Annotated in this window: 51 protein-coding genes, 1 tRNA gene and 1 riboswitch (1 of these 53 running past the window's edge); of the genes, 20 read left to right on the forward strand and 32 right to left on the reverse strand. The window is 48.8% G+C overall.

Annotated features, from left to right (window positions below; genetic code table 11):
- Nucleotides 1-165 precede the first annotated feature (165 nt).
- The 6 genes from H608_RS0119125 to H608_RS0119155 all read right to left on the reverse strand — a co-directional run bounded on the left by H608_RS0119125 (nucleotide 166) and on the right by H608_RS0119155 (nucleotide 5524).
- Entirely contained in the window at nucleotides 166-723 is a 558-nt protein-coding gene (locus H608_RS0119125) for a T9SS type A sorting domain-containing protein (protein WP_155990262.1), read from the reverse strand.
- Between the two features lie 258 nt (nucleotides 724-981).
- Nucleotides 982-1560, reverse strand: a complete 579-nt coding sequence (def, locus tag H608_RS0119130) for a peptide deformylase (RefSeq protein ID WP_028789093.1) — start codon at nucleotides 1558-1560, stop codon at nucleotides 982-984.
- 59 nt (nucleotides 1561-1619) lie between these two features.
- Complete coding sequence (ruvX, locus tag H608_RS0119135) at nucleotides 1620-2033, reverse strand: Holliday junction resolvase RuvX (RefSeq protein WP_028789094.1); 414 nt, start codon at nucleotides 2031-2033, stop codon at nucleotides 1620-1622.
- 147 nt (nucleotides 2034-2180) lie between these two features.
- Nucleotides 2181-3131, reverse strand: a complete 951-nt coding sequence (locus tag H608_RS0119140) for a UbiA-like polyprenyltransferase (protein ID WP_028789095.1) — start codon at nucleotides 3129-3131, stop codon at nucleotides 2181-2183.
- Nucleotides 3132-3162: 31 nt separating this feature from the next.
- The gene (locus tag H608_RS0119145) at nucleotides 3163-3693 is read right to left on the reverse strand and encodes an RNA methyltransferase (protein WP_028789096.1); all 531 of its coding nucleotides are present in this window, start codon (nucleotides 3691-3693) and stop codon (nucleotides 3163-3165) included.
- A gap of 139 nt (nucleotides 3694-3832) precedes the next feature.
- Complete coding sequence (locus H608_RS0119155; RefSeq protein ID WP_155990263.1) at nucleotides 3833-5524, reverse strand: DUF4139 domain-containing protein; 1692 nt, start codon at nucleotides 5522-5524, stop codon at nucleotides 3833-3835.
- A gap of 71 nt (nucleotides 5525-5595) precedes the next feature.
- Between H608_RS0119155 and mutS the strand changes: the two genes are divergently transcribed.
- Both mutS and H608_RS0119165 read left to right on the forward strand, forming a co-directional pair.
- Entirely contained in the window at nucleotides 5596-8220 is a 2625-nt protein-coding gene (gene mutS, locus H608_RS0119160; RefSeq protein ID WP_028789098.1) for a DNA mismatch repair protein MutS, read from the forward strand.
- A gap of 77 nt (nucleotides 8221-8297) precedes the next feature.
- Entirely contained in the window at nucleotides 8298-8897 is a 600-nt protein-coding gene (locus H608_RS0119165; protein ID WP_028789099.1) for a CHRD domain-containing protein, read from the forward strand.
- A 54-nt stretch (nucleotides 8898-8951) separates the two neighbouring features.
- Here the strand turns inward: H608_RS0119165 and H608_RS0119170 are convergent, their stop codons facing one another.
- Nucleotides 8952-9341, reverse strand: coding sequence for an SET domain-containing protein (locus H608_RS0119170; protein WP_028789100.1), 390 nt, complete (start codon nucleotides 9339-9341; stop codon nucleotides 8952-8954).
- A gap of 85 nt (nucleotides 9342-9426) precedes the next feature.
- On the opposite strand from H608_RS0119170, the gene mgtE reads away from it, so the two are divergent.
- From mgtE to H608_RS23065, 3 genes are all read left to right on the forward strand, one after another.
- Nucleotides 9427-10821: a magnesium transporter gene (gene mgtE, locus H608_RS0119175; protein ID WP_028789101.1), complete on the forward strand. Its 1395-nt coding sequence runs from the start codon at nucleotides 9427-9429 to the stop codon at nucleotides 10819-10821.
- Between the two features lie 127 nt (nucleotides 10822-10948).
- Nucleotides 10949-12784 carry a glutamine--fructose-6-phosphate transaminase (isomerizing) gene (glmS, locus tag H608_RS0119180; protein ID WP_028789102.1) on the forward strand — a complete coding sequence of 612 codons (1836 nt, stop codon included), beginning with the start codon at nucleotides 10949-10951 and terminating at the stop codon, nucleotides 12782-12784.
- Nucleotides 12785-12816: 32 nt separating this feature from the next.
- Nucleotides 12817-15075 (forward strand): DUF4954 family protein, encoded by a 2259-nt coding sequence (locus tag H608_RS23065; RefSeq protein ID WP_051268506.1) that lies wholly within the window; start codon nucleotides 12817-12819, stop codon nucleotides 15073-15075.
- 669 nt (nucleotides 15076-15744) lie between these two features.
- Here H608_RS23065 and H608_RS23070 read toward each other — a convergent pair.
- The 6 genes from H608_RS23070 to H608_RS0119215 all read right to left on the reverse strand — a co-directional run bounded on the left by H608_RS23070 (nucleotide 15745) and on the right by H608_RS0119215 (nucleotide 20062).
- The gene (locus H608_RS23070) at nucleotides 15745-15987 is read right to left on the reverse strand and encodes a hypothetical protein (protein ID WP_038009202.1); all 243 of its coding nucleotides are present in this window, start codon (nucleotides 15985-15987) and stop codon (nucleotides 15745-15747) included.
- Nucleotides 15988-16061: 74 nt separating this feature from the next.
- A complete protein-coding gene (gene der / locus H608_RS0119195; RefSeq protein ID WP_028789103.1) occupies nucleotides 16062-17435 on the reverse strand; it encodes a ribosome biogenesis GTPase Der in 1374 nt (457 codons plus the stop codon).
- Between the two features lie 33 nt (nucleotides 17436-17468).
- Nucleotides 17469-18335, reverse strand: a complete 867-nt coding sequence (gene era, locus H608_RS0119200; RefSeq protein ID WP_028789104.1) for a GTPase Era — start codon at nucleotides 18333-18335, stop codon at nucleotides 17469-17471.
- Between the two features lie 103 nt (nucleotides 18336-18438).
- On the reverse strand, nucleotides 18439-18954 hold the full coding sequence (locus H608_RS23905) for a hypothetical protein (protein WP_155990265.1): 516 nt from the start codon (nucleotides 18952-18954) through the stop codon (nucleotides 18439-18441).
- Between the two features lie 215 nt (nucleotides 18955-19169).
- Nucleotides 19170-19241, reverse strand: a tRNA-Met gene (locus H608_RS0119210).
- A 110-nt stretch (nucleotides 19242-19351) separates the two neighbouring features.
- A complete protein-coding gene (locus H608_RS0119215; protein ID WP_028789106.1) occupies nucleotides 19352-20062 on the reverse strand; it encodes a head GIN domain-containing protein in 711 nt (236 codons plus the stop codon).
- 194 nt (nucleotides 20063-20256) lie between these two features.
- A riboswitch (TPP riboswitch) is annotated at nucleotides 20257-20362 on the forward strand.
- Between the two features lie 62 nt (nucleotides 20363-20424).
- Between H608_RS0119215 and H608_RS0119220 the strand changes: the two genes are divergently transcribed.
- Nucleotides 20425-22593: a TonB-dependent receptor gene (locus H608_RS0119220; protein WP_028789107.1), complete on the forward strand. Its 2169-nt coding sequence runs from the start codon at nucleotides 20425-20427 to the stop codon at nucleotides 22591-22593.
- 208 nt (nucleotides 22594-22801) lie between these two features.
- On the opposite strand, the gene H608_RS0119225 is transcribed toward H608_RS0119220, so the two are convergent.
- From H608_RS0119225 to H608_RS0119245, 5 genes are all read right to left on the reverse strand, one after another.
- Nucleotides 22802-23335, reverse strand: coding sequence for a DUF7738 domain-containing protein (locus H608_RS0119225; RefSeq protein ID WP_028789108.1), 534 nt, complete (start codon nucleotides 23333-23335; stop codon nucleotides 22802-22804).
- A gap of 227 nt (nucleotides 23336-23562) precedes the next feature.
- Nucleotides 23563-23871, reverse strand: a complete 309-nt coding sequence (locus H608_RS0119230; protein WP_028789109.1) for a rhodanese-like domain-containing protein — start codon at nucleotides 23869-23871, stop codon at nucleotides 23563-23565.
- A gap of 15 nt (nucleotides 23872-23886) precedes the next feature.
- Nucleotides 23887-24702, reverse strand: coding sequence for a PASTA domain-containing protein (locus H608_RS0119235; RefSeq protein ID WP_028789110.1), 816 nt, complete (start codon nucleotides 24700-24702; stop codon nucleotides 23887-23889).
- A gap of 30 nt (nucleotides 24703-24732) precedes the next feature.
- Nucleotides 24733-25722, reverse strand: coding sequence for a D-alanine--D-alanine ligase (locus tag H608_RS0119240; protein ID WP_028789111.1), 990 nt, complete (start codon nucleotides 25720-25722; stop codon nucleotides 24733-24735).
- Nucleotides 25723-26013: 291 nt separating this feature from the next.
- Nucleotides 26014-26361, reverse strand: a complete 348-nt coding sequence (locus tag H608_RS0119245) for a 4Fe-4S dicluster domain-containing protein (protein WP_028789112.1) — start codon at nucleotides 26359-26361, stop codon at nucleotides 26014-26016.
- 73 nt (nucleotides 26362-26434) lie between these two features.
- Here H608_RS0119245 and H608_RS0119250 point away from each other — a divergent pair, with 73 nt between their 5' ends.
- Nucleotides 26435-27439 (forward strand): aldehyde dehydrogenase family protein, encoded by a 1005-nt coding sequence (locus tag H608_RS0119250; protein WP_028789113.1) that lies wholly within the window; start codon nucleotides 26435-26437, stop codon nucleotides 27437-27439.
- A gap of 209 nt (nucleotides 27440-27648) precedes the next feature.
- Complete coding sequence (locus H608_RS0119255; RefSeq protein ID WP_028789114.1) at nucleotides 27649-29163, forward strand: trypsin-like peptidase domain-containing protein; 1515 nt, start codon at nucleotides 27649-27651, stop codon at nucleotides 29161-29163.
- 238 nt (nucleotides 29164-29401) lie between these two features.
- Here H608_RS0119255 and H608_RS0119260 read toward each other — a convergent pair whose 3' ends face one another.
- Nucleotides 29402-30790: an alpha-amylase family glycosyl hydrolase gene (locus tag H608_RS0119260; RefSeq protein WP_028789115.1), complete on the reverse strand. Its 1389-nt coding sequence runs from the start codon at nucleotides 30788-30790 to the stop codon at nucleotides 29402-29404.
- Between the two features lie 80 nt (nucleotides 30791-30870).
- Here H608_RS0119260 and H608_RS0119265 point away from each other — a divergent pair, with 80 nt between their 5' ends.
- The gene (locus H608_RS0119265; protein WP_028789116.1) at nucleotides 30871-32097 is read left to right on the forward strand and encodes a 4-hydroxy-3-methylbut-2-enyl diphosphate reductase; all 1227 of its coding nucleotides are present in this window, start codon (nucleotides 30871-30873) and stop codon (nucleotides 32095-32097) included.
- A 142-nt stretch (nucleotides 32098-32239) separates the two neighbouring features.
- Here the strand turns inward: H608_RS0119265 and glgP are convergent, their stop codons facing one another.
- The gene (gene glgP, locus H608_RS0119270) at nucleotides 32240-33895 is read right to left on the reverse strand and encodes an alpha-glucan family phosphorylase (protein ID WP_028789117.1); all 1656 of its coding nucleotides are present in this window, start codon (nucleotides 33893-33895) and stop codon (nucleotides 32240-32242) included.
- Nucleotides 33896-33951: 56 nt separating this feature from the next.
- On the reverse strand, nucleotides 33952-34935 hold the full coding sequence (locus H608_RS0119275; protein WP_028789118.1) for a hypothetical protein: 984 nt from the start codon (nucleotides 34933-34935) through the stop codon (nucleotides 33952-33954).
- Nucleotides 34936-35045: 110 nt separating this feature from the next.
- On the opposite strand from H608_RS0119275, the gene H608_RS0119280 reads away from it, so the two are divergent.
- Both H608_RS0119280 and H608_RS0119285 read left to right on the forward strand, forming a co-directional pair.
- A complete protein-coding gene (locus H608_RS0119280; RefSeq protein WP_038009204.1) occupies nucleotides 35046-35711 on the forward strand; it encodes a metal-dependent transcriptional regulator in 666 nt (221 codons plus the stop codon).
- Entirely contained in the window at nucleotides 35704-37599 is a 1896-nt protein-coding gene (locus tag H608_RS0119285; protein WP_028789120.1) for an Nramp family divalent metal transporter, read from the forward strand. The genes H608_RS0119280 and H608_RS0119285 overlap by 8 nt, the downstream gene beginning before the upstream one ends.
- On the opposite strand, the gene H608_RS0119290 is transcribed toward H608_RS0119285, so the two are convergent.
- Nucleotides 37594-38187 (reverse strand): Crp/Fnr family transcriptional regulator, encoded by a 594-nt coding sequence (locus H608_RS0119290; protein WP_038009206.1) that lies wholly within the window; start codon nucleotides 38185-38187, stop codon nucleotides 37594-37596. The genes H608_RS0119285 and H608_RS0119290 overlap by 6 nt on opposite strands.
- Before the next feature lie 152 nt (nucleotides 38188-38339).
- Between H608_RS0119290 and H608_RS0119295 the strand changes: the two genes are divergently transcribed.
- Complete coding sequence (locus H608_RS0119295; RefSeq protein ID WP_028789122.1) at nucleotides 38340-39575, forward strand: isocitrate dehydrogenase (NADP(+)); 1236 nt, start codon at nucleotides 38340-38342, stop codon at nucleotides 39573-39575.
- Nucleotides 39576-39767: 192 nt separating this feature from the next.
- A complete protein-coding gene (locus H608_RS24480; RefSeq protein WP_155990266.1) occupies nucleotides 39768-40970 on the forward strand; it encodes a GNAT family N-acetyltransferase in 1203 nt (400 codons plus the stop codon).
- A gap of 155 nt (nucleotides 40971-41125) precedes the next feature.
- Here H608_RS24480 and H608_RS0119310 read toward each other — a convergent pair whose 3' ends face one another.
- On the reverse strand, nucleotides 41126-41428 hold the full coding sequence (locus H608_RS0119310; protein ID WP_028789123.1) for a hypothetical protein: 303 nt from the start codon (nucleotides 41426-41428) through the stop codon (nucleotides 41126-41128).
- Nucleotides 41429-41684: 256 nt separating this feature from the next.
- Nucleotides 41685-42182 carry an Lrp/AsnC family transcriptional regulator gene (locus H608_RS0119315; protein ID WP_051268510.1) on the reverse strand — a complete coding sequence of 166 codons (498 nt, stop codon included), beginning with the start codon at nucleotides 42180-42182 and terminating at the stop codon, nucleotides 41685-41687.
- 155 nt (nucleotides 42183-42337) lie between these two features.
- Here H608_RS0119315 and ahcY point away from each other — a divergent pair, with 155 nt between their 5' ends.
- Nucleotides 42338-43666, forward strand: coding sequence for an adenosylhomocysteinase (ahcY, locus tag H608_RS0119320; RefSeq protein WP_028789125.1), 1329 nt, complete (start codon nucleotides 42338-42340; stop codon nucleotides 43664-43666).
- 74 nt (nucleotides 43667-43740) lie between these two features.
- Here the strand turns inward: ahcY and H608_RS0119325 are convergent, their stop codons facing one another.
- A complete protein-coding gene (locus H608_RS0119325) occupies nucleotides 43741-44160 on the reverse strand; it encodes a HAMP domain-containing histidine kinase (protein WP_155990267.1) in 420 nt (139 codons plus the stop codon).
- Between the two features lie 397 nt (nucleotides 44161-44557).
- On the opposite strand from H608_RS0119325, the gene H608_RS0119330 reads away from it, so the two are divergent.
- The 4 genes from H608_RS0119330 to H608_RS0119345 are packed head-to-tail and all read left to right on the forward strand — an operon-like array spanning nucleotide 44558 to nucleotide 48659.
- Entirely contained in the window at nucleotides 44558-45490 is a 933-nt protein-coding gene (locus tag H608_RS0119330) for a hypothetical protein (RefSeq protein ID WP_028789127.1), read from the forward strand.
- Nucleotides 45463-46083: a hypothetical protein gene (locus H608_RS0119335; protein WP_028789128.1), complete on the forward strand. Its 621-nt coding sequence runs from the start codon at nucleotides 45463-45465 to the stop codon at nucleotides 46081-46083. Before H608_RS0119330 ends, H608_RS0119335 begins: the two co-directional genes overlap by 28 nt.
- Before the next feature lie 11 nt (nucleotides 46084-46094).
- The gene (locus H608_RS0119340; RefSeq protein ID WP_028789129.1) at nucleotides 46095-47735 is read left to right on the forward strand and encodes an amidohydrolase; all 1641 of its coding nucleotides are present in this window, start codon (nucleotides 46095-46097) and stop codon (nucleotides 47733-47735) included.
- Between the two features lie 60 nt (nucleotides 47736-47795).
- Entirely contained in the window at nucleotides 47796-48659 is an 864-nt protein-coding gene (locus H608_RS0119345) for a type 1 glutamine amidotransferase (protein WP_245565780.1), read from the forward strand.
- 64 nt (nucleotides 48660-48723) lie between these two features.
- Here the strand turns inward: H608_RS0119345 and pyrF are convergent, their stop codons facing one another.
- The 6 genes from pyrF to H608_RS0119375 form a co-directional block, all read right to left on the reverse strand.
- Nucleotides 48724-49539 carry an orotidine-5'-phosphate decarboxylase gene (gene pyrF / locus H608_RS0119350; RefSeq protein ID WP_028789131.1) on the reverse strand — a complete coding sequence of 272 codons (816 nt, stop codon included), beginning with the start codon at nucleotides 49537-49539 and terminating at the stop codon, nucleotides 48724-48726.
- A gap of 146 nt (nucleotides 49540-49685) precedes the next feature.
- Complete coding sequence (locus H608_RS0119355; protein WP_028789132.1) at nucleotides 49686-51032, reverse strand: FAD-dependent oxidoreductase; 1347 nt, start codon at nucleotides 51030-51032, stop codon at nucleotides 49686-49688.
- Nucleotides 51033-51041: 9 nt separating this feature from the next.
- Nucleotides 51042-52307, reverse strand: coding sequence for a kynureninase (gene kynU / locus H608_RS0119360; protein ID WP_211227096.1), 1266 nt, complete (start codon nucleotides 52305-52307; stop codon nucleotides 51042-51044).
- Nucleotides 52308-52321: 14 nt separating this feature from the next.
- Complete coding sequence (locus H608_RS0119365; RefSeq protein ID WP_028789134.1) at nucleotides 52322-52738, reverse strand: RidA family protein; 417 nt, start codon at nucleotides 52736-52738, stop codon at nucleotides 52322-52324.
- A gap of 9 nt (nucleotides 52739-52747) precedes the next feature.
- Nucleotides 52748-54199 carry an aldehyde dehydrogenase gene (locus H608_RS0119370; RefSeq protein ID WP_038009207.1) on the reverse strand — a complete coding sequence of 484 codons (1452 nt, stop codon included), beginning with the start codon at nucleotides 54197-54199 and terminating at the stop codon, nucleotides 52748-52750.
- A 260-nt stretch (nucleotides 54200-54459) separates the two neighbouring features.
- On the reverse strand, nucleotides 54460-55245 hold the full coding sequence (locus H608_RS0119375; protein WP_028789136.1) for an SDR family oxidoreductase: 786 nt from the start codon (nucleotides 55243-55245) through the stop codon (nucleotides 54460-54462).
- 79 nt (nucleotides 55246-55324) lie between these two features.
- On the opposite strand from H608_RS0119375, the gene H608_RS0119380 reads away from it, so the two are divergent.
- Nucleotides 55325-55864, forward strand: coding sequence for a 3-hydroxyanthranilate 3,4-dioxygenase (locus H608_RS0119380; protein ID WP_028789137.1), 540 nt, complete (start codon nucleotides 55325-55327; stop codon nucleotides 55862-55864).
- A 489-nt stretch (nucleotides 55865-56353) separates the two neighbouring features.
- On the forward strand, nucleotides 56354-57340 hold the full coding sequence (locus H608_RS0119385; RefSeq protein WP_028789138.1) for an amidohydrolase family protein: 987 nt from the start codon (nucleotides 56354-56356) through the stop codon (nucleotides 57338-57340).
- Here the strand turns inward: H608_RS0119385 and H608_RS0119390 are convergent, their stop codons facing one another.
- Nucleotides 57341-57671: the end of a glycerophosphodiester phosphodiesterase family protein gene (locus tag H608_RS0119390; protein WP_051268557.1), read on the reverse strand. Its footprint extends 584 nt past the window's final position; the window shows 331 of its 915 coding nt (coding positions 585-915); the start codon falls outside the window, past its right edge; the stop codon is at nucleotides 57341-57343. It abuts the gene before it with no gap.

Below are 57671 nucleotides of genomic sequence, written 5' to 3' on the forward strand. Positions count from 1 at the left end.
TTGTTGGCCAGTACGTTGCCAACGGGGTTGCGGGCAACGCCCTGGTAATTGAACAGCGCAGGTGCCTGCCCAAATACGCTGGTGTAAGCTGCGCACAACAAAGCGAGCAGCAGCAAATAACTTCTTTTCATTGTTTTCGTGATTAGTGTTAGGTTAATGGTTGGATCAGTTAGACATCTTCAAAACTTTCAGACCGCTGTGGCGGATCACTTCGATGTTGTCGCCCGGACGTACACGGTCGGGCTTCAGATCGGCGATCACGAAGTACAACCCATCGGGACGCGCACTCAGGTCAAACAGGTCGATGCGGCAGCAGCCGTTGTACTGGTAGCTTCGCTTTTCCAGTACACGACCGGTGGCATCCACCAGTTGCAGCGACATGCGCCCGGTCTCACGCACAAAAAAGCTCACTTCGAACTTCCCTGTGGTGGGGTTGGGGAACAAACGGTAATCACCTTTTTCGAACAACAATGTCATTGGAGAATTGCCGATCTTGTCGGTGCAGGGTTGTAAAACACCCTGCGTAACGATCACGGCGCTGTCGGCTGGTTTGATCGTGGAGATCGCCAGCATCTCTCCAAAACTCCATTCGAAACGGTGATAAGATGAAGGGTTGTCGTAACTACCTCCGGCAACGTTGAATGTAGCGGGAGTGACCGACTGGGCATAACAAAGGGACATGGCAAGAAATGTTGCCAGGAAGGAAAGTAGAGGTTTCCTCATCGAGACGGGTTTATTGGTTAAATGGTATGGTTAATTCCTGCCTGTGAACAGGCATGGCTACGAGGTAATGGCTGGAGCAAAAATACGGGGTCTTAAGGGTGCAGCAATACCCCATTTATGTGATTTTTCACTTATTTTTTAAAGAAAAAATACTACGAAGCGGTAAAAGTGCTAGTTGGAGAATTTGATGATTTGAAAATTTGAAAGCTGACATACTGAGATTATCAAATCCTCAAATTTCCAACTTGTCAAATCAGTCTAGCCGGGAAAAGTCATCTTATAATCCACGCGGATCTTTCCTTTGGAGATGTCGGTAAGTTTGCCTTTCATGAGTTTGCGTTTAAGCGGAGAGAGGTGATCGATGAATAATTTACCATCGATGTGATCATATTCATGAAGGATCACGCGGGCGGTGAGGCCGGTGAATGTTTTTTGATGAGGCTGGAATTGTTCGTCAAGGTAATCGAGAGTCACGGATTCTTCGCGGTTTACGTCTTCGCGGATTTTAGGAATGCTGAGACAGCCTTCGTTGTAAGACCATTTATCTCCGCTCAGTTCCACAATGTGTGCGTTGATGAATACCGCTTTGAGGCCCGCATCGCCGGGGTATTCTGCTTTTTCGTCTTCGTCCATGTTGTCGAACATCTGGGCGGTATCTACCACAAAGAGGCGTATATCGCGGTTGATCTGCGGTGCGGCGAGCCCTACCCCATTGCTGGCATACATGGTTTCCCACATGTCTTCGATCAGTTTATCGAGACCGGGATAATCGGCGCTGATGTCGCTGGCTACTTTTCTCAGAACGGGATGCCCGTATGCTACAATGGATAAAATCATGGATCGTTTGCTTCTTTGCGAAGCTGCAAAGGTAAAGATTCCGGGCTTACCGGCAAAGGTCAGTAATGATTGCGGAGATAATCCTGCAGCATGATGGTAGCCGCTATCTCATCTACCAATGCCTTATCGCGGCGCTGTTTTTTGCGCAAGCCCATTTCGAGCATGGCAGTTTTGGCCATTTTGGAAGTAAACCGTTCGTCTACCTTCTCAATGGGCATGGCCGGATATAGTTTTGTAAACGTTTCTATAAATTTATCTACCAGCGGTGTGGCATGCGTATGCGTATCGTCGAGGTTGAGCGGATAGCCGATGAGCACGCGTTCCACCTGTTCGCGCTGCAGGTAGTCTTTCAGGTAGTCGGTCAGTTTAGGAGTATCCACCGTTGCCAATCCCGTGGCAATGATCTTCAATGGGTCCGTAACGGCGATGCCGGTGCGCTTCATTCCGTAATCCAATGCCATTATGCGAGCCATCTTTGAGTAGTTAGTTTTAAGTAATAAGTTTTAAGTCTTAGGTTGGAGGCAGAAGAGCCGGTTGTCGGTTCTTGTATACACGAACCAAGGTCACTCATTCACTATTCCCTATTCACCATTCACGATTGACGATTGACGATTCACCATTCACCATTCACGATTTCTAAACCACAAATCCGCAATCACAAACACCGCAAACACCACCGAAGCGATGCCATTCGCCGTCATAAATGCCAGGTTAACACGACGCAGATCAGTGGGTTTGACGATGGAATGCTGGTAAACGAGCATGCCGGCAAACACCACAAACCCTGTCCAGTACAGCCATCCGAAATGACCATAATAGCCTGCCGCGATCACACAACCCGCACTGATACCGTGCAACAGTTCCGACACGCGCAAGGCACGTGCTTTACCCAACCACGACGGAATGGAATACAATCGCTGCGAACGGTCAAATTCTTCGTCCTGTAAGGCGTAAATAATATCAAAACCACTTACCCAACAGATCACGGCAAAAGAAAACAACAGGGGCAGCAAAGCAAATTGACCGGTCACCGCCAGGTAGGCCCCGATCGGTGCCAGCGACAATCCGATGCCGAGTATCAGGTGGCAAAGCGGCGTAAAACGTTTCGTATAACTATACCCCAGTATCACGGCAAGCGCAACAGGCGAGAGAAAAAAACATAACCGGTTAATAAAAAATGTACAGGCGATAAACAGCAGGCTGCTGATCAACGTAAACCATCCCACATGCGATGCCTTCAATGCGCCGGCGGGTATTTCACGTACCGCCGTACGCGGATTTTTGGCATCAAATTCCCGATCGAGGTAGCGGTTGAAAGCCATGGCCGCGCTGCGCGCGAACACCATACATAAAATCACCAATCCCAGGTATTTTGCCACCAGCCAGGGTGCGGCACCTGCCTCCAACTGGCCCAGCAATGAATCCGGCGTGTATAACAATCCCCCCGAAGCCGTAAACAGTTCCCTGCCTGTGAGACTGATGCCCAGGAAAAACCCGATCAGCGCAAAAGGCATGGCAAAAATGGTGTGGGAAAATTTAATCAGGCTGAGATAACGGCTCGTTGTGGACATGCGGCAAAGTTAGCGCTATTGATAATGCGATTTAGCGGAGGCGGTTGCGCACAAGCTCCCATAATACCACCCCGGCGGCCGTGGCAATATTGAGGGAATGTTTCATGCCCAATTGCGGAATTTCAATACATCCTTCACATTCGCCAATGGTCGCCTGCTCCACGCCCGTCACCTCGTTGCCGAATATCACGGCCAGCGGCGCTTCGGTCAGCGATCCGGTCTTGTGAAGCGCAATACTATTCTCCGCCTGCTCCACCGCAAATACACGGTACCCCGCCGCTTTCAGTTCTGCGATTGCCTCGGAGCTGCGTGCGAAATGTTTCCAGGTTACGGTTTCCTCCGCACCCAGCGCGGTTTTGCGTATTTCTTTATGAGGGGGACAACCGGTATACCCGATCAGGTAAATGGCTTCGATCAGAAACGCATCACAGGTTCTGAATACACTTCCCACATTATAGGCGCTCCGGATATTTTCGAGTACCACCACTACCGGAATTTTCGAAGCCTGCCTGAATTCTTCCGGCGACATCCGGCCCAATTCGTCCATTGACAATTTTCGCATCCCGCGAAAATACAGAATGTGCAAATGTGTAAATATGGAAATGTGAAAATGAAAAAAATAGCCTCAGCCATTTCCACATTTACACATTCCGAATGGCACATTTTCACATTAAAAAAGCCCCGCGTGCGGGGCTTTTTTGTCATTTCAAATTAACAATCTTCTTGTCCTTCGGATATTTCACCGTATAGGTAAACCGTACACGTCTACTTTCCCCGGGTTTCAGATCGATTTTCCAGGTGAGTACACCCGTCTCTTCGTTCACCGCCGCATTGCCATCGTCCTCGAGCTTCACTTCCACTTCCTTAATCGTACTCAGCGGATACTGATCTTTCAGCAAGAGGTTCACATCGGTGAGTTTATTGTTCTTCACAATGATCTCATAGGTAAAGGTCTGCTTCGTATCGCGGCCGCTTGTTTTCAGGCTGCTCAATTCTTTTACCAATGATCTTTTTACCGCTATACGTTTGTCTTTGCCCAATGACAGGTTCAAGGTATCCGCAGTTGTGTTGGGATCGATTACCGATTTGCCTACATAGGTTTCGTCCATGATGATATTGGCATCGCCAGGCAGCAGATCAAGATTCTGCCAGTTGGCGATCTCGGCCATCAGGTAAGCTTCTTTGTCTGCACGGGGCACTGCGTAGTTTTTTAACAAACAGGTGATCTCTTCGTCTTTGATCGACACGCTGTGCAACTGGCCATCGCTTTCAATATCATAGGGAAGATCGATTTCGAAATTCGTATTAAGCTGACCTTCATTAAGCGTTGTGTAAGACTGCAGCGTACTCGGATCGATGGTGTCTGCTGTTTTTTTAAACTCATAGTTACTCGATTGCCCTCTTACTACCACTTCCGATAATACTTTATCATCTCCATAAGATTGCACCACATTCCGGGTGGCATTGCCCACCGCCGCACGACGCTGCAGGTCTGTATAAATACCGGGTACATATATCTGCAGGAACCAGGGAGCCAGCACTGGTGCATTGGTGCCAAAACTCGGCGTGCCGGTGCTCAGTGTGAGTTTTGTTTTTTTCCAGAATATACCGGTCGTCTGGGTAAGCGCAGCCTTGTATACCAGTTTCACTTTGTTGGTCTTTGAATTTACCCGGATATCATATACCGGCGTCCATCCCGCATTATTGGTGTAATAGGAAAGTGCAACAGGTATTTCCCCGGATCGTTTGCTGATCACCTGCAAAATGATTTGTCCGTACGAGGGAGCACGTTTCGGGGCCAGTTGCTGCAATTCATTTAAACGAACCTGCAATTCACTCACACGGCGGTTGGAGGCAATAATCGTCTGCTCGTATTGGTAAATGCTGTTCTTCGCTTTTTCAATTTTTGCGTTGTAGTATTCGACCAGTTTGAGCACATCCTCGCTGGTCACGGGTTTGTTGCCACCCACACTTACCATGGTTTCGATCAGTTTGCCTGTTTTTTCGAGTATCTCCCGCTGAATGCTGATCTGGTTTTGGATACGGCTGTTGTCCTGTTGAATCGCTGTTATACTGTCTTCTATCTTCCGGTATTCCGGTGTTTTGACCAGCGGAGGCAATTCCGGTGTGTACACCGAATATTTATGTGATAACAGGGCCACGTCTTCCGGGCAACTGATCTGCAAACTGTTTATATCGATGCTGGTGGCCAGTTGCCCGATCACGATGGTGCGGGTATTAGCCGTTATCGTCACTTTCGACTGATGCGTCAGTTCCGCACCGTAGCCAAAATAAACCGTTGCACTTGAAACAGCGGCCTCTGCGCGCGCTGTATCCTGGGCGTTAGCGACAGTGCCGGCTACCCATCCCATCAAAAACAAAATTTTCCGCATATTAATCCATTTTATACCCAGATGCACCGGCGGCTCATCTTACATAAAGGCCATTCCTTATTTTTGCCGCCATGGCCAAAAGCAAGACAGAAGAAACTCCCATGATGCAGCAGCACCGGGCTATCAAACAGAAATACCCGGATGCCGTCCTGCTTTTTCGTGTGGGTGATTTTTATGAAACATTCGGACAGGACGCCGTTATAGCGTCCGGCGTACTGGGCATTACCCTTACCAAACGGAACAATGGCGCCGCTTCCTCGCTGGAACTGGCCGGTTTCCCGCATCATGCACTCGATACCTATTTACATAAATTGGTCAAGGCCGGCTACCGCGTAGCCATCTGCGACCAGCTGGAAGATCCCAAAACGGCCAAAGGAGTTGTTAAAAGAGGCGTAACCGACATGATCACGCCCGGCACGGCGGTGAACGACAAATTGCTTGAGCACAATAGCAACAACTTCCTAGCCGCCCTGCACATCGAACAGGACGACCGCTTCGGCCTCGCCTTCCTGGATATTTCCACCGGCGAATTCTTTCTCGCCGAAGGCGACCGGGAATATGCCGATAAACTATTGCAGAGCTTCAAACCCGCGGAGATCGTTTATCAACGCCAGCACCAGAAGAAATTCCGGGAGTTTTTTGGTGGAAAAATGTACACCTATACGCTCGACGAATGGATTTTTGATCATACCTACGCTACGGATACGCTGCTCAAACATTTCCAGACACATTCCCTCAAAGGTTTTGGGGTGGATGACCTGCGCAATGGCATCATTGCCGCCGGCGCCATCATTCATTACCTCCGCGATACCGAACATCCCAACCTGCAACACATCACTTCGCTCCAGCAACTCAGCCGCGAAGATTTTCTCTGGATGGACCGGTTCACCATCCGCAACCTGGAGCTGATCGGCAGCGGCCCCGACGCGGGACATACTTTATTGGGCGTACTCGACAACACCGTGTCGCCCATGGGTGCGCGACTGCTCCGTCGCTGGATCGTATTTCCGTTGAAAGACCTGCAAAAGATCAATCAACGCCTTGATCTGGTAGAATTTTTTATTAAGGAAACGGATCTCCGCAACGAGCTGCAGCACGCGATCCGCCAGTGCGGCGACATCGAACGGCTTGTTTCCAAAATCCCATTGCGCAAGATCAATCCGCGCGAGGTATTACAACTCGCCAGAGGGCTGCAACAGGTAAAAGAGATCAAAGAAAAATGCGAAGCCAGCGGCCAGGAGTACCTGCTCAGGATCGCCGCTTCACTCGATCCCTGCCCCGCCATCGCTGAAAAGATTGTTACAGAGATTATGGAAAATCCGCCGGCACTGGCCATCAAAGGCGGTTTTATTAATAACGGCGTTGATCCCGAACTTGACAAACTCCGCCAGATTTCGCAGAACGGCAAGGAATACCTCGCCCAATTGCAGCAGCAGGAAGCCGACCGCACCGGCATCCATTCGCTCAAAATCGGATTCAACAATGTATTTGGTTATTACCTCGAAGTAACCAATTCCCATAAATCCAAAGTGCCGGCCGAATGGATGCGCAAGCAAACGCTCGCCAACGCAGAGCGCTATATCACGCCCGAATTGAAGGAATACGAAGAAACGATCACCGGCGCCGAAGAAAAGATCCTTCAACTGGAATTACAGCGTTATGAACAACTCGTCAATGATTTGTTCGATTACCTCGCACCCATCCAGACCAATGGCCAACTGGCGGCCATCCTCGATTGCCTTTGCTGTTTCGCCTTCAATGCCATTCAATTCCAATATAAAAAACCTTTATTGCACGAGGGCGACGACTGGCAATTGAAAGATTGCCGCCACCCCGTAATCGAACGGCACCTGCCTCCCGGCGAAAGTTATATCAGCAACGACATCACACTCGACAAGACAGATCAGCAGATCATCATTCTCACCGGTCCCAACATGAGCGGTAAATCTGCTTTGCTGCGACAGGCCGCCCTGGTGACATTGATGGCACACATGGGATCATTTGTACCCGCTGCGGAAGCCCATATTTCTTTGACGGATAAAATATTTACCCGCGTAGGCGCCTCCGACAATCTCAGCGGCGGCGAATCGACCTTTATGGTGGAAATGAACGAAACGGCAAGCATCATCAACAACATGACCGCGCGCAGCCTCATCCTGCTCGATGAGATCGGCCGCGGCACCTCTACCTATGATGGCATTTCCATCGCCTGGAGCATTGCCGAACACCTGCACAATTCCCCGCATCAGCCCAAAACGCTTTTTGCCACGCACTACCACGAGCTCAATGAACTGGAAGAAAAGCTGGGACGCGTAAAGAATTACCATATCACCAATAAAGAATCCGGCAACAAAATCATTTTCCTGCGTAAACTGGCCCGCGGAGGCAGCACCCACAGTTTCGGTATCCATGTAGCTAAAATGGCCGGCATGCCGCCTTCACTGATCCAGCGGGCAAATGAAATACTGGTACAACTCGAAAGCCAGCACGTAAATGATGGTGAGGAAACAGCGGGCGGCTCGCTCGAAGGCAAGGTAAGACAACTGAATACGCCTAAAATGCAACTATCGATCTTCGACGCGCACAGCCAGACCTTTGAGGAAATCAGGGATTTGCTGCAGAATATCGATATCAACCGTTTAACGCCGGTGGAAGCCCTGCTAAAATTGCAGGAGATCAGGGAACGGATAAAATAGCGCTGAAAAATGAAAATCAGCCACCCGGATTAGGTCCAATGCAAAAAGTTCTTATTTTTACTTCAAACCAAGTTAACATGAAGCTTATTAAACTATCTGCTTTACCCCTTCTTTTCTGCTGCATACTGGCTTCTTCCTGCGAAAAAGAGTATAACGAGAATGGAACCGAATACGTTAAAAACGACCTGCCGGTGACCGGCGCCCAGGTGTCTCCCCAGGCTTCACCTTCAAGTGGTACCGGCAAACTGACGGCAAGCTATAGCAAGCGTACAAAACTGCTGACCTATTCACTTTCCTGGTCAGGATTGTCTGACAGTGTAATGGCCATCCGTATCAGCGGCCCTGCCCCTGTTGGTTATGGAGCATTCCGCGCGGGCTATGCACCTGCTGCGGCCACCGCCGACACCACCACTCCTTACAATGTATTGCAACAAGTTACCGGCACACTGCTGACTTCGGCCAATACCAGCCAGTTCGTTTCTACCAAAAAACTCCCGGCTACAGGTTCTTATACAGGCACCATCCTGATCGACGGTGTTAAATTCAAGGAAGTAGACCTGATGAACGGACTGTACTTCATCACCATTCACTCTAAAACAATTTTGCCCGGAACGGCTCCTGCCAACCTGTTCTACCGCTGGTACGGTGAAATCCGCGCACAGTTGAAAGTAAATTAATCCCGATATTTGCAACTTTATATAAGCGTCCAGCCTCCGGGTTGGACGTTTTTTTTATGCCTGGCTCACATCAAACCACACGGGCTTTTCATCGTTCCAGTCGCCATTGTAATTGGTAAATAACTCTTCTCCTTCTGCTATATCCCGCACCGTACGTATTGACATGGTATCATTGTCGTAATTCATTTCATACTCGCAATTGGCCTTGTAAGCATGATTATAAACTGCGAGCCAGCCAAGTGCCATGCAGCAGGCACCGTTATCGCCTTCCCATTCAAAAATATAATCGTGCAGGAGGGTCTGATCGAGCAATTCCCGTTCGCGTGCTCTCATTACGATCACCGGTGAGGATTCAATAAGCGTACCTGCGGAAATGGCTTCGCGCGTGTAAACGCCTCTGCCCCGGCCGGGCGATTCAGCGATATATAAAAAAGGTAAGACCATGGTAAACGGTTATCCGGCAAAAATAAAAAGTGGCGGTCACGAATTCTTCATCTGTACCCTTGCATGATCTTTGTAAATTTGACGCATGGCAGAAGATCAGACAATGCATAGCACCCTGCAGGAACAATTTGAAGCCGTTATACAAACGGAAGACAAATTGCAGATCAGGGATTTTCTGAATCACCAGAACATCAGTGATGTGGCGGACCTCGTGTACGAATTTCCCGACTACGAGAGCAGCATCATCGCCAATATGCTCACACACCGCGCGGCCAGCGTGTTCAAGATACTGGAATTTCCCACGCAGAAGCGGATTATCCAGAACCTCCCGCCCAACACCATCGCCTCCCTGCTCAACGAACTCCCCGCGGATGACCGCACCGACTTCCTGGAAGAACTGCCCAGCAATGCCGTGCGTGAACTGATCAAACTGCTCGACCCCCAGGAAAGAAAGATCACCCTGTCGCTGCTCGGCTACCCCGAAAACAGTATCGGCCGCCTGATGACGCCCGATTACGTATACGTATATTCCGATAATACCATCGAGGAAGTGTTTGCCACCATCCGCAAATACGGCAAAGACAGTGAAACCATCAACGTTATTTACGTTATCAATAAAAAAGGCGAACTGCTGGATGATATCCGCATCCAGGAATTCATCCTCAACAGCCCGGATAAAAAAGTATCCGAACTGATGGACGGCCGTTTTGTGGCCCTGCGCCCCGACGATGACCAGGAAACAGCCAGTGAAGTGTTTAAAATGAATAACCGCGTGGCATTGCCCGTGGTCAGCAGCAGCAACAAACTGCTGGGCATCGTTACCATCGACGACATGCTCTGGGTAGCCAGTGAAGAGTTCAGCGAGGACATGCAGAAAATGGGTGGTACGGCGGCGCTGGAACAACCCTACCTCGAGATGCCGATCTTCCAGTTGTTCCGCAAACGCGCCATCTGGCTCGTGATCCTTTTCCTGGGTGAAATGCTGACCGCAACCGCCATGGCCTATTTTGAAGAAGAGATCCAGAAAGCGGTAGTGCTCGCGCTTTTCGTGCCGCTGATCATTTCCAGCGGCGGCAACAGCGGCTCGCAGGCTTCCACGCTTATTATCCAGGCAATGGCCGTTGGGGAAATCACCATCAAAGAATGGTGGAGAGTGCTGCGCCGCGAGATCGTGTCAGGACTGCTGCTCGGAACCCTGCTGGGTATTATCGGCTTCGTCCGCATTTTCCTCTGGCATTCCTTCGCGCCCAATCTTTACGGCGAACATTGGCTGCCAATCGGGCTTACCGTCGGCATCACCTTGCTGGGCGTGGTTTTGTGGGGCACCCTGTCAGGCAGCATGCTGCCGATGGTCCTGAAGCGCCTCGGTGCCGACCCTGCTGTGAGCTCCGCACCTTTTGTCGCCACCCTGGTCGACGTCACCGGACTTGTTATTTATTTTTCCGTTGCGTACCTTTTACTGACCGGCAGCCTCCTCTGATCACCCGTTTATTTGCGCCCGGGCGCATTATTTACACCGGTTTTCCACGAGGCGGCCGCACAAATCCGCAACCGCGGGGAAATACTTATCTTTGCTCACTTTAAACGCATGATCTAAACACCCTTATATGTGTGGAATTGTTGGATATACAGGACCAAGAGAAGCTTACCCGATAATTGTAAAAGGACTCAAACGATTGGAGTACCGCGGTTATGACAGCGCCGGCGTGGCATTGCAAAACGGCGGACTACATGTCTATAAGAAAAAAGGCAAAGTAGCCGATCTCGAAGATTCCATCGCCGGGAAAAATGTGCACGCCCATGTCGGCATCGGACACACACGCTGGGCCACGCATGGCGAGCCCAACGACCGCAATGCCCATCCGCATCAGTCGGCCAGCGGGCGACTGGCCATGATCCACAACGGTATCATTGAAAACTACGCACAACTCAAAAGCGAACTGGTAAAAAAAGGCTACGAGTTTAAAAGCGATACCGATACCGAGGTACTGCTCAACTTCATCGAAGAAATCCTCGTAAAGAATGATTGCTCACTGGAAGAAGCCATCCGTATCGCCCTCAAACGTGTGGTGGGTGCTTACGTAATCCTCCTGCTCGATGCAGAAAACCCCGATACTATCATCGCGGCACGCAAAGGAAGCCCGCTCGTGATCGGCGTGGGCAAAGGCGAACACTTTCTCGGCTCAGATGCTTCACCCATGCTCGAATACACCAAAGAAGTGGTGTATGTAAACGATTACGAGCTGGCCATTATCAAGCCCGATGAACTGATCCTGAAAAACCTGGGCAACGAGAAACTCACTCCCTACGTACAGAAACTTGATCTGGAACTGGCCTCCATTGAAAAAGGCGGCTACGAACATTTCATGCTCAAAGAAATATTTGAACAACCGCAGACCATCAATGACTGCCTTCGCGGAAGACTCGACGCCGTAGCCGGCACCATCACCATGAGCGGCATTCAGCAATATGCCGAACAAATCATGCAAACCAACCGCATCATCATGGTAGCCTGTGGCACCAGCTGGCATGCAGGACTGGTAGCAGAATATATTTTCGAAGAGCTTTGCCGCATCAACGTGGAAGTGGAATACGCATCGGAATTCCGTTACCGCAATCCGGTGATCAATCCGGGAGACGTGATCATTGCTATTTCACAAAGTGGTGAAACGGCAGACACCCTGGTGGCGATCGAGACCGCGAAGGAAAAAGGCGCCATTATACTTGGCGTGGTAAACGTGGTAGGCTCCTCCATTGCCCGCACATCGCATGGCGGTGCTTACACACACGCAGGACCCGAGATCGGCGTGGCAAGCACCAAAGCCTTTACCGCACAACTAAGCGTGCTCACCATGATTGCGCTGAAGGTTGGCTATATGAAAGGCACCATTCCCCAACAACGCTATCTGCGGCTGCTGAACGAACTCAACGAGCTGCCGGAGAAGGCAGCCTGGGTACTGCAACAACATGAAAAAATAAAAGCGATTGCAGAAAAATACAAAGATGCCCGTGACTTCCTGTATCTCGGCAGAGGTTACAATTTTGCCGTGGCACTCGAGGGCGCACTCAAGCTGAAAGAGATCTCTTACATCCATGCCGAAGGATATCCTGCTGCAGAAATGAAGCACGGCCCTATCGCACTGGTGGACGAAAATCTGCCTGTCGTATTCATTGCCACCAAAGACCCCTATCACGAAAAAGTGGTGAGCAATATGCAGGAGATCCGCGCGCGCAAAGGGCAGGTCATCTCCGTGATCACGGAAGGCGACGAACACTCCGCGTCGTTGTCGCTGGACGTGATGATCATTCCCGAAGCTGATGAGATCGTGGCACCGATTCTCAGTGTTATTCCGCTGCAATTGCTGGCTTATTATATCGGAGTTTCCAAAGGACTGGATGTAGACAAACCCCGCAACCTTGCCAAGTCTGTAACGGTAGAATAACACCGCAGCCAAACGCTGTCCTCATCTTATCTATGAACACAATTATCAGAAAACCGCTCGCTGAGCTCGGCTACAACTTTATTCCTGCGGAATATATTCCAAAGGGAAAAGATGAATATTACCTGCGCTTCAAACAGAATCCGCGAAAAGATTATAAGGCGCTTACGGAAAAACAAATCAATCAACTGACAGCAGCCGGCAACAGTTCCGATAACTGGGAGCATGTGCTGATCACACCCGGTACCGACGTATCACTCATCCGCAACTGTAAATTCTTCGGCCTGGTGCGCATTGGTAAACTGGAACCTTATTCTGTAGAATACCACAGCCTGAAACTACCGGTCGGCTTATACAACAGCACCATCATCAGCAGCGATATCGGTGATTATGCGGCTATCGATAATGTCAACTTTCTCAGTCACTATATCGTTGGCAATGATGTAATACTCGTTAACATCAACGAACTCGCCTGCACCTCGCACAGTAAATACGGCAACGGCATTCTCAAAAAAGGGGAAAAAGAAAACATCCGTATATGGCTCGAGCTCTGCAATGAAAATGCAGGCCGCAGCGTATTACCCTTTGATGGAATGGAAGCCGGAGATGCCTGGCTTTGGACGCGTCACCGCGATGACGAAACATTGATGCAACGATTCAAGGAACTGACCGAAAAACGCTTCGACGATGTACGCGGACGATATGCCACCATCGGCGACCGCACGGTTATAAAAAATACCCGCATCATCAAAGACGTACTCATCGGCAGCGATGCCTATATCAAAGGCGCCAACAAACTAAAAAACCTCACGATCAACTCCTCTGCGGAAGCGCGCTCACAGATCGGAGAAGGCTGCGAACTGGTCAACGGCATTATCGGTTATGGATGCCGGGCGTTCTACGGTGTAAAAGCAGTGCGCTTTATCATGGGTTCCTTTTCCCAACTCAAATACGGCGCGCGGCTGATCAACTCGTTCCTCGGTGACAACTCAACGATCTCCTGCTGTGAGGTGCTGAACTCACTGATCTTCCCGGCGCATGAGCAACACCACAACAACTCTTTTCTCTGTGCCGCTTTATTGGGCGGACAAAGCAATATGGCGGCCGGTGCCACGATCGGTTCCAATCATAACTCAAGAGGTGCAGACGGCGAGATTGTTGCCGGCCGTGGCTTCTGGCCCGGTCTCTGCGTGAGTCTCAAACACAATTCACGTTTCGCTTGTTTTACCCTGATCGCCAAAGGCGATTTCCCTGCAGAGCTTTCCATCCCCATTCCTTTCTCGCTTATCAGCAACGATGTAAGCCGCGACCGGCTCACGATCATGCCCGCGTACTGGTTTATGTACAACATGTATGCGCTGGCGCGGAATGAAGGAAAATATCTCTCCCGCGACAACCGCATTCAGAAAACGCAGCACCTGGAATATGATTTCCTGGCGCCTGACAGCGTTAATGAACTGTTTGATGCCCTGGCTATTTTTTGCGAAGCAACCGGCAAAGCATTTTTCCGGCAAAAGGAGAAGAAAGCAACAGCGGAACAATGCCGTCGAAAGGGCAAAGAACTATTGGAAGAAGCGCCTGAAAAAGTAGCAGGCCTCGAAATAATGGCAGACGGTTTTGAAAATACAAAACGTCCGGTTGTATTACTGAAAGTGGCGGAAGCCTACCGCATTTTCAAAGAGCTCATCATTTATCATGGTGTGTCGCAGCTGATGGGATATATCCGCGAAGAAAAACCGGAAGACTTCAACACTGTGCGTGATTACTTCTTTGCTGCACCTGACCGCGAACCCTGGCTCAATGTAGGTGGACAACTGATCGCGCGTTCTGCGGTGCAGCAATTGATCGAAAAGATCAAAACCGGAGAAGTGGATCAGTGGAGCGAGATCCATGAGTTTTACCGCCTCGAAGGCGACCAATATATTCATAACAAACGCGGCCATGCATTTGCCGCTCTGCGTGAGTGGCTGGCACTTTCTTCTTCAGCCTTTACACCAGCAGTGTTTGCGGGCCTGCTTTCACAGGCTTTGCAGACGCGCGAATGGATGACGGAGAACATTTACACTTCCCGCGCGAAAGACTACGCCAATCCATTCCGTAAAATGGTGTATGAGACCGAAAAGGAAATGGAGAAAGTGATCGGTGCGCTGAAGGACAACAGTTTTATTCTTCAGCAACAAGAGGAACAGGAAAAATTCCGCAAAGAGATTGCGCAATTGCAGCAACTGTATGCCCCGTCCAAAACAAAAGGGCATAAAAAAACCCTCCGTAAGGAGGGGTCAGTAAGCAATTAGCATGTGGCGTATAGATAGAAAAATCGTTTATTTCGGTATTGTGCCTGCTAATATAGTCAAAAAATCAAAAAAGAGTGAGGAGTTTTAAGTATTAAGTTTTAAGTTACAAGTATTGAGTAAATTCTCCCTGGTTCGTATACACCACGACTGCTCGCAAGATTTTAAACCCTTTCAATCCGGCATCACCCCTCCGTTGGCCTCCAGACCAACGGACCTGCTCATCCCTGAGTCCGGTACGAAGTTGACCTTAACCTGTCAAAGAAACCTAGCGCTTGCTTGTTGGTCGGGAGAACAACAAGGGCGCTAAAATCTCCCTGGTTCATGTACATACCACAACTGTTCGGAGGATTTTAAAACCTTTCAATCCGGCATCACCCCTCCGTTGGCCTCCAGACCAACGGACCTGCTCATCCCTGAGTCCGGTACGAAGTTGACCTTAACCTGTCAAAGAAACCTCGCGCTTGCTTGTTGGTCGGGAGAACAACAAGGGCGCTAACTAAAGAGAGTAAACTCTCCCTTGGTTCGTGTGTAAACGAACCAGGGAAATCCATTCACGATTCACCATTGACGACTGACGATTCACCATTGACGACTGACGATTCACCAACGACGATTCACAAAAAATCCCCCACATTACTGTGAGGGATTCGTAAAAAACATAGCAAAAAATTATTTAGCCTTTGCGCTGTCAACTTTCATTTTCAGAGAGTCGAGTTTTTGGTTAGCGCTGTCAACCTTGTTGTTCAGGGTGTCAGCAGCCATTTTCTGAGCAGCAGCAATGCTGTCAGCTTGTACGCGAGCTACAGAATCAGCGATGCGTACAGAATCTTCAGCGCTTACTTTGTTTTCAGCTTCGTTGTTGCAAGCTGCGAAAGCAACTGCGATGAACGCGATAGCGAATACTTTTTTCATTTGTGGTTTTAATTTTTGAGGAGGCAAAAATACTCGCCGTTTTGATTTCTGCAAATATCTCTTTTCCCCATACCCTATTTTTTACGGAAAAATAATCTTACCGGCACCCCCGTAAAGTCAAATTGCTGGCGCAGTTGGTTCTCCAGGTAGTTCTTATAAGGCTGTTTGATATCGTCCGGGAAGTTGCAGAAAAAGGCGAATGAAGGCACCGCGGTAGGCAGTTGCGTTACGAACTTTATCTTGATGGCATGCCCTCGTACAACCGGCGCATGATAATTTTGTACAGCCTTGAGCATCACATCATTAAGCTTGGAAGTCGGCAGCCTGCGGCGACGTTTCTCCACCACATCCAGCGCTACTTCCACCGCTTTGAATATGCGCGTTTTTTCTTTGGCGGAAATGAACAGAATAGGCACATCTGTGAACGGTGCCAGCTTCTCTTTTAACACACGTTCGTAATCACGGGCGGTGTTGGTTTCTTTGTTGGCAACCAGGTCCCATTTATTTACCAACACTACCACGCCTTTGCCTTTCCGGGCGGCCAGGCTGAAGATATTCAGGTCCTGGGCGGTAATCCCTTTTTCTGCATCGAGCAGCAACAGGCACACGTCGGCTTCATCCAGCGCTTTGATGGCGCGGATAACGGAATAGAATTCCAGGTCTTCGTGTACTTTGTTTTTGCGGCGGATACCGGCCGTATCGATCAGGATAAATTCTTTTTGAAAAAGTTTATAGTGCGTGTGAATGGTATCACGGGTAGTACCGGCGATATCACTTACGATGGTGCGTTCCTCTCCGATCAATGCGTTCAGCAAAGAGGATTTGCCTACATTGGGTTGACCGATTATTGCAAAGCGCGGAATCTCCGGCTCTTTTACTTCTTCTTTTGCTTCGACGGGATTGCCTTCTTCATCAAATTCAACAGGCACTTCTTCTTCCGGTATTACAGGCACATCGGGCATCAGTTCGGTCAGCGCATCGAGGATCTCGCCACTACCGCTGCCGCTGGCGGCCGCTACAAAGAATACATGTTCGAAACCGAGCGAATAAAACTCAGATGCTTCGAGCAAACGATCAGTGTTATCCACCTTATTAACCGTCAGAAAGATCGGTTTGGTGCTGCGGCGCAATACATGGGCCATAGCCTCGTCGAGGTCGGTAAGACCGGTGTGTGCATCCACCATAAAAATAATGGCACTCGCTTCGTCAACGGCTACCAATACCTGCTTCGCAATTTCTTTTTCAAAGATGTCTTCGCTTCCGGACACAAAACCGCCGGTATCGATAACGTTGAATTGTTTGCCATTCCAATCGGCCACGCCGTATTGGCGATCGCGGGTAACTCCGCTTACATCGTCCACAATGGCCTTCCGTTGTTCAATCAAACGATTGAAGAAAGTGCTCTTGCCCACATTGGGTCGTCCGACGATCGCTACTGTAAAACTCATAATACCTGTTTAATTTAAAAACGGAATGCCTGTCTAGTAACCATATTCTTTCAGTTGCAGGTCATTCTCCCGCCACTTCGGTTTTACTTTTACAAACAATTCCAGAAATACCTTTTGCTGGATAAACGCCTCGATATCTTTCCGCGCTTCCGTGCCCAGCTTTTTGATCATGCTTCCTTTATCACCGATGATGATCGCTTTCTGCGTCTCACGGTGTACAATAATATCTGCTACAATTTTTACCAGTGTCTGCTTTTCTTTGAACTCGCGGATGAGCACGGCCGTATGATAGGGCAGCTCATCGGAGAAAAGCTCGTACACTTTTTCCCGGATCATTTCACTTACAAAAAAACGGGTCGGCAGGTCGCTGATATCGTCTTCGGTATAAAACGGGTCTCCTTCCGGCAGCAATTCGAGAATCGGCGCCAGGAATGCGTTCGCATCAAAACCTTTCGCCGCACTGATAGCTACTACCGACCGGCAATAGGATTGCTGCGTGTAGAATTCCGTTATCTCTTTCACGCGGGCTACGTTCGTTTTGTCGGTTTTGTTCAACACCACGATAGCCGGTACCCGCAGGCGCAAAGCTGAAAAGATGGCGTGCGACAAGGCGGGGTCTTCGTTCACATCAGCGATCAGCAGGGCCACATCGGCATCTTCCAATGCGCCCTTCACCGCCTGCATCATCTTCTCGTGCAGTTTATATTTGGGTTCGATGATCCCGGGGGTATCGGAAAAAATGATCTGGTAATCGTCCTCCGTCATGATCGCTTTGATGCGGTGACGGGTGGTCTGCACTTTGGGCGACACGATCGCCAGCTTCTCGCCTATCAGTGCGTTGAGCAACGTGCTTTTTCCCGCGTTGGGACGGCCGAATATGTTGACAAATCCTGCTTTCATGAAATGAACTGGTTTACAGTTCCTTATAATAAAATACCGGCATCCCTTCCGGAACGCCGGTGTGCAAAATTACTCTTTATGGGCCGAAGAAAAAAGTCGGCCTTTATTGTACGAGATTGGCGGAAAGCAGCTTACCGGTTGAATCGATCTTTGCCTCGCAAAGTGCCTGTACACGGCCTCCGAAACCATTTTTAGCCGAGAATTGCGTTTTGACTACGATCTCCGCTCCCTGATCCCAGAAACGCGTTTCGATATGTTTGTAGCTGTCCGGATCATTGATATTTTGCTTGATCCAGGCATTCACAGCAGGGCAACTGCCATCCCAGGCTGAAAACAACTTCTCCACCCGCTCCTGGCGGGTCAGTGGCTTGGGTTCCTCACCAGAGCAGGTATTACATCCCACCCAGATAACGATAACGATAATGGCCAGTCCGATCAGACCACTGACGGTATTGTTTCCTTTGGAGATAACAAGGCCGGGATTGGCTGCTACAAAGGAATCAACATACTCTTTGGCTTCTTTGAGCGATACTTTGTTGGTGGTCTTGACGTACTTGATAGCTTCGATCCTGCCTTTGGTTTCGAGGATCGTTTTGAGCTGATTGTCGAATGGTTGCATAGGAAATTTTGTGATGGTTAAAGAATTCCCTTCCGGGATCATCGGCCAAAATACCTGTTCGACCTGGATTTTAAAAGCAAACCGGAAAAATCCCCTTTGTGGGCATCAACACGCATTTTGTACCGGGTTTGTTCCGGGTTATGCAGCTTGCAAAGAAACGAAAGAGGATAACTAATTAAAAACAAAGAGGTTGCAAAAATGCAACCTCTTATCTGTTGCGAGGGGGAGGATCGAACTCCCGACCTTCGGGTTATGAGCCCGACGAGCTACCGCTGCTCTACCTCGCGATTTGGATGGCAAATGTAGGGTCTTTTATGTTCTCCGCCAAAAGATTATAAAAAAAAACCGGGAAGTTCTTCAACTTCCCGGTTTGCTATCGAGGATAGTGCACCCTTGTTTAACCATCTTTTCTGCGCACGCTGCTGGCACCACTGGAGCGGATTTCACGCACTTCCGCATTACCACGGTAACGGATATCGCTTGCCCCGCTTGCTTCTGCCGTAAATTCTTTATTCACGGTAATTTTTACATCGCTTGCCCCGCTCGCATTTACATTGCAGAAATCACTGCTCAATTCATATCCTTTGAAATTGCTGGCACCGCTTGCTTCTACAGCGAGTGTACCTGCCGCTCCCGTAAGATTCATGTCGGAAGCGCCGGACAGGTTTACTTTTACTTTTCCAAGGTCCACTTTACCTTTCAGGTTGGCGGCACCACTGAGGTCTATTTTCACATTATCCTGCTTCCAGGTGCCCAGTACATATACGTCGCAGGCACCGCTGATCGTAAGCCGGTCGAGATTCTTAAATGAAATATAGGCTTTGAGTTTTTGATTTACCCATTTCCCTTTGTGGGTATAACGGATCACCAGTACGCCCCCTTTTACTTCCACCTGGATATTTTCTTTATAGCGCTGATCGGTTGTACTTACCGCCACACCTTCTTCATTGCCTTGCGTCAGGTATACATCGAAAGCGTTGGATACTTCAATGGCATGAAAACCTTTTGCCGCTCTTATTTCAGCATTCGGGTCGTTGATCGTTTGTTGGGCCAGTGCAGGGCTGGAAATCAGCACCATAGCCAGCAGCAGTGATAAAATATGCTTCATTTTCTGTGCTTGTTTTTATGTGTAACGGACCGGGGGAGGAAAAGTTACAGCGCAAGCGAAGTAATTTAATCCTGGTACACCCGGCTAAATGTGAAAATGTGCCCCGCCGTAGGCGGGGGCCATGTGTAGATGTGACTGGAACCAATTTTCACATTTACACATTTACATATTTGCACATTTCCCTACCTTCGCAGCCACAGATCCCGGGGTGTCCCCCGATGAATCATCGGAGGGGCTGAGATAATACCCGTAAGACCTGATCAGGGTAATGCCTGCGCAGGGAGGAGGTTTGACTACTGTCCCTTTCTTCTACTACAGCATTTCCCTCTCATTATTTTTTAACAGCTAAAACATTAAAAAAAATGAAGAGGATGATTATGACCGGCTGCCTGCTATCGGCAGCTATGTTATCCTTTGGCCAGACAACAGCACAACGTGACAGCTTCGATCTGCTATCGCCTGTGGAAGTCCGCGCAGTACGCGCCGGCGAAAAAGCCCCGTTCGCAAAATCCAATTTGTCAAAAACCGAAATTGCCAAACGCAACCTCGGGCAGGACATTCCTTTTGTCCTCAACCTCACACCTTCCGTAGTAGTAAATTCCGATGCCGGCACGGGCATCGGTTACACAGGGCTACGCATCCGCGGTACCGACGCCACCCGTATCAACATTGCGTTGAACGGTATTCCCTACAACGACGCAGAAAGCCAGGGTACCTTTTTTGTTAATCTCCCCGACTTCACGTCTTCCGTCAACTCCATCCAGATTCAACGCGGCGTGGGTACTTCTTCCAATGGTACCGGTGCGTTTGGCGCTACCGTCAGCCTCTCTACCAATGAAGTCAACACCAAACCTTACGCTGAATTCAACAACGCGTACGGTTCATTCGACACCTGGAAGAACACGGCCAAAGCCGGCACAGGGCTTATCGATGATCATTTTACCGTTGACGCGCGCCTCAGCCGTATCAGCAGCAGCGGCTACATCGACCGTGCTTCAAGTGATCTGCAATCTTTTTATTTATCCGGCGCTTACCTTAACAAAGGCAGTTCCGTAAGGCTGAATATTTTTTCCGGTAAGGAAAAAACCTACCAGGCCTGGAACGGCGTACCCGAAAACCTCAAGGAAACCAACCGCACCTACAATTCTGCCGGCACCGACCGGCCAGGCGCGCCGTACGACAACGAAACAGACAATTACACGCAAACGCATTACCAGCTTTTCTTTGATCAGAAGTTGAATACCTCCTGGCAATTCAACACTGCATTGTACCTCACGCGTGGCAAGGGCTACTATGAAAACTACAAAGGCAATGAAAAACTGAGTAAATACGGCCTTCCCGATCTGGTATTGGGCGACACTACTATTTCACGCACCGACCTCGTTCGCCAGAAATGGCTGGACAATTATTTTTATGGACAAATTCTTTCGCTGCAATACCGTAAGGATCGCCACGAATGGGTAATCGGCGGCGGATGGAGCCGTTACCAGGGCGACCATTTCGGTAGAGTGATCTGGGCGAAATATGGCTTTGATGAAGGTTACCGGTATTACGACAACGATGCGTGGAAAACGGATGTGAATGTTTATACCAAATGGCAATACCAGCTTACAACCGCTTTTAGTTTATTCGCAGATCTGCAATACCGCCGCGTGCAACACCGCATGAACGGCTTTGAAGAAAACCCTGCACTCACCATCGACCGGTCTTTTAATTTCTTTAATCCCAAAGCCGGTATTACTTATCGTCAGAACGGGTGGCAGGCTTTTGTGAGCTATGCGCACGCGGGCAAAGAACCCAACCGCGACGACTTCCAGGCAAACCTGAACAACCAGCCGAAAAAAGAAACCCTGCATGATTTTGAAGCAGGTGTCGAAAAACGCACGTCGCGTTTCAGTGCAGGCGTCAACCTGTATTACATGTTGTACAAAGATCAGCTGGTACAAACAGGCATGATCAATGATGTAGGAGCTTACACGCGTATCAACGTGCCCAACAGTTACAGAATGGGTGTGGAATTACAAGGTGGCGTAATCATCAACAAATGGCTGAACGCAACTGCCAACCTTACGCTCAGCCGCAACAAGATCAAAGCCTTCACCGAATTCCTCGACGACTACGACGCAGATTTTGAATGGATCGGTCAGCAGTCGGTGCAGCATCGCAATACCGATATTGCCTTCTCTCCCGCCCTTGTTGCCGGCGGCAGCATCAACATCCTGCCGGTGAAGAATTTTGAGATCAGTCTGCTTGAAAAATATGTCGGCCGCCAGTACATGGACAATACGCAAAATAAAGAACGTTCACTCGACGATTTCTTCACGCAGGATCTGCGCGTCCTTTACACCTTACGCGGTAAGCGCCTCGGCGAATGGACACTTATCGGTCAGGTCAACAACGTTTTCAACCGCCGCTACGAACCTAATGGTTATACTTACAGTTATGTGTTCGACGGCAGCATCACTGCGGATAAGTTTTATATGCCGATGGCAGGAACGAATTTTATGGTGGGTGTGAATGTGAGGCTGTAGGTTTTAAGTATTAAGTTTTAAGTAATAAGTGATAAGTAAACAGCCCTGGTTTGTGAATACACGAACCAGGGCTGTTTCGGTTATAGATTATACCTAAAGCCTTTTACTTAATACTTAATACTTATTACTTAATACTTATTACTTAATACTTATTACTTAATACTTATTACTTAATACTTATTACTTAATACTTATTACTTAATACTTATTACTTACTCTTCACCAACCCCATGCTCATCTTCCCCAACGTTCCGTCTTCTTTAAAATGGAAATAGAGATAATAATCACCGCGGGCCATCCTCACTATTGAGTCTTCGTAACCTTTCGACTCGTCAAAACCTTTCAATGCTTCACGGATCATCGTCAGCGTTGTTTGCGCGTTGAGAGACAACCTGTCAATAGTGAAGCTGCCTGCAAACAAACCCTTCGGCGTTACTTCCTTGCGCTCCATTGACTGAAAGTATAACTGTATTTCCGATACCTGTCCTGAATATCCTTCTTTGCCACTTGGTTCAAACAGCACTATGCCGAGATCATCATAAGAGTGCGTGCGATTGTAACCATCCCTGGTACGTGCACCGGCACCAATGGCTGACGTAAACGACTCCAGCGGCCAACCCGCGCCAATGGCCTCTTTATTGATACTAAAGGTGAGTTTGGTCAGTTTGAAATTGAGTTCCCTCGACTGGCCGGCAGCCACCCCGGAAATCAAAACGAATAAGATCAGTAAAAAACGTTTCATCTCTTTTTTTCACAAAATGCGGCATACACGGCACAAAAAAATACCCCGGTTGGGGTATTTTAAAGTAGTAAGTTAAACGGCAGAAGTATTCACCTATTCACTCATTGAGGATTGACCGTCGAAACGGTGGTTCTTTAGGACACGAACCGCGGAGTGCATTGGAGAAACTATTCACTTATTGACTTATTCATTCCCGAGACTTCGGGATGACAACTGATCATTCATGCCTACCGGCCAAATTTCTCCTGCCAGTTAAGCATACCGCCGGTCAGGTTCTTGGCATTTTTGAAACCCATGGTTTCGAGCAACAGGCAAGCCTGTCCACTGCGGTTGCCACTGCGGCAATACACCACCAGTTCTTCTTCTTTGAATGCCTCAAGCTCATCCACGTCCATAGCCTGCACACGGCCCAAAGGCACCAATACACCACCGATATTAAAATCGGCATGTTCATTCGGCTCACGCACGTCTACAATATTGATCTTTTCACCAGCATCCAGCCGGCTTTTTAATTCGTCTGCGGTTATTGTTTGCATATTGCGTCTGTTTTTTTATTCTGGATTTGATTCATCGGGCATGGGCAGCAGACTATCCAATGCCGGACGATCCGTCTGCAGCCAGATATCGATGGTTTGTCCGGGACGGATATAGTTGTAGCGATGATCTTCGCGCATCCGCTCCGGTGTTTGTTTATAAATAAATGCATTGGCCGTATCGCTTACGCCGGATGCCATCACGGAAGCGAAGGATATTCCATAAGCTTCAAGCAATACGCGCGCCTCTTCATAGGTTTTACCGAGAAGATTAGGCACTACGATCTGTTGATTGCCTACCCCGTCGCCCAGTACCATATCGATGCGGCTTCCCATCCGCACCTGTGTGCCGGCGGCGATCAGTTGACCATTGAAACGTTGCTCTAATATGGAGTTTTTGGCAAAGTCGGGTTTGAAAGTAGTGTCGCCGGGTTTAAGACCTGCATTCATCAATACCATTTCCGCGCTGCGGTAACTGTATCCGACAATATTCGGCATTTCCACCATCGGCGGCACAGCCCTGTTGATGGTGAGGTAAACAGTGCGGTTCACTTTTACCACCTCATCTGCGTCGGGTACTTGTTTGAGTACCGTCAGCGGCTTGGTGGTATCCGTGTAAACGGAATCCTGGATCACCACTTCAAAACCTGCTTTGGTCAGCAGCTTTTCCGCATCTTCGTAAGACTTGCCCAATACATAAGGCACTGTCTTGGATGCAGAATGGTTGGTAAACCAGTTAAGCGACAAAACGATCAGGCAGAAAAGGCCGATGGCCAATGCAATACCTGTAACAATGTTCAGCCACAACGGGCGATGGGTGATGAATTTAAACATGCAAATGATTCTTGATAGCCAAATGGCGGCTTATTTCACGAAACACTCATTAACTAATTTAGCATAAAATTCCGTAAGGCTCCAGCCCATCTCACGCACCTGTTGCGGCACTACGCTCGCATCACTTTGCCCGGGAATCGTATTCACTTCCAGCATATGCGGTTTACCAGTTTCTTCGTGGTAAATAAAATCGATACGGATCACGCCGCCGCAATTGAACACTTCATAAATACGCCTGGCCGCCTCACGTATCTTATTGGCAATCGACTCGTCAACTACCGCGGGGGTAACTTCCGTTGACTTGCCTTCATATTTTGCTTCGAAATCGAAAAATTCTTTGTCGTCATCCGCTTTCACTTCGGTCAGCGGCAGCACCGTAATGTTGCCTTCTGTTTTAAAAACACCTACCGTGAATTCGCGGCCCTGGATCATTTCCTCCACCAGCACCTGCGTGTCTTCTGCAAATGCCTTTGCGATAGCCGCATCCAGGTGCGCAGCATCAACCACTTTGCTCATGCCAATGCTGGAACCGCCGTTGGCTGGTTTTACAAATACCGGAAGACGCAATTGCTCCAATACCTGGCTACCCGTCAGCGGCGTATGTTTGAATAGGTGTACGGAATTGGCTACCGCAATGCCGCCCATGCGCGCTACGGCTACCGCATACCGCTTGTTGAATGTGATGGCCGAACAGGTGGCATCGCAACCCGTGTACGGAATACCAAGCGTATCGAAATAGCCCTGCAGTTTGCCGTCCTCACCAGGTGTACCGTGCATACCGATAAACACCGCATCAAAACGAACATGCTGGCTGTCCAGGTGAAGCGAGAAATCATTTTTATCCACCTGCACTTTGCGGCCGTCGGCCAGCTCATAACTCCAGCTGTCCGTTTTTACATCGATTTTGTAAACATTGAAAAGATTTTTATCGAGATGTTTTTCGATCGTTGCCGCGCTCCGGTAAGAGATAACTGCCTCCGAGGAAAAGCCGCCCGTTACGAGGGCTATGTTCTTTTTCATTGATTCCGTTGGTTTTTAGAACGCAAATATTGCGGAAAAAAAGGTAAGCAGAAAGAATAAAAGTAAAATTCACTTTTTTATTGCACGCTGACCGCGAAAGGCTTACAGGGAAATGTTAAAATAAGAAAGGTGAAGTCCGTTTGGCCCTTCACCTTTTTACGACGGGAAATATCACCCGCCTGCATTATTAGCAGCTTTGGACTGCTTATTCAATAACTGAATATACCTTCAAGTTAGGATAATTTCTGGTCCGATGGCCCACCCGCGGCAGGTTTTTATGCACATCCGGGATCAGATATGCAGCCGCGCTTTTTTCTCCATCAGGCCTTCTACAGTTTCCTCGTACATTTCGTCAGGTACGCAACAGTCTACCGGGCATACTGCCGCACACTGTGGTTCTTCGTGAAAGCCCTGACACTCAGTACATTTATTCGGAGTTATATAGTAGGTATCTACGCTTATCGGGGCATTTTTCTGATCGGCGTCCACCTGGGACCCGTCCATCAGGGTAAAAGTGCCTTTCACGGAAGTACCATCACTGATCGCCCATTCTACGCCACCTTCATAAATGGCATTATTGGGACATTCAGGTTCGCATGCACCGCAGTTTATACATTCGTCAGTTATCTTGATCGCCATATCACTATGTTTAACAGGTTGAAGTTATTTTTGTCTTTTGTTGTCGGTCTGCGGCAAAATTAAATATTTGGAAATGAATTTACAAGAACGTATTGTGCTTATGGCCCGCCTGGGCGATTATATGAGAGGAAATGAGCCGGAATGGGAAGCTGCCCGCGAGCGCGCCGCACTGACCAATAACTGGTTTACACCTGAATTTATACAATTGGCAACCACGGCCATTGCCGACGGATTCCTGACCAAAGACACCCTGGAACAATGGACCGCTCCCTATCACCTTCCCGATGTCCCAACGTTTGTGCGTAAAGTAGGCATCGTTATGGCAGGTAATATTCCCCTGGTTGGCTTCCACGATCTGCTCTGTGTCTTCATCAGTGGCCACCACGCCGTGATCAAACCTTCCTCCCGCGATGAAGTGCTGATCCGCCATCTTGCGGGTAAACTCATCGACTGGGATCCGCGGGCGGGCAACCTGATCAGCTTTGCCGAACTGCTCAAAGGCTGTGACGCCTACATTGCAACAGGCAGCAACAACTCTGCCGGTTATTTCGATTATTATTTTGGGAAATATCCGCACCTTATCCGCCGCAACCGTACTTCAGTAGCCATTCTTACCGGCGATGAAACACCGGAAGAACTGGACCGGCTGGCCGACGATGTTTACCTGTATTTCGGCCTGGGCTGCCGCAACGTGACCAAATTATATGTGCCCGAAGGTTATAATTTTGAGCCCCTGCTCCGCCGTTTCGACAAATACAATTACCTCGGCGATCATCACAAATACAAAAACAATTACGATTACAACCTGGCGTTGCATCTGCTCAATAAAAAGCCCTACATGAGCAATGAAGCCTTATTATTGGTGGAAGAAGAAGCGATCTTCTCTCCCATCAGCCAGTTAAACTTCGGTTACTATTCCGGTGAACCGGCAGTGCTGGCAGCACAGTTGACCGGGAACGCACAGGTACAATGTGTGGTTGGGAAAAACAATATTCCTTTTGGACAGGCACAGCAACCCGGTATTACAGATTATGCCGATGGTGAAGACACTTTGGCATTCCTGAAAACGCTGGCCTGATCAACTGACCGGCCTTTTTATGGATTAATTTGAATCCTGCTGCCCAGGAATTGTAAATTTGTCTGATCTACGAAGGTCTTAGTAAAAATATGTTAAACTAAACGGGCGGCGAATAAATCGTTCTGACAGTTTGTTATTTTGTATAGCAAAGGCACACAATTTGAACGAGTGAAGCCTGACCGATTTCACATAAAAAATCAGCAAAGAATATGAAATTGAAACAACTCCTTCTGGTCGTAGCTGTAAGCTCCGCTTCAGCCGTGGGCAGTGTTTGGTTGTATGGCAAAGTAACCTCCCGGAATGCGGGATTTGTACAATCCACCTCTGATGGCAAACTGCCGGCAAATTATGCCGGTTTTTATGAAAACGCCGCCCAATCCCCCGAACTCACCGACTTTACAAAGGCCGCTTCGGCAGCCGTACCTGCCGTAGTGCACATCAAAACAAAAATTCCCGCGCGCAAGGTCAGCAACGATCTGCCCCGCAGCCGTGGCAGTGAAATGGATGATTTCTTTGACCAGTTCTTCAACTATGGTCCCCGCGTTCAGCCCGAGCAGCGCGCTTCCGGCAGCGGCGTAATCATCAGCGAAGACGGATATATCGTTACCAACAACCACGTCATCTCCGATGGTGGCAATGGTGTGGCAGACGAGATCACCGTTACCCTGAATGAAAACAAAAAGAATTACAAAGCCCGCGTGATCGGCCGCGACCCCAGCTCCGATATTGCCGTACTGAAGATCGATGCATCGGGACTGCCCTTTATGGTGTATGGCAACTCCGATGATGCCAAACTTGGGCAATGGGTACTTGCCGTAGGTTATCCGCTTACATTGGAAGCAACGGTAACAGCAGGCATCATCAGTGCACAGGGCCGCACCATCGGTATCAACAGCCGCCAGAGCAATTCACCGGTTGAATCGTTCATCCAGACGGATGCAGCGGTAAACCAGGGCAACAGCGGTGGCGCGTTGATCAACACCGACGGTAAACTGATCGGCATCAACTCCGCTATTCTTGCTCCGAGCGGTACTTATGCCGGTTATTCATTCGCCATTCCGGTCAACATCGTGAAGAAGATCGTGAATGATCTTATCCAGTACGGTGACGTAAAACGTGGTTACCTCGGCATTTCCTATCCTACTACCGACAATGAAGGCTGGCTGAAAAGAGCCGGTGTAAAAGAAGGTGGTGGTGTATACGCCCTGGCCGTTCCTTCAGACGGCGCTGCGGCAAAAGCAGGACTGAAAAAAGGTGACGTGATCACCAAGATCAATGGCTCTGTTGTAAGCTCCGGCCTTGAAATGAGCGGACGTATCGCCAGCTTCAAACCCGGTGACAAAGTACGCATCAGCTATATCCGCGAAGGCAAAGAATATACTACCGACGTAGTGTTGAAAGGTGAAGTAAGCAAAGTGGAAATTGCCAGCGCTGAAATTCTCGGCGACAAACTGGGTGCCGACCTGGAAAATCTCGACAGCAAAAAAGCTGCGCAGTACGAGGTCAACGGCGGTATCGTTGTTAAGAAGATCAAAGAAAATGGCCTGCTGAGCAAGACCCGCATGGACGACGGTTTCATCATCATCTCCGTTAACCGCACCGAGGTGAAGAACATGAACGAACTCGCCAACCTGCTCGGTTCCACCACCGGCACCGTACAACTGGAAGGGTTTTATCCCGGCTCAGGCATGTACAGGTATCCTTTAAATCTTGATGAAGAATGATAGTAAAAAGCCCCCGCCGACGGCGGGGGCTTTTTTAATGTGTCCGCCTTCGGCGAAATGTGGAAATGTGCCTTTCGGATGTGAAAATGAAAACAGCCAATTCAGTTAAAGACCTACATAATCGATCCAGTCTATATTGCGTTTCATTCCACTAAGTAGTTCAACAAGCGTGACAGCAAATTGTATTTCATTTTCACATCTACACATTTACATATTTACACATTCTATCAGCACATGCTTACTTCTCCAGCACCCGATACCCCCACGCTCCCACATTCAACTGACGATGCTGATCGATGGAGATCGTTTCATTAGAGAAGGCGTCTTTGAAGTTTCCCTGCAAACGCGCATCATCGAGATGCACGACGGCATTTTTACGTCCGTCCAACTGTAGCACAACCAGTACTTCGCGGTCGCCTTTTTTACGGAGATATACCAGTGCCTTATCGTTGTTTTTTACAGGAATAATAAACGTCTGTACCGAAGGATCGCCACCAGCCAATGCGGGATGCGTGGCATGCAACTGCAATAATGTTTTATAAAAATCATGCAAGGCCGGCTTCTCTGAAGTCCAGGGTATATCATCTTTTTTGAAGAACTCGAGACGTTTGGTTTTCAGCGGCAGTTCCTGGCCGCTGTAAATAAGCGGCACGCCATTCCAGGTGGCGCTGAATACCGCAAGCGCGGGCGCCATGTCTCCATACTTCTCATACTCGGTACCATTCCAGGTGTTCTCATCGTGATTGGAAGTAAACCATGCACGCATGGAGCTGTCGCCAAGCTGGCTGTAATTCGTTAACAGGTTTATCAGCGTATCGAGTGAAGGTTGTTTTTCGTAATAAGTTTTGGTGAGGTGCATCCACTTCCAGCAATAACTGGCGTCGAATACTTTTCCATAAGCCGGGTTCTCCAATTCATCGAATTCGCCGAGCCAGAAAAGCGGCTTGAGTGAATCCACGCGTGGTCTTGCCTGTTCCCAGAAATCTACTTCCACCCAGGCGGCAAGGTCGCAACGGAAACCATCTATATCACATTCTTTTACCCAGTATTGCATGGCTTTGATCATATCGTCGCGCATGGCAGGATTGGCATAATCGAGTTCGATGATATCATCCATACCCGAAGCGATCTGGAATTGTCCGGTAGAATCACGCAGGTAGTATCCGGGATGTTCGCGGGTCCAGCGGTGATCCCAGCCGGTGTGGTTGGCCACCCAGTCGATGATGACTTTGAACCCCATATCGTGGGCCTGTTTTACCAGTTGCTTAAAATCTTCCAGCGTGCCAAACTCGGGATTGATAGCGGTATAATCGGAGCAGGCATACGGGCTGCCCAGCGGTCCTTTCCTGTTTTGCTGCGCAATGGGCGTAATGGGCATAAACCACAACACCTGCACGCCCATTTCCTTTAAACGCGGCATATGGGCTGCAAAGGCCTTAAACGTGCCTTCAGGCGTGTATTGCCTGATATTGACTTCGTAAATATTTGCATGATGTCTCCAGTCGACACGGCGGATCCCGTTTTGCATGGTTTTTATTTTTTCAGTGGATTCGGTGTCCTTTTTCGGCATCAGGATGCAGGAGGTAAGGAACAGTCCGAGAATACAGGCAGGCAACAAATATCTCATTCCAAAACTTTGCCGGAAGATAAGCATTAAGCTCCGGACACACCGGGTAGCATCTGCGGTTTTTGAGCTATTTTTGCAGCATGAAACAATTCGATGTCCCCATCGTGTACCGCAGCCCGCTGATCTCAGCGATCAAGAAAAAACGCCGGGAAGCCGACAAGATGAAAAAGGACTTCTCACCTACGTTGCTCGACTTCGGCCCTGTTCAGTTTTACCTGGCGCGCCACTTCGGCTTCTGCTATGGCGTTGAAAATGCCATAGAAATAGCTTTCCGCACGGTGGACGAAAATCCGGGTAAACGGATCTTTCTGCTCAGTGAAATGATCCACAACCCCCAGGTCAACCACGACCTGCAGGAAAGAGGTGTACGCTTCCTGCAAGATACCTATGGACGCGAATTGATCTCGTTCGACACGCTCACAGCCGATGATGTAGTGATCATTCCCGCATTTGGTACCACACTTGCCATCGAACGCAAACTACAGGCTATTGGTATCCCCACCACGCAATACGACACTACTTGTCCGTTTGTTGAAAAAGTATGGAACCGCAGCGAGGTGATCGCCAAAAAAAATTACACGATCATCATTCACGGCAAACCCAAACACGAAGAAACCCGCGCCACCTTCTCACATGCGGCCGCCAATGCACCGTCTGTAGTGGTGGAAGACATGGCCGAAGCACAAAAACTGGCCCGATACATCACCGGTGAAGAACCGGCAGAAAAATTTTATGAAGTATTCAAAGGCCAATACAGCGAAGGATTCAATGTTGAACGCGACCTGCAACGCATTGGCGTGGTAAACCAGACAACCATGCTGGCCAGCGACACGCAGGCCATCGCCGATTTCCTGAAACAAACCATGGTGAATCATTTCGGTCTTACCGACGCCAATGTAGGGGAACGCGTAGCCGATACCCGCGATACACTTTGTTATGCCACCAACGACAACCAGAGTGCCGTAACAGGTTTATTGGAAACACCCGCCGACCTTGCCATCGTCGGCGGCGGTTACAACTCGTCCAACACTTCACACCTCGTTGAACTTTGCGAAGAAAAATTACCCACCTACTATATCGACAGCAACCAGAAGATTTTGTCTGCTGACGAAATATTGCATTATAATTTTCACCAAAAAGAAGAAAGGCTTACACACGGATATCTTCCGGCACATCGCCCGGTGAAAATCCTGGTGACCAGCGGCGCCTCCTGCCCCGATGCCATTGTTGAATCCATCATTCAGAAGATAGCAGGATTTTTTCCTGACGCATTGTCTTTTGTGGAAATCAGCGGGCAGTTTTCGTGAAACGTCATCCCGAAGCCTCGGGAGTGAATGGTGAATAAGTCAATGAGTGAATGGTGAATAAAAAGCCATGGTTCGTGTATACACGAACCATGGGGACAATACTTATAACTTAAAACTTATTACTTACTACCGACCTTCCACCTCACTTGTAGAGCTGCTCATAATACTCATGCGCCATACGATTGCTGTCAAACTGCAATCTCACATCCTGCATACCATTGCGCATGATCTGGCGCCAGGTTGGATAATCATTGTAGTAAAGTGGTAATACCTCCTGCTCGAGGATCTCATACAACTTATGGAGGTCGTATTGATCCTGTTCGTGCGTAGCCATATGAGCATAATCAGCCTTGGGGATCACAAAACCGTTGTGGCCATGGTTGATAAATTCCGGGATCCATCCGTCATCTGTTGAGAAGTTGACAGCGCCGTTCATGGCTGCGGTCATACCGCTGGTACCCGATGCTTCGCGCGGAACGCGGGGATTATTGAGCCAGCAATCTGCCGCCTGTTTCAGACGCTTGGATAAGGTTAATTCATAACCGATCAGCACGGCCATGTTCCTGTATTTCTTGCTCAGGTAAACGAGTTGGTTGAATTCACTGATCGCCGGATGATCCATCGGGTAAGGCTTGCCTGCCCAGATGATCTGTACCGGATATTTTGCACTCGCGAGCAAACGTTCAAAACGTCCTTCATCGGTGGTGATTAATCCCGCTCTTTTATAACCGGCAAAACGGCGCGCCCATACGATGGTAAATACATCGGGATTAAAAAGCTTGCCGGTCTGATCGGCCACAATATCGAACGCTCTTTTCTTCAGGTATTTTTTGCGGTCGTCAAATCCGTAATGATCGCTGGCATCGGAGAAACGATACAATTGTTTGTCGGCCCAGTAGCGCCAGTTCTGTGCATTGGTAATATGAATAATCGGGCAGATATTTTCATACTTGCTCCACATGTGCCGCGATACTTCGCCGTGCAGGCGCGATACGCCGTTGGCAAGATGTGCAAAACGCAGGGCCGTAAGGGAGTGATTGAATTGATCACTGTTGTCTCCATTCAATTGTTTTACTTCCTCCACACTGAGACCACAGAAATAACTCATCTTGTGACAGAGATAAATATCGTGTTTTTCGTTGCCCGCTTCTTCCGGTGTGTGCGTGGTAAACACCAGGCGTTTTCTTACTTCGTCGAGGTTGTTACCGAATTTTTTATACAGATAAAAACCGGCAGAGATGCCGTGTGCCTCGTTGAGGTGATACAGCTCCGGATTGAAACCCAGTATATCGAGCAGCTTGGCGCCACCTACCCCCAGCAGGATGAACTGCGCTACTTTGGTAGCCACGTTGGCATCGTACAAACGGTGACAGATGGTTTGGGAAACGTAATCGTTCTCCGGTACATCGGTACTCAGCAAAAACAGCGGAGCGGTCTTGAATGTTTCGGGATTGAGGTAAAGGACTTTAATCCATACCGGATGTTCGTGTACATTGATCTGAAATCGGATACCGGTGTCTTCCAGGAAACTGTATTGTTTTTCGTTCCAGGTAGCTTCCAGTGTCTGATCCTGGTTGCGTTCCTGGTCGTAGTAACCATATTTCCACAAAATGCCGATGCCGATCATATTCTGACGGAGCTCATAGGCGCTACGGAGATGTGAACCGGCCAGGAATCCCAGACCACCGCTGTAGATCTTGAGCGGCTGGTGCACGGCAAACTCCATCGAGAAATAAGCAACACGTTTAGCATAGGCCTGTTCAACCGGGTAAGGGACTGTAAAGTTGGTAAAACTCATAATGTGTAATTTGGACACAAAAGTGCAAGATAAAGGAAAATAAAAAAACCGCTTTGTCAGTTCTTTTTTGTCTTGGGTTTCGCGGGTTCTTTTTTCCGCGTATAGCTGCCGTCGAACGAGCAACGCAGCCCGCGGCGCGCCCCGCAACCTTCTACTTCGTGCAGGGTAACGGAAGAGTTGGTGAATTTGAATTGCAGCACGCAGGGATCGCCTCCCACGCGGTATTCTGCCGTATTGGCGTTTATCATCGTTGCTTCACCTTTCAGGTCGCCGGTACATTCGCCCCCGTCTTTTTCAAAATGGATAAAGAAGGTAATACGGTCGCTGCGGCGGCCATCGCGGACAGAGACGAGATTTCTTTTACCCGCGGTGTAGTCGGCAGTATATTTTTGTTTACGGGAAAATGAATCGATGGGATTGAGCAGTTCGCCTACTTTTTCATCCAGCGGGTCGGTCATCACCAGGGCAAATTGATTCACGGAACGATCGAGTACAAATACATCCTGGCCCTGGCTTACCGTTTCATCGGTATTCTTGCGGGTCACCAGTTTGGCCACCGAATTACTCCGGTCCATGCTCACCTGCTGCTGCGTATTGGCCAATGCATCCGGCGCAAGCGCCGTCATGGCCGCAATAAATTTTCCGTCAGTTCCGAATGCCGATACAAAGGATATTTTTTTTGTGCCTGTGAAGGCATTGGTAAAAAGGTATACGTCTTTGTTACGGCCTTTGATGCGTGCGAGCGGATAATATTTTGCGGGAGATTTCTGCTGTCCTTTTGCGACGATTTTCGACAATACGCTGTCGGGTATAAATTGGCTGATGACTTTGTAGCTGATCAGCAAAGAATCGCCCGGGCGCTTGTTGAAAATGGTATCGCCGTAGGCAAAAGGAAGATCTTTTTCAGGATAAAACTCAAGGAAGTCCTGCACGGTCACCGGATCATCGCCGGATAATGTTTTCTTCTTTTTTTCTCCGCATGCCGCCCATATAAGGCAACAGGTCAGTAAAGCCAGCCAATAAACCTGAAATCTTCGCATACCGATATAGAATTGAAGAGACAAAATAACGTTTTCCGGGGCGACGGGCAACTGAATTATTTTGAAATCAGCAAATAAATATTTAGGTTTACCTAAATTAAATTTTAGATATGTTGAATTTCTCGGTGAGTGAGGAAAACTACATTAAGGCGATCTTCCGCCTCCAGCATGGCGACAATACGGTAACGACGAACGAACTTTCCGCTGAATTACGCGCCAAACCGGCTTCCATCACCGACATGATGAAAAAACTCCGCACCAAGAAACTGGTGCATTATGAAGCCTACAAAGGTTTCCGGCTTACCGCCGAAGGAAGGAAGGCGGGGTTGATGATCATCCGCCGCCATCGCCTGTGGGAGTTTTTTCTTTCAGAAAAATTAAAATTCACCTGGGACGAAGTACACGAGCTCGCAGAAGAACTCGAACACGTGAGCAGTAAAAAACTGATCGACAAACTGGATGAGTTTCTCGGTTTTCCGCGGTACGATCCACATGGCGATCCCATTCCCGATGCCAATGGTAAAATTGAAGCAAGCAGGCAGGTGGCACTTACCGCTTTACCCCTCAATAAATCCGCAACGGTTTGTCATGTAAGTGATCAGTCTTCTTCCATGCTTGAACTGCTCGGTCATAAAAAGATCGCGATCGGTACGCGGGTGGAACTCAAAAAACAATTTGACTTCGACGGCTCCATGGACGTGCGCGTCGGCCGTCAGCAAACGGTCAATATCAGTAAACAACTGGCTCAAAATATTTATGTAAAGTACGATGGCTAAACAGCACCAGGACGTATCCCTGAGCGAGGTACATGAATCGGTAGACACTACTTCCACCAACAAGCCGGTATGGCGGAGGATATTTGCCTTCTTCGGACCGGCTTACCTTGTAAGCGTCGGCTATATGGACCCGGGCAACTGGGCCACGGACCTGGCCGGTGGCAGCCGTTTTGGTTACACCCTGATCTGGGTGTTGCTCATGAGCAACCTGATGGCGCTTTTATTGCAAAGCATGTCTGCAAGGCTTGGCATCGTGCGCCGCCGCGACCTGGCGCAGGCCAACAGGGAAACCTATCCGCGCCCCGTTAATTTTGCCTTATACATTCTTGCTGAAGTAGCTATCGCCGCAACAGACCTTGCCGAAGTATTGGGCATGGCCATCGGTATACAATTGCTTACCGGATTGCCGTTGATCTGGGGCGTTACGATTACCGTACTCGACACCTTCCTCATTCTTATTTTGCAACGCCTGGGCATGCGCAAAATGGAAGCTTTTATTGTAGGACTGGTTTGCGTGATCGGTCTTTCGTTTTTGGTGCAACTGGTGATGGCAAGACCCAACCTCGGAGAGGTCGCCACCGGATTTATCCCACGCATTCCGGATTATGCCGCTTTGTATATCGCCATCGGCATTATCGGTGCCACCGTAATGCCCCACAATCTTTACCTGCACTCGGCGCTTGTGCAAACAAGAAAAATCAAACGCACGCGTGAAGGAATCAAAAAAGCCTTGCGACTGAATTTTGCCGACACGGCCATTGCACTCAATCTCGCATTTTTCGTAAATGCCGGCATACTTATACTGGCCGCTGCGGTATTCTACAAGACAGGACAGACCGATGTGGGTGATATCCGTAACGCCTATAAACTACTGCCCGCGGGATTGGGAAGTGAATTTGCCGCAAGTCTTTTTGCCATAGCACTCATTGCGGCCGGCCAGAGTTCTACGGTTACCGGCACGCTTGCGGGACAAATCGTGATGGAAGGTTACCTGCACTTACGGATCAATCCGATGATGCGCCGTTTACTGACAAGGATGATCGCTATCGTTCCGGCCGTGCTGGTGATACTGATCAGTGGAGAAGAAGAAGTGGAAGACCTGCTCATTTTCAGCCAGGTGATACTCAGTATGCAGTTAGGGTTTGCGATCATACCGCTTATTCATTTCGTGAGTGATAAAAAGACAATGGGCGAGTTTGCCATCAAGCGCATTACGCAGATAGCGGCCTGGCTGATCACCGTAATATTGGTGGTATTGAATCTGGCCATGGTGGGTGAAAGCGCACTCTCCTACTTCCGCGAGCCGGGTCAGTGGGGAATTAAAATTGCCATTATTGTTGCCACGCTACTTTTCACCGGATTATTGGCCATTGCCATTATTTATCCCCTGAAGAAAAAGCGGCAGCTGCGGACCGATGCACAATTGCACCGCGAAGCAAAACCGCTGGAGATCGAAGCTATTGATCCCTATCCCATCATTGCCGTAGCGCTTGACTTCAGCAATCATGATCAATTGCTTATTTCACATGCATTGGGACAAGGCCATCCATCCACAAAATATGTATTGATACATGTGGTGGAAAGTGTACCGGCACGTTTGTATGAACACCAGAGCGATGACAGCGAAACACAAAAAGACCGGGAGCATATTAATTTTTATGCTTTGCAATTGCAGGAGAAAGGTTATGCTGCCGATGCGCTGATCGGATTTGGGGAGCGGGCGAAAGAGATCGTGCGATTGGTGAATGAAAGTGGCGCCTCCATGCTGGTAATCGGTGCACATGGCCACAGCGGCATCAAGGATTTGTTGTATGGAGAAACGATCAACACCGTGCGGCATGGACTGCACATACCGGTACTTGTGATCCGGACCCGTGATCAATCATAAATCACGTTTTGTTTTAAGCAGGTGTTTGAACCGGCTGAATGTTTCCGGTTTGATGTTGAGGTAAGAAGCCAGAAACTTCTGCGGCACCCGTTGCATCAGTTCGGGATTTCTTGACACAAAGTTCAGGAACCGTTCGCGGGGTGTCATTTTTACCATCTGCATTTGCCAGCGGTCTTTGATGATCATCGAATAGGTAATGACCATGCGGCCCAGGCGTTCCATGGCGGAGGAAGAGGAATAAACTTTTTCCAGGTCGTCGTAGGTGATGGATACAAGCGTTGAGGGTTCGATGGTCTCGATCACATATTCGGAGGGTGTGCGGCTGTGAAAAGACTCCTGGCTGAGAATGAGATGTCCTTCCATCGAGATCTGCGTATTGATCTCTTCGCTGTCTTTGCGGTAGTATTTCCTTACCAGCCCTTTGGTAATAAAGTTGAAATAATTCTCCACCTCGTTTTCGCGGGTGACGATCTCTTTTTTGCGGAACTGCCTGATTTTAATCACCGGCATCAGGATCCTGTACAATTCCTCATCGGTCAGGGGAGTAAACCGTCGGAGGAAACTTACAAATGGTTGTACATTCTCCATAAAGCAGATAAGGAATATATAAGATACAACTAATATTTTGATAACTGGAAATGTTTGAGGAAAAATAACTTCCGGGTTATTAAGCGGTCATTTGGCTCTTAAAAAACGTTACTTTTGCAAACTCTTGAATTTAAACTCCTAAATCAAAGCTTATGTCGCAAAAGATCAAAGTAGCCAACCCGGTGGTTGAATTGGACGGGGATGAAATGACCCGGATCATCTGGAAATTCATCAAGGACAAGCTGATCCTTCCTTATATAGACGTTGATATCAAATACTTCGACCTGGGTGTTGAGCATCGTGACGCGACCAACGACCAGGTAACGATTGATGCGGCTAACGCGATCAAAGAGCATGGCGTAGGCATCAAGTGTGCGACCATCACACCTGATGAAGCACGCGTAACAGAATTTAACCTGAAGCAAATGTGGAAGAGCCCCAACGGCACTATCCGCAACATTCTTGACGGCACCGTATTCCGCGAGCCGATCGTCATCCGCAATATTCCCCGCCTGGTGACCAACTGGGATGCTCCGATCATCGTAGGCCGTCACGCATTCGGCGACCAGTACCGCGCTACAGACACGGTTATCAAAGGCAAAGGCAAACTGACCATGACTTTCACTCCGGAAGATGGCGGCGAACCCCAGGTTTTTGAAGTATACAATTTTAAAGGTGATGGCGTGGCTATGACCATGTACAACACCGAAGAAAGCATCAGAGGTTTTGCACGCAGTTGTTTCAACATGGCGCTCAGCAAAAAATGGCCGCTGTACCTCTCTACAAAAAATACCATCCTGAAAAAATACGATGGCCGCTTTAAAGATATTTTTGAAGAAATCTATCAGCAGGAATTCAAAGCACAGTTCGACGCAGCAGGTATCACCTACGAGCACCGCCTGATCGACGACATGGTTGCCAGCGCACTGAAGTGGAACGGCAACTTTGTATGGGCTTGTAAAAACTACGACGGCGACGTACAAAGCGATACCGTTGCCCAGGGCTTCGGTTCACTGGGTCTGATGACTTCCGTACTGATCACGCCTGACGGCAAAACGATGGAAGCAGAAGCGGCCCACGGTACCGTTACGCGCCACTACCGCGATCACCAGAAAGGCAAGCCCACCAGCACCAACCCTATCGCGTCTATCTTCGCATGGACACGTGGTCTGGCCTTCCGCGGCAAACTGGACAACAACCAGCCGCTGATCGATTTTGCCAATGCACTCGAAGCGGTTTGTATCGAAACAGTAGAAGAAGGCAAAATGACCAAAGACCTCGCGGTTTGTATCCACGGCAACAAAGTAAGCCACGGCGAACACTACCTGTACACGGAAGAGTTCCTGGATGCGATCGACAGCAACCTGAAAAAGAAAATGAGCCTCTAAAAAAATCCCCGCTTCGGCGGGGATTTTTTTAATGTGGAAATGTGACCGAGGCCCTGGGCCTGCGGGTATGTGAAAATGTGAAAATGAAGAACGCTTCGCTTGGAAAACATTTTTACATGGGCCCCGCCCCGGGGCACATTTACACATTTTCACATTCCAAAAAAAACTATCTTCCGTAGTAAACTGCGCGCCATGAACCTCATCGCACTCGCCATAGCTCCCGGACTGGCTATCTGCCTGTTCATCTTTCACCGCGATGCTTATAACCGTGAGCCAAAACTCAACCTGCTGTTGACGTTTGTGCTCGGTGCGCTGAGTATTCTTCCGGCGGTTTTTATTGAAACGGCGCTGAGCATAAACGATAATACCATCTCCGCGGTGGCCGTCCAGGCATTCTTCGTGGTAGCTCTGACAGAAGAGCTTTGCAAATTTTCAGTGTTGCGTTTTTACAGTTACCCCAAAAAGAGTTTCGACGAACCGCTCGACGGTATTGTATATGGTGTAATGGCGAGTATGGGCTTTGCCACGGTAGAAAATATTCTTTACGTCAACAAATACGCTTCGATGGGAATGGGTTACCAGGTGGCATTTATGCGGATGCTGCTCGCGGTGCCCGCGCATGCCACTTTTGGTATTGTGATGGGATACTTTGCCGGCAAAGCGAAATTCGGCAACAAAGGCTCTGCCGGATTACTGGTTACCGGCATACTCGCTGCAACAGTTTTACACGGCCTTTATGATTTCTTTCTTTTCCTGCAGGGCAATCCTTACGTGAAAGATTATCTATCCGACGTATTGCTGTTTGCCGGCGCTGTATTGTCGTTCTTCCTGGCGGTGCGGCTGAGCAGGCGTTTTATCCGCCAGCACCGCATTCTCTCGCAAAAAACCTTTGCCCCTACCGAACAAATGCATATCCGCAAAGCTTATCCCGCAGACATCCGGCTGATACATGGCCTTGCGCATAAAATATGGCCGGCCACCTACTCCTCCATTCTCAGCATCGAGCAGAGCAATTACATGATGGAAAAAATGTACAGCGAGGAATCCTTAAAGCGCGACATGGACGAAGGGAAAGAATACATTCTTATCTACGACGGTGTGGAGGTAGTGGGCTTTGCTTCTTATGGATGGACGGCTCCCGGCGTCACCAAACTTCACCGGATCTATTTTTTACCACAGGTGCAGGGAAAAGGATTTGGCAAACAAACTATCGAACGCATCAGCGCTGCCGTTGTAAAAAGCGGTGGTCACAGTCTGCAACTGAATGTAAACCGTCACAACCCCGCGAAAGGATTTTATGAAAAAATAGGTTTCACTATTCTCCACGAAGAAGACATCGACATAGGAAACGGCTTCTTTATGAATGATTATGTGATGGAGAAGAGACTAATTTGATCCCGAAGTTTCGGGATTTGATGATTTGAGCATTTGACGGTTTGATCCGAAGTTTCCGGATTGAGGATTTACAGGCCGGGCACTCGAAGCTGGTAGCTGAGGCGCTCGAAGCTGGTAGCTGAGGCGCTCGAAGCTGGTAGCTGAGGCTCTCGAAGCTAGCGGCTCTGTATGTCCAGTTTGCCCGCGATCTCTGCGCTCATGCCTTCTGCAGATATGCCGTAACCCGTAACGAGCACACCTTTATGCCCTCTGTTTCCTTCGATGGCATACACTACCGCTTCATCGGCGGGATCGCTGTTGCCCTCGAAGCGATGCACTTCCGTTACTTCAAATTCTTCTGCTTTGTATTTTTCTCCTTCGCATATCAGGCAATTTTCCGAAGCGTTGAAATCGAGTGTATAGCCCCGCTGGCGAAGGCCGTTTGTGGCAGCAGATACCGTGTCGTAGACTGGATGCATGGCAATTTTTTATCCTTAAAGATAAAAAATCCAATTTGATGATTTGAAAATTTGATGATTAGGCAATAGGTGATGGTGAGTAAGGCTCCAGGTAATAAGTTAAATTAACGATTCACGATTGATCGACGCCCTGAAAAGTGGTTCGTGAAGACACGAACCACGGGGTGGAGTATATCTGAACCTATTCCTTACATACTTAACCTTTATACCTTACGCCTTACGCCTTACGCCTTACGCCTTTTACCTTTTACCTTCCCTAAAGCAGTTGATGCGTCTGCTTGATTACGCCCATCACAAATACACTCTGCACCTGCCCCATGTTCTCCACCTGGCTGAGTTTGTCTACATGAAAATGATAATAGTCGTCCATATCCGCGGCCATCACTTTGAGCATGAAGTCGAACTGCCCTGAGATGTTGTAACACTCGATCACTTCATCAAGTTCGTTGATGGCTTTGATGAAACGGCTGCCCGCATTTTTGTTGTGCTGCTTGAGTGACACGTAGCAGATCACCATCAGCCGTTTACCTAATTGAGCCGGATCCAGCAGGGCGGCATATTGCCGGATAATACCGGAGCTCTCCAGCCGTCTTATCCGCTCGTGTACGGGCGTGGGACTAAGATGCACGGCTTCGGCAATTTCCTTGACCGTCATACGTGCATTTTGCTGCAACAAACGAAGAATAGCACGGTCTTTTTCATCCAGTTCACCAGCCGCAGCGGGTCTTTCTGCTTTTTGAGGAGGTTTGGGCATCGTTTTATAGTTATTTCCACTACTAATTTACACCAAACCGGTGTTTAATACTAAAATAAAGCATAAACAATTATATTTTATCCTGGTTAAGTAACTTTGCGCCGGCGTTGCCGGAAGCCCGGACGCTTTTCGTTTTACTACTTAAAAAACAAAATATGTCTACCGTAACAAAAACAGCGATTGATTTTTCGCTGAAGTACAAAGTGGCTGATATCAGCCTGGCCGAATGGGGCCGCAAAGAGATCCGTCTGGCTGAAGCCGAAATGCCCGGTCTGATGAGCCTCCGTGCCGAATACGGCCCTTCTCAACCCCTGAAAGGTGCGCGCGTAGCAGGTTGTCTGCACATGACCATCCAGACTGCCGTGCTGATCGAAACACTTGTAGCCCTCGGTGCTGAAGTAAAATGGAGTTCCTGCAACATCTTCTCTACACAGGATCATGCTGCGGCTGCTATCGCCGCTGCAGGTATCGGTGTGTTTGCCTGGAAAGGTCAGACACAAGCCGAAGCCGACTGGTGTATCGAACAGACATTGTTCTTCGGCGGCGCTGACCGTCCCCTGAACATGATCCTCGACGACGGTGGCGACCTGACCAACATGGTGCTGGATGTCTACCCCGAACTGATCCAACACGTGCAAGGTATCTCCGAAGAAACAACTACCGGTGTTCACCGTTTGTACGAGCGCGTGGCCAAAGGCACCCTGCCAATGCCCGCCATCAACGTAAACGACTCCGTTACCAAATCTAAATTCGACAACAAATACGGTTGTAAAGAATCACTGGTTGACTCTATCCGCCGCGCTACCGACGTAATGCTGGCCGGTAAAGTAGCTGTAGTAGGTGGTTATGGCGACGTAGGTAAAGGTTCTGCCGCTTCCCTGTCTGGTGCAGGTTGCCGCGTGATCGTTACCGAAATCGATCCTATCTGCGCCCTGCAGGCTGCAATGGACGGTTACGAAGTGAAGAAAATGATCGACGCCGTTAAAGAAGCCGACATCGTTGTTACCGCTTCAGGTTGCCGCGACCTCATCACGGGCGAACACTTCAAAGCAATGAAGGATAAAGCGATCGTTTGTAACATCGGTCACTTCGATATCGAAATCGATATTGCCTGGCTGAACGACAACTACGGCAATACAAAAGACACCATCAAACCACAGGTTGACCTGTACAACATCGATGGTAAAGACATCATCGTACTGGCTGAAGGCCGCCTGGTGAACCTTGGTTGCGCTACCGGTCACCCTTCATTCGTAATGAGTAACTCATTCACCAACCAGACACTCGCTCAGATCGAACTGTGGACCAACCACAAGAGCTATGAGAACAAAGTGTATGTACTGCCTAAACACCTCGACGAGAAAGTAGCACGTCTGCACCTCGCTAAGATCGGTGTGGTATTGGATGAACTCACTACTGCCCAGTCTGACTACCTTGGCATCGCCAAAGAAGGTCCTTACAAGCCTGAGCACTACCGTTATTAATCTGACGACAGCATTATAAGACTGCAGAAAAGCCCCGCCGTAAAGCGGGGCTTTCTTTTGTTCAGTGAGTTTACTCAGCTAAGCGGAAAATGATAACTGATCGTAGTGACCAGTTGCCGGTCTCCCTGGTGAGAGATGTAGCCGCCGGATGGTCCTGCTACGGTTTGAATGTAGCAGATCCTCGACGCCAGCGCACAACCATTGTAATTGTTGCGCTCCTCTACCTGGAAACAAACTTCGTTGGGGTACAGATCGGCACGGATGTGAATATCACCGTTGCGGGCGTTGGTAACGACCGCTGTAAGCAATTCCCTGATGACATGTCCGGTTCTCTTCTCGTCTACAAGAATCAGTGGTTCTTCGGGCATTTCATTAATAAGATTGTTCAGGGCACCTTGGCTGTTGACCAGGAAACCGCTTACCAGGTGATCGATCATTCCCTTTAGCGACACCTTACAAAAAAACGGTCGCCGGGAATCGGGATAGTTAGTCATAGTTTGCGGATTTTTGGACTTGGTTTTCAAAGGATACATCGATTCTTCAAAACTGACCTTCCCTTCCGCAGACGGATGAAGCCAGTGGTCTTTCACAGGATGGGATCTTCTAAAAGGATATTGGTTTCTACGGAATTTTCAAAGGGTACCGGATTCACGCTTTTTCTTCGGATAAGGATCGTATGCTTTCAATGGATATTGTCTCACAAAGAAACATCAAATCACAGGCCACATCAATAGATCAGCGTGTCATTAGCGTGTGGTTACGCAACTACAACGTGTAATGATTTCCAGTAACATCCATAAGTGTTAACACCGGAACGCATTCAGAATTTAATGAATATCATCAGCTTGACAGAACGGTAAAATGACCACGTTTCACTATTTTAGCGGTAAGATGTTGCGAAAAAAATCCGCAAAATATTTTTTTTGTCTGCTAACCGTACTGTTTTGGTTCAGTGGAGTCTATGCGCAGTCGGGAAAAAAACCCAACAATACCAGTGTACAACTTCCGGCCAGCCAGGTGGCGGCGCTTCAATTCCTGGATAGCCTGGGACGTCTCGATACCAGCGGCCACTGGCCCAACGTTGACCCCGGTCTTTTCCTCGAAAACCTGCGCGTGTTTGCCACCACCCCGTTGCGTTTCTATGAAGGAAAGGTGACCAATTTCTGCGCCTATTCCGCCCTTACCTATATTCCCCTGAACTATGATCCGGAAGGCTTTTCACGTTTCATGGTAAAACTCTACCGTGATGGCAAGGCCACTATGGGAAAAGTGGATTTTCGCCCCGGCAAAGCCGTGCGTACCGAAGCCGGACTGATCCGTTATAAGGGTGCGCTGGACATCAGCCCTGCCGGGCAAATGTGGTTTCTCGTACTGGCCGATCATTTTAAAGGTTACCTCAACATTTTCAATCACCGCTTTCACAAGGGTGATGAAAATACACTTTGGGCTTCCACCAACTTTGCGAAGTTCAACCGCATGTTGAGAAGATTGTTTCCCTTCAAAGTACATGCACGTGGAGCGGACATCATACGCCCATCCATTTCCAAAAACAAAATTTACAGGTACCTCCGGGAGAAACTCGAAGAGGGGCCGGTATTCCTTTACCTGAACAACCGCCTGCTCTACAAAAAAGCACATGTGGTGGCGCGCTTCGGCATTCCCACACACTATGTATTGCTCATGGACATTTATGAGGCCGACAATGGTAAACTGAATATCGTGTATTGGGATTACGGCAGAAAAAGTCTGCAACAGGTAACGCCTGCATTTCTTAAAAAGATCATTTTCGGAATAACATGGTGTACCATCAAAAAAACAAAATAACCACGCCCGCACTTGCGCTGTGCCTGCTCACCGTGCTGGTAAGCTGCTCACCTACGCGCAAGTTTACCGCGAATTACTATCGCGACAACGACGTACTGTTGCAGGATATCCGTCATCAATATAAAAAGCTCTACGAAGAAAAACCCTTTGCCCTGGAATTCCGCGACAAGGATTTCAAGCAAATCGGATTCGAGATCATGACGGACAGCATCAAATACATTTACAGCTTCAATACAGATCAGTCCAATCTGTCTGACACCTTGAAACAATATGGTTTCAATGAAAAAGCATTCCATCAACTGATCAGCAGTATGCGCGTGGCGCAATGCACCTGGATCAGCAATGTCGACTACTATGAGCTGCGGCAGAAAAAACAATTTGTGTTTATGTCGATCCGGCACAGTGATTTGGAATCGCGCTTCAAAGCTGAAAAATATTTTACGCTGGTATTCTTCGACAGGCCGCAATTATTCGATGACCGCAGGCGACTGCTCGACCGCACCGATAAAAAGAATTTACGAAGCATCAACGGCGAAATTTTCTACCGCATCAACGACCGCGTATGTTATGCCTTTACCGGCCACTTCCGTTAACTAACTTTATTATGATCAAAAAACTCACTGTCGTTTCCCTGCTTTGCTGGATCTTATTGAGCGCCTGCAACAGCGGCACCAAAGCCGACCTTCTTGTTTACAATGCCGTTATTTATACCGTTGATTCCTCCTTCAGCCGGCAGGATGCCATGGTCATCCGCGACGGGCGGATAATAGCAACAGGCACAGCAGAGGAACTAAAAAAGAATTATAAGGCCGACAGCAGCATCGACCTGCAGGGAGGGTTTGTATATCCCGGCTTCATCGATGCACATGCGCATTTTGCGGGTTATGCACAGAGTCTCGGTACAGTCAATCTCGTTGGTACGTCTACCTGGGAAGAAGCGGTAGAACGTACACGTCAATTTGCTTCGCAAAGAAAGGGCAACGATTGGATCACCGGCCGCGGATGGGATCAGAACAACTGGCCCGGCCAGCAATTTCCCAGCAAAGAATTATTAGATCAATATTTTCCCGACCGGCCCGTATTGCTCAGCCGCATCGACGGACATGCTGCCATCGCCAACAGCAAAGCGCTTGAATTGGCCGGCGTTAAACCAGGTCAGACATTGACCGGCGGAGATGTAGTGGTAAAGAATGGCACACTTACAGGATTACTGATCGACAATGCCGTTGACCTTGTGTCGGCAAAAATTCCGGAAATCTCCCCTGTTTATTTCCGCGAACTGGTGCAGCAGGCAGAAAAGAATTGCCTGGCAGTTGGTCTTACCACGATCGACGACTGCGGCCTGTCCATTGCGCAAATGGAAGCGTTGAAAAAAATGCAGGACGACCAACACCTGCAGATGCGGTTGTATGTATTGCTGAGCGACAGTAAAGAAAATTATACCTATCTGCGCAGCCGCGGCATCATCAAAACAGACCGCATGCATGTGCGTGGCTTTAAACTGTATGGAGATGGTGCGTTGGGTTCGCGCGGCGCGTGCCTGCTGCATCCCTACAGCGATCAACCCGGACATGTTGGATTTTTATTGAGTAATCCCGCGCATTTTGATTCGGTGGCGGCACAGGCGCAGCTCGACGGATTTCAGTTGTGCACGCATGCGATCGGTGACTCCGGCAACCGCACGATCCTGAATATCTATGGACGTTATCTTGTCAACAAAAATGATCAGCGCTGGCGCATCGAGCATGCCCAGGTGGTGAACCAGCAGGATTTTTCTCTTTTTGGCAAATACAGCATCATTCCTTCCGTACAGCCTACGCATGCCACGAGCGATATGTATTGGGCCGGTGACCGTCTTGGTGCGGAACGATTGAAAGGCGCGTATGCTTATAAACAATTGCTGGAGGAAAATGGATGGATGCCATTGGGCACCGATTTTCCGGTAGAAGATATTTCGCCGTTTAAAACATTTTATGCGGCGGTGGTGCGCCAGGATGCCAAAGGCTGGCCTGAGGGCGGGTTTCAGCGGGAAAATGCGCTTACCCGCGAACAGGCGTTGCGCGGCATGACTATCTGGGCCGCAAAAGCCAATTTCGAAGAAAAAGAAAAAGGCAGCCTGGAAAAAGGCAAATGGGCAGATTTTGTAGTGCTGGATAAAGACCTGATGCAGGCACCGGAAAACGAATTGTTAAAAATTCAGGTCCGCCATACATTTCTGGGAGGTAAAAAGTTGTATAGCCGCTAAATACATGTTTCCACAAATGTGGGTAAACGCAATTTGCCCCTCCTTCCATGAAGGCAAAAAATGCGTATTTTTGCGGCTATGGCCTGGAACGAAAACAAGTCTGTCCGCATCGCCATCCTCGATCTTAACGACGGTCATGCCAACCAGGGTATGCGTTGTATCCGCCAGATCATCCGTCAATGGAGTGAAGAGAATGAGCTCAACCCGGAGGTTGTAGAATTTGATGTGCGTCAGAAAAATGAACTACCCGATACGTCTTTCGATATTTTTATTTCAAGTGGTGGTCCCGGCGACCCGCTTTCCAGCCGTTTCGACGACTGGGACATTGCCTGGAACCGCTGGTTGAGTGATATGGTCCGGTGGAATGAAAATCCTGCCAATGTGCAGAAGAAACGTGTGTTCTTAATCTGTCATTCCTTCCAGTTGGCCTGTCGCCATTTTGAAACGGCGATCGTTACGCGCCGCCGTTCCACCTCCTTTGGCGTATTCCCTGTGCACATGCTGCGCGAAGCATACGACGAACCTGTATTCGATGGTCTCCGCGATCCTTTTTATGCGGTTGACAGTCGCGATTACCAGGTGGTTCAACCCAATCATACTATTCTCCGCAATTTGGGTGCAGAGATTCTTTGCATAGAGAAGAACCGGCCACATGTACCTTACGAACGCGCTATCATGGCTATCCGTTTCAACGAGTATATGATCGGTACTCAATTTCACCCGGAAGCAGATGCGGAAGGCATGAGCCTGCATCTACAAAAAGAAGACCGCCGCCAGGTAGTGATCGAAAACCACGGCGAAGAAAAACTCAACAGCATGCTGGAACAGCTCAACGATCCCGATAAGATCCGCTGGACCTATGCGCATATTTTACCCAACTTTTTGAATGAAAGTGTTGGCCAGGAGGCCAATGTGTTAATTTGATGATTTGATAATTTGAAAGTGGAGTTAGTTAATTATTAAAACTAATTATCAAATTTTCAAATCATCAAATCAGATAGCGGTCCATCTCTTGCTGATAACCACTGGCCACTTCCCTCGCTTTCTCCGCAAAGTCTTCGCCGGAAGAGGCATAGATGATTGCGCGGCTGGCATTCACGAGCAGGCCTACGTCTTCGTTCATCGCCTTTGCAGAAATCAATTCCAGGCTTCCGCCTTGTGCCCCCACACCCGGAACGAGATAAAAATGACCCGGGGTCAGACGACGTATATTAATGAACTCATCAGCTTGTGTGGCCCCTACAACAAACATCAGGTTTTCGGGCGTGCCCCAGGTTGAAACGGTTGTAAGCACTTTTTCATACAACATCGTTTTTCCTTCTGCCGTGTCGAGTGTTTGTAGTTCAAAATCGGCAGCGCCTTTGTTGGAAGTCAACCCTAATACTATTCCCCATTTCCCTTCATATTGTAAAAATGGTTTCACGCTGTCTTCGCCCATGTAAGGAGCGATTGTTACAGCATCGAAAGGCAGCGTTTCGAAAAATGCACGGGCATATTGATCGGCAGTATTGCCGATATCGCCGCGTTTGGCATCGGCGATGCAGAAATGTTCGCTGCCGATGTAACGGACTGTTTTCTCCATGGCTTCCCATCCTTTGACGCCCGCAGCTTCATAGAAGGCTGTATTGATCTTGTAGGACACACAGAGATCGCGTGTGGCATCGATGATCGCTTTATTGAAAGCAAAAAAAGGATCGGGATCTGTAAGAAGATGAGCGGGTATTTTGGAAAGATCCGTATCGAGTCCGACACAAAGATACGAGCGGCGCTTGCGGATCAGCGCTACGAGTTGCTGCCTGTTCATTTTTCAAAGATAATTGTTTGGTCAAACAATTATCTTTGAAATGTGCAAATGTGAAGATGTGCCGGCTTCGCCGGATGTGGAAATGGAATGCTAAAAACATTTTCACATGGCCCCGCCGCAGGCGGGCACACTTACACATTTTCACATCAACCGATCATCTCAAGTATCTTCTCCTCCACCTCCTCCGACTGCCAGGAAATCTCTATCCCCGGCATACTCATCACCTCCTGCATAATAGCCTCTTGTCTTTGGGCGTTTCGCAGCGCATCGGAATAGCGGATGTCCGGACTAAAAGTTACTTGTGTATAGGCAGGCACCCATTTATCCGGATATTTTTCATGAAGGCGTGCTTCTATTTTTTTCTGCAATAAAAATTTCGGATCCGCTGTCCGCTCACGCATTTCAATAAAATTATTGAGCGCGAGTTCCGCAATGGCATCGGCGTCGATCTTGCGCGACAATTGAAATGCGGGCAAGACTTCTTCCCAGTTGTCATCGTATTGATCAAGCAACTGATTCAGCACCACGCAATCCTCGAAGCCGCAATTCATCCCCTGCCCGAAGAACGGCACGATCGCATGCGCGGCATCTCCGATCAGGGAAAAATAATCTTCGCGTATCCAGGGGAAACATTTCACCGTCACTAATGAAGAGGTGGGATTGTGAAAAAATTGCTCCGTGAGATCGGGTACCAACTCCACCACTTCCGGGAATTTTTCTCCGAAAAACTGCGCAACCGCTTCCGGCGTTGTCAGTTGTTCGAAGGAAGTATCACCCGAAAACGGAAAGAACAAAGTGCCGGTGAAACTTCCATCGAGGTTGGGTAACGCAATCAGCATATAATCTTTGCGTGGCCAGATATGCAGCGCATTTTTTTCCAGTAAAAATGTACCGCCCGTACCGGCCGGTATCGCTATTTCCTTATAACCGCAATCGATGTAAAACTGCTGGTAGTCGAACAGGTGATGCTGCGTCATGTGTTGCATACGCGCAGCAGAATAAGCGCCATCGGCGCCTAAAAAAATATCAAAAGAAGCGATCTCTATCGCTGCATCCTCGCTCTCAAATTGCACCAGTTTATTTTCCCAGTCCACTTCTTGGCAGCGGTGATTGAAATACAATTCAACCCCTTCGGCCTCCGCCAGGTCCATCAGTTTTTTATTCAGTTCGCCGCGCGAAACGGAATTGATGTATTGTCCTTCGCGGCCATAGGGCTGAAAGGCGCGTTTGCCATCGGCGGTATGAATGTCGCGGCCATGCATCGGAATGGCAATAGTCTGAACGGTCTCTGCGATGCCTACTTCCTGCAAAGCACGGATGCCACGGTCGCTCAAGGCCAGGTTGATCGAACGGCCGGCCTGCACTTCTTCACGGCGCATATCACCACGACGCTCATACAACGTAACGCGATAGCCGCGGCGCGACAGATAAATAGAAAGCAGCGAGCCGACAAGTCCGGCCCCGGCAATCAATACGTGTTTATCTTTTTCCATATAGTTTTATTAACCGGCCGCCTCTTGCAGCAGGTGTCCGAATTTCCAGATATCTTCAAAACTATTATACAAGGGCACCGGAGCAATGCGTATCACATCGGGTTCTCGCCAGTCGGCGATCACACCGGCTTTCGTGAGATTATCAAATACACTCCTGCCATTCTTATGAACGAGCATCGACACCTGGCACCCCCGCTGTGCGGTTTCTGTTGGAGTGATGATTTCGAGTTGTCCATGGAAACGTTCACTTGCCTCCTTCAATACCTGATCGAGAAAAACATTCTGCTGCAAACGTTTTGCTTCCAGCTTTTCCCAACCGGCTTCTTCAAAAATATCCAGCGATGCTTTGTGCGCGGCCATCGACAATACAGGTGCATTGCTCAACTGCCATCCCTCTGCCGTAGGAATCGGATCAAATCCTTTTTCCATTTTGAAGCGGGTATCTTTTCTGTATCCCCACCATCCGGCAAAACGCGGAACAGATGTATCGGTGATATGTTTTTCATGCACAAACGCACCAGCCACACCACCGGGACCGCTGTTGAGATATTTGTACGAACACCAGCAGGCAAAATCCACTTGCCAATCATGCAAACGAAGCGCGATGTTGCCCGCCGCGTGTGCGAGATCGAATCCAACCAGGGCACCGGCCTCATGCGCTGCAATGGTGATGCCTGGCATGTCCAATACCTGGCCGGTATAGTAATTGACGCCGCCAAACAACACCAATGCCGTTTGTGCACCATGTTGGTTGATCGCAGCAAGAATATCCTCCTGCCGGAGTGTATGTTCACCCGCACGTGGCGCTACTTCAACGATTGCTTCTGCCGGATCGAAGCCATGAAATTTTACCTGGGATTCGATTGCGTATTGATCCGAAGGAAAAGCTTTCGCTTCGCAAATGATTTTAAAACGCTGTTTCGTGGGACGATAAAAACTCACCATTAATAAGTGCAGGTTCACCGTCAGTTGGTTCATGGCCACCACTTCATCGGGAAGGCTACCGGTGAGTGAGGCAAGTTGCTGTGCAAACTGTTCGTGATAAGGCATCCAGGGTTTGCGTGCATCGAAATGACCTTCGACACCAAGCCGCGCCCAGTCTTCCAGTTCCTGTTTGATATACGTTTCTGCAGAACGCGGTTGCAATCCCAATGAATTGCCGGTGAGATACACCGCATCGATACCATTGTGTTGCGGAATATAGAAGCGCGAACGGAACTGGTTCAACGGATCTTTTGCATCGAGCGCGCGCGCAAACGCTAATGTATTTTCCATACTTGTAATCATGTTTAATCGAGCAGTGCGATCACTTTTAACTCGATGGCAATGGGAGTTGGAAGGCTTTTAATTTCAACGGTGGTACGGCATGCCTGTACGTCGCGGAAATATTCGCCGTAAATCTTATTATAAATTGGGAAATCTTTTTTCATGTTGGTGAGGAACACGGTCACGTCCACGATTTTATCCCAACTGCTGCCGCTTGCTTCGAGTACACTTTTTACATTGGCAAAAACGGCATGGCATTCGGCTTCAATATCGTATTGAAGAATAGAACCGTCATCTGCCAGTTGCAGACCGGGGATACTGTTATCGGCTGCATTTCGCGGACCGATGCCTGACAGAAACAGCAGGTTGCCGGCCTTGCGTGCATGCGGATACGCACCTAAGGGCACAGCGGCATTGGATGTATGAATAATGTCACTCATAAATTATATTCAAAAAGAAATACAAACATTTCTTGGTTCCGTAAAAAAGCGCAGCGCTTCCCATCCTCCTTCGCGTCCCACTCCGCTGTTCTTAACACCACCGAATGGCGTACGCAGATCGCGGAGCAACCAGCAGTTGACCCAGATAATGCCTGCTTCCACCTTAGCGGCGAGACGGCCGGCACGCGATAGATCCTGTGTCCAGATAGTAGCGGCCAATCCGTAAGTACTTGCATTCGCCAGTTGCAATGCTTCCTCTTCCGAATGGAAAGCCTGCAGTGTAACAACAGGACCAAATATTTCTTCCTGGTTGGTCTGGCTGTCCGGACCCAGGCCTTCGATAATTGTGGGTTGTACAAAATAGCCGTTGGCGCAGCGGCCCACCGGTTGTACGGATTTTCCACCGCAGGCGATACGGCCACCCTCCTGCTTTGCCGTATCGATGCAACGCAGAATTTTATCCTGGTGTGCTTTACTCACTACGGCACCCTGCCTGCGTTCGTCATCCAGCGGGTCGCCGGGAATCATCTGTGAGGCTTTTTCAATAAACTCATTCCGGAAGCGGTCATATATCGAAGCCTCGATCAATATTCTGCTGGTGCAAAGGCAAATCTCGCCCTGGTTGGCGAAAGCGGAGCGCAAGGTTTCCTTCATCATTTTATCCCAATCGCAATCGGCAAAAATGAGCGCAGGATTTTTGCCTCCGAGTTCGAGTGAGAGTTTTTTGAATTTCGGAGCGGCGAGAGAAGCGATGCGTTCGCCGGCACGTGTGCTGCCGGTAAAAGAAATGGCTTTCACATCGGGATGGGTGACGATGGCTTCACCCGCAGTGGGACCTGTACCGTGTACAATGTTCAACACGCCGGGTGGTAATCCTGCTTCCTGGCAAATAAGGCTGAGCAGGTAAGACGTAACGGGCGTAACCTCGGAAGGTTTGGCGATAACGCAATTGCCGGCCGCGAGTGCCGGTGCTATTTTCCATGTAAACAAATACAAGGGCAGGTTCCACGGAGAAATGCAACCTACTACGCCAACCGGCTGACGAAGGGTGTAATTGATCCCGCGGTCTTCCATACCGTGCGCTTCGCTGGCGAAGTGCATGATGGCGGTGGCAAAAAAACGGAAATTAGCAGCCGCTCTTGGAATATCGATGGTACGGCTGAGTGTGATGGGTTTACCGTTATCGTTTGTTTCGGCCTGGGCCAGTAATTCCTGGTATTGCGTAATAAGATCGGCGATGCGGTTGAGTACAGTAAATCTTTCCTCCGGTGACGTATTGCTCCATGCAGGAAAAGCGGCTTTTGCAGCGTTCACGGCTTCCTGTATATCACGGTGTCCCGAATCAGGCAAATGCCCGGCCACTTCGCCCGTTGCGGGGTTTACATGCTCCAGGTAATTGCCGCTGAGCGGCGCCTGCAGCCTGCCGTCGATATAGTTGGAGAGTTGTTGTGGAACCGTCATAATTCAAGTTCAAAAAAGGTAAAAGGTTTAAGGTGTAAGGCTTAGGGTTATAGGTTATAGGTAATAGGTTTTAAGTAATAGGTAATAAGTAATAAGTACATAGCCGGTGCAAAGTCACGCCCCTGGTCGAGGTCAGAAATCTTTACGCCGTTGCTCCTTATGTTGCTTTGCGTGAACCCGCGCTGGTTTTCACGCAAAGACGCTAAGTAATAAAGTCGCTAAGACCCATTCACGATTGACGATTCACGATTCACGATTCACTAAATGCTTCCCGTCCTTCCTCCATCAACCGGAATACTTACCCCGTTTACATAACTGGCGGCGGGGCTTGCGAGAAAAGCAGCGACGGCCGCAATTTCTTCCGCTTCACCAAAACGCTTCATCGGCACTTCCGTCTGCATATCTTTTTCAATCGTGTCGATATCTCGTCCGGTTTTATCCGCTATGTTGTCAATCAACCCCTCGAGTCTTGCGGTGCGCGTGAAGCCGGGCAATACGTTGTTGACGGTAATGTTATCGGCTCCTAATTCATTCGCCATTGTTTTGGCCCAACTGGCCACTGCACCACGGATGGTATTGGATACGCCCAGGTTTTTCAACGGAATTTTTACCGATGTGGAAATGATATTCACGATACGGCCAAAGCCTGCTGCACGCATACCGGGAATAACCGCTTTGGCGAGGATATGATTACAGATCAGGTGCTGATTGAACGTATCCAGGAAGGCTTCTTCTTTTGCTTCGGTAATCGGTCCGCCTGCAGGCCCGCCGGTATTATTGATGAGAATATGAACGGGCTGCAAAGCTGTGAGCGCCTGAATTTTTTCACGAAGTGTATCCGGCTGCATAAAATCCGCCACCACATAACTGTGTTGCTGACCCTGTTGTGTATCGAGCGTATCCACGGCCTGTTGCAGCGATGTTTCATTGCGGGCAAGCAGGATGCAATTGGCCCCCATCAACGCCAGTTCGCGCGCCGTTGCCAACCCGATTCCCTGTGTGCTGCCACCTATCAGTGCATATTTTCCTGTCAGAGAGAGATTCATAGCGTCAAACCTACGCCAAAAAGTTGTAATTTTCACGAACGATCGTTTAGCTTTATTGCCTCATTAAAAACTGATAACTATGCCCGTGCTTGCGCCTTTCAACTTGAAAAAATGGATCGATGAACACCGCGATTTGCTGAAGCCGCCCGTGGGTAATCAGTGTATTTACAAAGAAGCGGAAAACTTCATCGTGATGGTCGTTGGCGGCCCCAACGCACGCAAGGATTATCACTTCAATGAAAGCGAAGAACTGTACTACCAGGTGGAGGGCAATATCGAATTAAAGATCATCGACGACGGACAACCGCGCACCATTCCCATCAATGAAGGCGATATGTTCCTGCTTCCTCCCCGCACGCCGCACTCGCCGCAAAGAGGTCCGGATACCGTGGGACTGGTAATTGAAAAAGTGCGTGAAGAAGCGGAAGATGAAAAAGATGCTTTCATGTGGTATTGCGAAAGCTGCGGTAATAAACTCTACGAAGAATTTGTATTTGTAAAAGACATCGTGAAGCAATTACCTCCGATCATGGAGAAATTTTATTCTTCCGAATCGCTGCGCACCTGCAGCAAATGCGGCACGGTGATGGAACCACCGGTTAAAATTCAAAAGGCGTGAATGGTGAATGGTCAATGGTGAATCGACCTTAGCGGCTTTGCTGCTTTGCGCCTCTGCGGGAAAAGCCGTGCGGATTCACGCAAAGCGGGATAAGGGCAAAGGCGCAAAGAATATTTATTACTTAAAACTTATTACTCTTTTGACTATAGTGAATCGACCTTAGCGCCTTTATTGCTTTGCGTCTCTGCGCGAAAAAACCGTGCGGATTCACGCAAAGCTGCATAAGGAGCAACGGCGCAAAGAATATTTATTACTTAAAACTTATTGCTCTTTTGACTATGGTGAATCACCCTTAGCGCCTTAATTACTTTGCGTCTTTGCGCGAAAAAACCGTGCGGATTCACGCAAAGCTGCATAAGGAGCAAAGATTTCTAAAGGCAGGCCGAATCTTAAACTTTGCACCGGCTGTTTACCTATTACTTAAAACTTATTACTTACTACTCAAAACTTATTACTCTTTTTGCCTTTTGAATTTTTACTTTTGACTTTATGAAGGTTGATATTCACACGCACATCATGCCGGAACACATGCCCAACTGGGCACAACGGTTTGGCTATGGAGACTTTATTCATCTCGAGCACCGCAATTGCCGCGCCTGCATGATGAAAGGCGACAAACTTTTCCGTGAAGTAGAACCCAACTGCTTTGATGAAAAAGTGCGGCTGAAAGAAATGGATGAAACGGATGTGCAGATACAGGTGTTGTCAACAATTCCCGTGTTGTTCAACTATTGGGCAAAACCTGCTGACGGGCTGGAAACCTCCCGTTTTTTCAATGACCATATTGGAGAAACGGTGAGCAAAGCGCCGCAACGCTTTATCGGTCTCGGTACGGTGCCTTTACAAGATGTGGATCTTGCTATCCGCGAAATGGAACGATGTGTCAAGGAGTTGGACATGCCCGGACTTGAAATCGGTTCCAATATCAATGGAGAAAATCTTTCCGATAAAAAATTCTTTCCTTTCTACGAAGCAGCGGAGAAATTAGGTTGTGCTTTGTTTGTGCATCCCTGGGAAATGATGGGTGAGCAGCAGATACAACGGTACTGGCTGCCCTGGCTGGTGGGCATGCCGGCCGAAACCTCGAGAGCCATTTGTTCTTTTATTTTCGGAGGAGTGTTTGCCGCCTTCCCCAAACTGAGAGTAGCGTTTGCGCATGGTGGCGGATCGTTTCCTTTTACGCTCGGCCGTATCCGTCACGGGTTTGATGTACGTCCCGATCTGGTGGCCATCGACAATGCCGTAGACCCTGTTAATTATCTCGGACATTTCTGGGTTGACAGCCTCGTGCACGATGCCGCGGCTTTCCGTTTCCTGCTGGACCTGATGGGACATGAAACCATTTGTGTAGGCAGCGATTATCCTTTTCCGCTTGGTGAAGCAGTACCCGGGCAACTCGTGAATGAACTGATCTCCGATCCGGTATTGAAGGAAAAAATTTATTCTGCTAATGCATTGAAATGGCTGGGCCGCTGATCAGAACAGATCGGGGTAATCGCTGATGATACCCGACACGCCCAACGCTTTCAGCTGACTGATTTCTTCGCGGGTATTAACCGTCCAGGGAACAATGCGCATCTGCAAGGCATGGCATTCCTCTACCAACTCTTTTGTTACACGTTTATAAGCGGGACTATAAATATAGGGGGTAAATCCAAGTGCTTTCAATTGAGCAGTCAGGTCGCGCGGATCGTTGTCTTCGATCAGCATGGCTGTTTTGATCGCGGGATAATGTTTGTGCAGGTATTGCAAAGTGCGGAAGTCAAATGACTGAATGATCACCTGCTCTTCGATCTGCTTTTCTTTT

The sequence above is a fragment of the Terrimonas ferruginea DSM 30193 genome (assembly GCF_000425585.1).
Lineage (GTDB): Bacteria > Bacteroidota > Bacteroidia > Chitinophagales > Chitinophagaceae > Terrimonas > Terrimonas ferruginea.

Coding starts and splice junctions, on each gene's coding strand:
- H608_RS0119125 (WP_155990262.1), bottom strand. CDS start 723: ATGAGGAAACCTCTACTTTCCTTCCTGGCAACATTTCTTGCCATGTCC.
- def (WP_028789093.1), bottom strand. CDS start 1,560: ATGATTTTATCCATTGTAGCATACGGGCATCCCGTTCTGAGAAAAGTA.
- ruvX (WP_028789094.1), bottom strand. CDS start 2,033: ATGGCTCGCATAATGGCATTGGATTACGGAATGAAGCGCACCGGCATC.
- H608_RS0119140 (WP_028789095.1), bottom strand. CDS start 3,131: ATGTCCACAACGAGCCGTTATCTCAGCCTGATTAAATTTTCCCACACC.
- H608_RS0119145 (WP_028789096.1), bottom strand. CDS start 3,693: ATGCGAAAATTGTCAATGGACGAATTGGGCCGGATGTCGCCGGAAGAA.
- H608_RS0119155 (WP_155990263.1), bottom strand. CDS start 5,524: ATGCGGAAAATTTTGTTTTTGATGGGATGGGTAGCCGGCACTGTCGCT.
- mutS (WP_028789098.1), top strand. CDS start 5,596: ATGGCCAAAAGCAAGACAGAAGAAACTCCCATGATGCAGCAGCACCGG.
- H608_RS0119165 (WP_028789099.1), top strand. CDS start 8,298: ATGAAGCTTATTAAACTATCTGCTTTACCCCTTCTTTTCTGCTGCATA.
- H608_RS0119170 (WP_028789100.1), bottom strand. CDS start 9,341: ATGGTCTTACCTTTTTTATATATCGCTGAATCGCCCGGCCGGGGCAGA.
- mgtE (WP_028789101.1), top strand. CDS start 9,427: ATGGCAGAAGATCAGACAATGCATAGCACCCTGCAGGAACAATTTGAA.
- glmS (WP_028789102.1), top strand. CDS start 10,949: ATGTGTGGAATTGTTGGATATACAGGACCAAGAGAAGCTTACCCGATA.
- H608_RS23065 (WP_051268506.1), top strand. CDS start 12,817: ATGAACACAATTATCAGAAAACCGCTCGCTGAGCTCGGCTACAACTTT.
- H608_RS23070 (WP_038009202.1), bottom strand. CDS start 15,987: ATGAAAAAAGTATTCGCTATCGCGTTCATCGCAGTTGCTTTCGCAGCT.
- der (WP_028789103.1), bottom strand. CDS start 17,435: ATGAGTTTTACAGTAGCGATCGTCGGACGACCCAATGTGGGCAAGAGC.
- era (WP_028789104.1), bottom strand. CDS start 18,335: ATGAAAGCAGGATTTGTCAACATATTCGGCCGTCCCAACGCGGGAAAA.
- H608_RS23905 (WP_155990265.1), bottom strand. CDS start 18,954: ATGCAACCATTCGACAATCAGCTCAAAACGATCCTCGAAACCAAAGGC.
- H608_RS0119215 (WP_028789106.1), bottom strand. CDS start 20,062: ATGAAGCATATTTTATCACTGCTGCTGGCTATGGTGCTGATTTCCAGC.
- H608_RS0119220 (WP_028789107.1), top strand. CDS start 20,425: ATGAAGAGGATGATTATGACCGGCTGCCTGCTATCGGCAGCTATGTTA.
- H608_RS0119225 (WP_028789108.1), bottom strand. CDS start 23,335: ATGAAACGTTTTTTACTGATCTTATTCGTTTTGATTTCCGGGGTGGCT.
- H608_RS0119230 (WP_028789109.1), bottom strand. CDS start 23,871: ATGCAAACAATAACCGCAGACGAATTAAAAAGCCGGCTGGATGCTGGT.
- H608_RS0119235 (WP_028789110.1), bottom strand. CDS start 24,702: ATGTTTAAATTCATCACCCATCGCCCGTTGTGGCTGAACATTGTTACA.
- H608_RS0119240 (WP_028789111.1), bottom strand. CDS start 25,722: ATGAAAAAGAACATAGCCCTCGTAACGGGCGGCTTTTCCTCGGAGGCA.
- H608_RS0119245 (WP_028789112.1), bottom strand. CDS start 26,361: ATGGCGATCAAGATAACTGACGAATGTATAAACTGCGGTGCATGCGAA.
- H608_RS0119250 (WP_028789113.1), top strand. CDS start 26,435: ATGAATTTACAAGAACGTATTGTGCTTATGGCCCGCCTGGGCGATTAT.
- H608_RS0119255 (WP_028789114.1), top strand. CDS start 27,649: ATGAAATTGAAACAACTCCTTCTGGTCGTAGCTGTAAGCTCCGCTTCA.
- H608_RS0119260 (WP_028789115.1), bottom strand. CDS start 30,790: ATGAGATATTTGTTGCCTGCCTGTATTCTCGGACTGTTCCTTACCTCC.
- H608_RS0119265 (WP_028789116.1), top strand. CDS start 30,871: ATGAAACAATTCGATGTCCCCATCGTGTACCGCAGCCCGCTGATCTCA.
- glgP (WP_028789117.1), bottom strand. CDS start 33,895: ATGAGTTTTACCAACTTTACAGTCCCTTACCCGGTTGAACAGGCCTAT.
- H608_RS0119275 (WP_028789118.1), bottom strand. CDS start 34,935: ATGCGAAGATTTCAGGTTTATTGGCTGGCTTTACTGACCTGTTGCCTT.
- H608_RS0119280 (WP_038009204.1), top strand. CDS start 35,046: ATGTTGAATTTCTCGGTGAGTGAGGAAAACTACATTAAGGCGATCTTC.
- H608_RS0119285 (WP_028789120.1), top strand. CDS start 35,704: ATGGCTAAACAGCACCAGGACGTATCCCTGAGCGAGGTACATGAATCG.
- H608_RS0119290 (WP_038009206.1), bottom strand. CDS start 38,187: ATGGAGAATGTACAACCATTTGTAAGTTTCCTCCGACGGTTTACTCCC.
- H608_RS0119295 (WP_028789122.1), top strand. CDS start 38,340: ATGTCGCAAAAGATCAAAGTAGCCAACCCGGTGGTTGAATTGGACGGG.
- H608_RS24480 (WP_155990266.1), top strand. CDS start 39,768: ATGAACCTCATCGCACTCGCCATAGCTCCCGGACTGGCTATCTGCCTG.
- H608_RS0119310 (WP_028789123.1), bottom strand. CDS start 41,428: ATGCATCCAGTCTACGACACGGTATCTGCTGCCACAAACGGCCTTCGC.
- H608_RS0119315 (WP_051268510.1), bottom strand. CDS start 42,182: ATGCCCAAACCTCCTCAAAAAGCAGAAAGACCCGCTGCGGCTGGTGAA.
- ahcY (WP_028789125.1), top strand. CDS start 42,338: ATGTCTACCGTAACAAAAACAGCGATTGATTTTTCGCTGAAGTACAAA.
- H608_RS0119325 (WP_155990267.1), bottom strand. CDS start 44,160: ATGACTAACTATCCCGATTCCCGGCGACCGTTTTTTTGTAAGGTGTCG.
- H608_RS0119330 (WP_028789127.1), top strand. CDS start 44,558: ATGTTGCGAAAAAAATCCGCAAAATATTTTTTTTGTCTGCTAACCGTA.
- H608_RS0119335 (WP_028789128.1), top strand. CDS start 45,463: ATGGTGTACCATCAAAAAAACAAAATAACCACGCCCGCACTTGCGCTG.
- H608_RS0119340 (WP_028789129.1), top strand. CDS start 46,095: ATGATCAAAAAACTCACTGTCGTTTCCCTGCTTTGCTGGATCTTATTG.
- H608_RS0119345 (WP_245565780.1), top strand. CDS start 47,796: ATGCGTATTTTTGCGGCTATGGCCTGGAACGAAAACAAGTCTGTCCGC.
- pyrF (WP_028789131.1), bottom strand. CDS start 49,539: ATGAACAGGCAGCAACTCGTAGCGCTGATCCGCAAGCGCCGCTCGTAT.
- H608_RS0119355 (WP_028789132.1), bottom strand. CDS start 51,032: ATGGAAAAAGATAAACACGTATTGATTGCCGGGGCCGGACTTGTCGGC.
- kynU (WP_211227096.1), bottom strand. CDS start 52,307: ATGGAAAATACATTAGCGTTTGCGCGCGCGCTCGATGCAAAAGATCCG.
- H608_RS0119365 (WP_028789134.1), bottom strand. CDS start 52,738: ATGAGTGACATTATTCATACATCCAATGCCGCTGTGCCCTTAGGTGCG.
- H608_RS0119370 (WP_038009207.1), bottom strand. CDS start 54,199: ATGACGGTTCCACAACAACTCTCCAACTATATCGACGGCAGGCTGCAG.
- H608_RS0119375 (WP_028789136.1), bottom strand. CDS start 55,245: ATGAATCTCTCTCTGACAGGAAAATATGCACTGATAGGTGGCAGCACA.
- H608_RS0119380 (WP_028789137.1), top strand. CDS start 55,325: ATGCCCGTGCTTGCGCCTTTCAACTTGAAAAAATGGATCGATGAACAC.
- H608_RS0119385 (WP_028789138.1), top strand. CDS start 56,354: ATGAAGGTTGATATTCACACGCACATCATGCCGGAACACATGCCCAAC.